This is a genomic window from Phytohabitans rumicis (assembly GCF_011764445.1).
Classification (GTDB): Bacteria; Actinomycetota; Actinomycetes; order Mycobacteriales; family Micromonosporaceae; genus Phytohabitans; species Phytohabitans rumicis.
In genome coordinates this window covers 2,176,493-2,234,163 of record NZ_BLPG01000001.1, presented here as the reverse complement: position 1 = coordinate 2,234,163, position 57,671 = coordinate 2,176,493, and the positions used below count along the sequence as shown (strand labels likewise).

General features: G+C 72.3%; 49 protein-coding genes, 6 pseudogenes and 1 riboswitch (2 of these 56 running past the window's edge). Of the genes and pseudogenes, 37 read left to right on the top strand and 18 right to left on the bottom strand.

Going from position 1 to position 57,671, the window contains the following annotated elements:
- Positions 1–753 carry the 3' portion of an alpha/beta hydrolase gene (locus tag Prum_RS09555; protein ID WP_173075707.1) on the top strand. The gene continues 228 nt to the left of window position 1, outside the view, so only the last 753 of its 981 coding nucleotides appear in the window; its start codon lies beyond the left edge, outside the window; the stop codon is at positions 751–753.
- On the opposite strand, the gene Prum_RS09550 is transcribed toward Prum_RS09555, so the two are convergent.
- Together Prum_RS09550 and Prum_RS09545 are read right to left on the bottom strand one after the other, a co-directional pair.
- Complete coding sequence (locus Prum_RS09550) at positions 754–1,806, bottom strand: helix-turn-helix domain-containing protein (RefSeq protein WP_173075705.1); 1,053 nt, start codon at positions 1,804–1,806, stop codon at positions 754–756.
- An 18-nt stretch (positions 1,807–1,824) separates the two neighbouring features.
- A complete protein-coding gene (locus Prum_RS09545) occupies positions 1,825–2,250 on the bottom strand; it encodes an OsmC family protein (protein ID WP_173075703.1) in 426 nt (141 codons plus the stop codon).
- Between the two features lie 87 nt (positions 2,251–2,337).
- On the opposite strand from Prum_RS09545, the gene Prum_RS09540 reads away from it, so the two are divergent.
- From Prum_RS09540 to Prum_RS09520, 5 genes are read left to right on the top strand one after another with little or no spacing between them, the layout of a single operon-like run.
- The gene (locus Prum_RS09540; protein ID WP_173075701.1) at positions 2,338–4,533 is read left to right on the top strand and encodes a S8 family serine peptidase; all 2,196 of its coding nucleotides are present in this window, start codon (positions 2,338–2,340) and stop codon (positions 4,531–4,533) included.
- Positions 4,524–5,078: an FG-GAP repeat domain-containing protein gene (locus tag Prum_RS09535; RefSeq protein WP_173075699.1), complete on the top strand. Its 555-nt coding sequence runs from the start codon at positions 4,524–4,526 to the stop codon at positions 5,076–5,078. The genes Prum_RS09540 and Prum_RS09535 overlap by 10 nt, the downstream gene beginning before the upstream one ends.
- 4 nt (positions 5,079–5,082) lie before the next feature.
- Entirely contained in the window at positions 5,083–5,400 is a 318-nt protein-coding gene (locus Prum_RS09530) for a hypothetical protein (protein WP_173075697.1), read from the top strand.
- A 6-nt stretch (positions 5,401–5,406) separates the two neighbouring features.
- On the top strand, positions 5,407–6,330 hold the full coding sequence (locus Prum_RS09525; RefSeq protein ID WP_173075695.1) for a M14 family zinc carboxypeptidase: 924 nt from the start codon (positions 5,407–5,409) through the stop codon (positions 6,328–6,330).
- A gap of 20 nt (positions 6,331–6,350) precedes the next feature.
- Positions 6,351–7,712, top strand: coding sequence for an FG-GAP repeat domain-containing protein (locus tag Prum_RS09520; protein ID WP_173075693.1), 1,362 nt, complete (start codon positions 6,351–6,353; stop codon positions 7,710–7,712).
- Here Prum_RS09520 and Prum_RS09515 read toward each other — a convergent pair.
- From Prum_RS09515 to Prum_RS09505, 3 genes are all read right to left on the bottom strand, one after another.
- Positions 7,709–9,811: a molybdopterin-dependent oxidoreductase gene (locus Prum_RS09515; RefSeq protein ID WP_173075691.1), complete on the bottom strand. Its 2,103-nt coding sequence runs from the start codon at positions 9,809–9,811 to the stop codon at positions 7,709–7,711. The two genes, Prum_RS09520 and Prum_RS09515, sit on opposite strands and share 4 nt — an antisense overlap.
- 9 nt (positions 9,812–9,820) lie before the next feature.
- Positions 9,821–10,351, bottom strand: a complete 531-nt coding sequence (locus tag Prum_RS09510) for a DUF3455 domain-containing protein (protein ID WP_218577165.1) — start codon at positions 10,349–10,351, stop codon at positions 9,821–9,823.
- A 385-nt stretch (positions 10,352–10,736) separates the two neighbouring features.
- Positions 10,737–11,453, bottom strand: coding sequence for a carbonic anhydrase (locus Prum_RS09505; protein ID WP_246277776.1), 717 nt, complete (start codon positions 11,451–11,453; stop codon positions 10,737–10,739).
- A 166-nt stretch (positions 11,454–11,619) separates the two neighbouring features.
- Here Prum_RS09505 and Prum_RS51220 point away from each other — a divergent pair, with 166 nt between their 5' ends.
- The 3 genes from Prum_RS51220 (at position 11,620) to Prum_RS09495 (ending at position 15,818) form a co-directional block, all read left to right on the top strand.
- On the top strand, positions 11,620–12,057 hold the full coding sequence (locus tag Prum_RS51220; RefSeq protein ID WP_246277775.1) for a class I SAM-dependent methyltransferase: 438 nt from the start codon (positions 11,620–11,622) through the stop codon (positions 12,055–12,057).
- The gene (locus Prum_RS51215; RefSeq protein ID WP_246277774.1) at positions 12,027–12,416 is read left to right on the top strand and encodes a hypothetical protein; all 390 of its coding nucleotides are present in this window, start codon (positions 12,027–12,029) and stop codon (positions 12,414–12,416) included. The genes Prum_RS51220 and Prum_RS51215 overlap by 31 nt, the downstream gene beginning before the upstream one ends.
- 267 nt (positions 12,417–12,683) lie before the next feature.
- Positions 12,684–15,818, top strand: coding sequence for a glycoside hydrolase (locus Prum_RS09495; RefSeq protein ID WP_173075689.1), 3,135 nt, complete (start codon positions 12,684–12,686; stop codon positions 15,816–15,818).
- 3 nt (positions 15,819–15,821) lie between these two features.
- Here the strand turns inward: Prum_RS09495 and Prum_RS09490 are convergent, their stop codons facing one another.
- On the bottom strand, positions 15,822–16,319 hold the full coding sequence (locus Prum_RS09490) for a peptidase inhibitor family I36 protein (RefSeq protein ID WP_173075687.1): 498 nt from the start codon (positions 16,317–16,319) through the stop codon (positions 15,822–15,824).
- Positions 16,320–16,471: 152 nt separating this feature from the next.
- On the opposite strand from Prum_RS09490, the gene Prum_RS09485 reads away from it, so the two are divergent.
- The 3 genes from Prum_RS09485 to Prum_RS09475 are packed head-to-tail and all read left to right on the top strand — an operon-like array spanning position 16,472 to position 18,254.
- Positions 16,472–17,017, top strand: coding sequence for an RNA polymerase sigma factor (locus Prum_RS09485; protein ID WP_173075685.1), 546 nt, complete (start codon positions 16,472–16,474; stop codon positions 17,015–17,017).
- A complete protein-coding gene (locus tag Prum_RS09480) occupies positions 17,017–18,048 on the top strand; it encodes a hypothetical protein (RefSeq protein ID WP_173075684.1) in 1,032 nt (343 codons plus the stop codon). Before Prum_RS09485 ends, Prum_RS09480 begins: the two co-directional genes overlap by 1 nt.
- Positions 18,045–18,254, top strand: a complete 210-nt coding sequence (locus Prum_RS09475; protein ID WP_173075683.1) for a hypothetical protein — start codon at positions 18,045–18,047, stop codon at positions 18,252–18,254. The genes Prum_RS09480 and Prum_RS09475 overlap by 4 nt, the downstream gene beginning before the upstream one ends.
- Before the next feature lie 4 nt (positions 18,255–18,258).
- Here the strand turns inward: Prum_RS09475 and Prum_RS09470 are convergent, their stop codons facing one another.
- Positions 18,259–19,293, bottom strand: a complete 1,035-nt coding sequence (locus Prum_RS09470) for a LacI family DNA-binding transcriptional regulator (protein WP_246277773.1) — start codon at positions 19,291–19,293, stop codon at positions 18,259–18,261.
- A 26-nt stretch (positions 19,294–19,319) separates the two neighbouring features.
- On the opposite strand from Prum_RS09470, the gene Prum_RS49370 reads away from it, so the two are divergent.
- Together Prum_RS49370 and Prum_RS49365 are read left to right on the top strand one after the other, a co-directional pair.
- Positions 19,320–19,727 (top strand): SMP-30/gluconolactonase/LRE family protein, encoded by a 408-nt coding sequence (locus Prum_RS49370; RefSeq protein ID WP_218577163.1) that lies wholly within the window; start codon positions 19,320–19,322, stop codon positions 19,725–19,727.
- Positions 19,724–20,308, top strand: coding sequence for an SMP-30/gluconolactonase/LRE family protein (locus Prum_RS49365; protein WP_218577162.1), 585 nt, complete (start codon positions 19,724–19,726; stop codon positions 20,306–20,308). Before Prum_RS49370 ends, Prum_RS49365 begins: the two co-directional genes overlap by 4 nt.
- Here Prum_RS49365 and Prum_RS09460 read toward each other — a convergent pair.
- Positions 20,305–21,225: a cellulose binding domain-containing protein gene (locus tag Prum_RS09460; protein WP_173075682.1), complete on the bottom strand. Its 921-nt coding sequence runs from the start codon at positions 21,223–21,225 to the stop codon at positions 20,305–20,307. The two genes, Prum_RS49365 and Prum_RS09460, sit on opposite strands and share 4 nt — an antisense overlap.
- Before the next feature lie 350 nt (positions 21,226–21,575).
- Between Prum_RS09460 and Prum_RS53685 the strand changes: the two genes are divergently transcribed.
- On the top strand, positions 21,576–24,146 hold the full coding sequence (locus Prum_RS53685) for an ATP-binding protein (RefSeq protein ID WP_218577161.1): 2,571 nt from the start codon (positions 21,576–21,578) through the stop codon (positions 24,144–24,146).
- A gap of 108 nt (positions 24,147–24,254) precedes the next feature.
- Complete coding sequence (locus Prum_RS09450) at positions 24,255–25,310, top strand: class I SAM-dependent methyltransferase (protein ID WP_173075680.1); 1,056 nt, start codon at positions 24,255–24,257, stop codon at positions 25,308–25,310.
- 3 nt (positions 25,311–25,313) lie between these two features.
- Here the strand turns inward: Prum_RS09450 and Prum_RS09445 are convergent, their stop codons facing one another.
- Complete coding sequence (locus tag Prum_RS09445; RefSeq protein ID WP_173075679.1) at positions 25,314–26,126, bottom strand: MBL fold metallo-hydrolase; 813 nt, start codon at positions 26,124–26,126, stop codon at positions 25,314–25,316.
- 60 nt (positions 26,127–26,186) lie between these two features.
- A complete protein-coding gene (locus tag Prum_RS09440) occupies positions 26,187–26,813 on the bottom strand; it encodes a dienelactone hydrolase family protein (protein WP_173075677.1) in 627 nt (208 codons plus the stop codon).
- Positions 26,814–26,905: 92 nt separating this feature from the next.
- Between Prum_RS09440 and Prum_RS09435 the strand changes: the two genes are divergently transcribed.
- Genes Prum_RS09435 through Prum_RS09425 form a run of 3 tightly spaced genes read left to right on the top strand, consistent with a single transcriptional unit; the run spans position 26,906 to position 29,325 of the window.
- Complete coding sequence (locus Prum_RS09435) at positions 26,906–27,985, top strand: LLM class flavin-dependent oxidoreductase (RefSeq protein WP_173075675.1); 1,080 nt, start codon at positions 26,906–26,908, stop codon at positions 27,983–27,985.
- Entirely contained in the window at positions 27,982–28,581 is a 600-nt protein-coding gene (locus Prum_RS09430; RefSeq protein WP_173075674.1) for an FMN reductase, read from the top strand. The genes Prum_RS09435 and Prum_RS09430 overlap by 4 nt, the downstream gene beginning before the upstream one ends.
- Positions 28,582–28,623: 42 nt before the next feature.
- Positions 28,624–29,325 carry a flavin reductase family protein gene (locus tag Prum_RS09425; protein WP_246277772.1) on the top strand — a complete coding sequence of 234 codons (702 nt, stop codon included), beginning with the start codon at positions 28,624–28,626 and terminating at the stop codon, positions 29,323–29,325.
- A gap of 11 nt (positions 29,326–29,336) precedes the next feature.
- Here the strand turns inward: Prum_RS09425 and Prum_RS09420 are convergent.
- A pseudogene (locus Prum_RS09420) lies at positions 29,337–30,173 on the bottom strand (NAD(P)H-dependent flavin oxidoreductase); the annotation flags it as partial.
- Positions 30,174–30,241: 68 nt separating this feature from the next.
- On the opposite strand from Prum_RS09420, the gene Prum_RS09415 reads away from it, so the two are divergent.
- Positions 30,242–30,844, top strand: coding sequence for a dioxygenase family protein (locus Prum_RS09415; RefSeq protein WP_173075670.1), 603 nt, complete (start codon positions 30,242–30,244; stop codon positions 30,842–30,844).
- Positions 30,845–31,233: 389 nt separating this feature from the next.
- Here the strand turns inward: Prum_RS09415 and Prum_RS09410 are convergent, their stop codons facing one another.
- Positions 31,234–31,965: a DUF427 domain-containing protein gene (locus Prum_RS09410; RefSeq protein ID WP_173075668.1), complete on the bottom strand. Its 732-nt coding sequence runs from the start codon at positions 31,963–31,965 to the stop codon at positions 31,234–31,236.
- Between the two features lie 56 nt (positions 31,966–32,021).
- On the opposite strand from Prum_RS09410, the gene Prum_RS09405 reads away from it, so the two are divergent.
- Both Prum_RS09405 and Prum_RS09400 read left to right on the top strand, forming a co-directional pair.
- Positions 32,022–32,456 (top strand): type II toxin-antitoxin system PemK/MazF family toxin, encoded by a 435-nt coding sequence (locus tag Prum_RS09405; RefSeq protein ID WP_173075667.1) that lies wholly within the window; start codon positions 32,022–32,024, stop codon positions 32,454–32,456.
- A gap of 2 nt (positions 32,457–32,458) precedes the next feature.
- Complete coding sequence (locus Prum_RS09400) at positions 32,459–33,286, top strand: methyltransferase domain-containing protein (RefSeq protein WP_173075666.1); 828 nt, start codon at positions 32,459–32,461, stop codon at positions 33,284–33,286.
- On the opposite strand, the gene Prum_RS09395 is transcribed toward Prum_RS09400, so the two are convergent.
- On the bottom strand, positions 33,258–34,607 hold the full coding sequence (locus Prum_RS09395) for an AfsR/SARP family transcriptional regulator (protein ID WP_173075665.1): 1,350 nt from the start codon (positions 34,605–34,607) through the stop codon (positions 33,258–33,260). The genes Prum_RS09400 and Prum_RS09395 overlap by 29 nt on opposite strands.
- Before the next feature lie 84 nt (positions 34,608–34,691).
- On the opposite strand from Prum_RS09395, the gene Prum_RS09390 reads away from it, so the two are divergent.
- The gene (locus Prum_RS09390; RefSeq protein ID WP_246277771.1) at positions 34,692–35,174 is read left to right on the top strand and encodes a hypothetical protein; all 483 of its coding nucleotides are present in this window, start codon (positions 34,692–34,694) and stop codon (positions 35,172–35,174) included.
- On the opposite strand, the gene Prum_RS09385 is transcribed toward Prum_RS09390, so the two are convergent.
- Entirely contained in the window at positions 35,135–37,105 is a 1,971-nt protein-coding gene (locus Prum_RS09385; RefSeq protein WP_503826924.1) for a HelD family protein, read from the bottom strand. The genes Prum_RS09390 and Prum_RS09385 overlap by 40 nt on opposite strands.
- 60 nt (positions 37,106–37,165) lie before the next feature.
- On the opposite strand from Prum_RS09385, the gene Prum_RS09380 reads away from it, so the two are divergent.
- A complete protein-coding gene (locus Prum_RS09380; RefSeq protein WP_246277770.1) occupies positions 37,166–37,894 on the top strand; it encodes a TetR/AcrR family transcriptional regulator in 729 nt (242 codons plus the stop codon).
- Here the strand turns inward: Prum_RS09380 and Prum_RS09375 are convergent.
- The 4 genes and pseudogenes from Prum_RS09375 to Prum_RS09360 all read right to left on the bottom strand — a co-directional run bounded on the left by Prum_RS09375 (position 37,851) and on the right by Prum_RS09360 (position 41,554).
- On the bottom strand, positions 37,851–38,540 hold the full coding sequence (locus Prum_RS09375) for a C39 family peptidase (protein WP_246277769.1): 690 nt from the start codon (positions 38,538–38,540) through the stop codon (positions 37,851–37,853). The two genes, Prum_RS09380 and Prum_RS09375, sit on opposite strands and share 44 nt — an antisense overlap.
- A gap of 411 nt (positions 38,541–38,951) precedes the next feature.
- A pseudogene (locus Prum_RS09370) lies at positions 38,952–39,631 on the bottom strand (TVP38/TMEM64 family protein).
- Positions 39,628–40,344, bottom strand: a complete 717-nt coding sequence (locus Prum_RS09365) for a type 1 glutamine amidotransferase (protein WP_173075662.1) — start codon at positions 40,342–40,344, stop codon at positions 39,628–39,630. The pseudogene Prum_RS09370 and the gene Prum_RS09365 overlap by 4 nt, the downstream one beginning before the upstream one ends.
- Positions 40,334–41,554: a Mur ligase family protein gene (locus Prum_RS09360; protein ID WP_173083584.1), complete on the bottom strand. Its 1,221-nt coding sequence runs from the start codon at positions 41,552–41,554 to the stop codon at positions 40,334–40,336. The genes Prum_RS09365 and Prum_RS09360 overlap by 11 nt, the downstream gene beginning before the upstream one ends.
- Positions 41,555–41,856: 302 nt before the next feature.
- A riboswitch (cyclic di-AMP (ydaO/yuaA leader) is annotated at positions 41,857–42,029 on the top strand.
- A 4-nt stretch (positions 42,030–42,033) separates the two neighbouring features.
- Between Prum_RS09360 and Prum_RS09355 the strand changes: the two genes are divergently transcribed.
- From Prum_RS09355 to ftsZ, 13 genes and pseudogenes are all read left to right on the top strand, one after another.
- A complete protein-coding gene (locus Prum_RS09355; RefSeq protein ID WP_246277768.1) occupies positions 42,034–42,855 on the top strand; it encodes a C40 family peptidase in 822 nt (273 codons plus the stop codon).
- Positions 42,856–43,153: 298 nt separating this feature from the next.
- Positions 43,154–43,585 carry a division/cell wall cluster transcriptional repressor MraZ gene (gene mraZ, locus Prum_RS09350; RefSeq protein WP_173075660.1) on the top strand — a complete coding sequence of 144 codons (432 nt, stop codon included), beginning with the start codon at positions 43,154–43,156 and terminating at the stop codon, positions 43,583–43,585.
- A 209-nt stretch (positions 43,586–43,794) separates the two neighbouring features.
- Positions 43,795–44,766 (top strand): annotated as a pseudogene (gene rsmH, locus Prum_RS09345) (16S rRNA (cytosine(1402)-N(4))-methyltransferase RsmH); the annotation flags it as partial.
- Positions 44,767–44,836: 70 nt separating this feature from the next.
- A complete protein-coding gene (gene ftsL / locus Prum_RS09340) occupies positions 44,837–45,265 on the top strand; it encodes a cell division protein FtsL (protein ID WP_178132643.1) in 429 nt (142 codons plus the stop codon).
- Between the two features lie 3 nt (positions 45,266–45,268).
- Entirely contained in the window at positions 45,269–47,425 is a 2,157-nt protein-coding gene (locus Prum_RS09335; protein ID WP_371871210.1) for a peptidoglycan D,D-transpeptidase FtsI family protein, read from the top strand.
- Positions 47,426–47,441: 16 nt separating this feature from the next.
- Complete coding sequence (locus Prum_RS09330) at positions 47,442–48,923, top strand: UDP-N-acetylmuramoyl-L-alanyl-D-glutamate--2,6-diaminopimelate ligase (protein WP_173075655.1); 1,482 nt, start codon at positions 47,442–47,444, stop codon at positions 48,921–48,923.
- A gap of 4 nt (positions 48,924–48,927) precedes the next feature.
- Positions 48,928–50,299 (top strand): annotated as a pseudogene (locus Prum_RS09325) (UDP-N-acetylmuramoyl-tripeptide--D-alanyl-D-alanine ligase).
- Positions 50,296–51,399: a phospho-N-acetylmuramoyl-pentapeptide-transferase gene (gene mraY, locus Prum_RS09320; protein WP_173075653.1), complete on the top strand. Its 1,104-nt coding sequence runs from the start codon at positions 50,296–50,298 to the stop codon at positions 51,397–51,399. The pseudogene Prum_RS09325 and the gene mraY overlap by 4 nt, the downstream one beginning before the upstream one ends.
- 1,031 nt (positions 51,400–52,430) lie before the next feature.
- A complete protein-coding gene (locus tag Prum_RS09315; protein WP_246277767.1) occupies positions 52,431–53,834 on the top strand; it encodes an FtsW/RodA/SpoVE family cell cycle protein in 1,404 nt (467 codons plus the stop codon).
- Positions 53,834–54,941: pseudogene (locus tag Prum_RS09310) on the top strand (UDP-N-acetylglucosamine--N-acetylmuramyl-(pentapeptide) pyrophosphoryl-undecaprenol N-acetylglucosamine transferase). The gene Prum_RS09315 and the pseudogene Prum_RS09310 overlap by 1 nt, the downstream one beginning before the upstream one ends.
- A 119-nt stretch (positions 54,942–55,060) precedes the next feature.
- Positions 55,061–56,442 (top strand): annotated as a pseudogene (murC, locus tag Prum_RS09305) (UDP-N-acetylmuramate--L-alanine ligase).
- A 76-nt stretch (positions 56,443–56,518) separates the two neighbouring features.
- A complete protein-coding gene (locus tag Prum_RS09300) occupies positions 56,519–57,307 on the top strand; it encodes a cell division protein FtsQ/DivIB (RefSeq protein ID WP_173075651.1) in 789 nt (262 codons plus the stop codon).
- A 222-nt stretch (positions 57,308–57,529) separates the two neighbouring features.
- Positions 57,530–57,671, top strand: the start of a protein-coding gene (ftsZ, locus tag Prum_RS09295; protein WP_173075649.1) for a cell division protein FtsZ. It continues 971 nt past the right edge of the window; the window shows 142 of its 1,113 coding nt (coding positions 1–142); its start codon is at positions 57,530–57,532; the stop codon falls past the right edge of the window.

Below are 57,671 nucleotides of genomic sequence, written 5' to 3'. Positions count from 1 at the left end.
TACCGGCCGGCCGGGCTGCCCTCGCCTGCGCCCGTCGTGTACTGGATCCACGGCGGCGGCATGATCCTCGGCGACCTGCGCACCGGCGAGAACGTCGTGGTCGACCTGGCGTGCGAGGTGGGCTGCGCGGTCGTCTCGGTGGAGTACCGGCTGGCCCCGGAACACCCCGACCCGGCCCCGGTCGAGGACTGCTACGCCGGCCTGGTGTGGGTCGCCAAGAACGCCGCCGAGCTGGGCTTCGACCCGGACAGGATCGCGGTGGCCGGCGGCAGCGCCGGGGGCGGCCTCGCCGCGGGTACGGCGTTGCTGGCCCGCGACCGCGGCGGCCCGGCCCTGGCGATGCAGATGTTGATCTACCCGATGCTGGACGACGGCAACGACAGCCCGTCCGCCCGGGAGTTCTCCGGCGAGTGGCCGAGCTGGAACTGGGAAGCCAGCGAGCTGGGCTGGAACGCCCTGCTCGGCGAGCGCCGGGGCACCGAGGCCGTGTCGCCGTACGCCGCGCCGGCCCGCGCCGCCGACCTCACCGCGCTGCCACGTACGTACATCGACGTCACCGAGCTGGAGGTCTTCCGGGACGAGTGCTACGCGTACGCCCGGCGGCTGTCCGAGGCCGGCGTGTCGACCGAGTTCCACGTCTACCCGGGCGTGTTTCACGCCTGGGAGATGCTCGCCCCCGAGACGGCGCTGGCCCGACAGGCCCACGACCTGCGAGTGGCAGCGCTGCGCCGCTGGCTCACCCGCCAACCGTAATCACGGTCGGCGGGCGCGCCACATGGACCACAGGCGCAATGCCAGGTAGGCCCGCTGCCGTCCGGCGGGGGCGTCCACCACGTATCCCAGGGCCGCCTGTGCCCGCGCGATCCGCGCGGCCATCGAGCTGTGATGCAGGTGTACGGCCTCCGCCGCCCGCCGAAGCGACCCGTGCGCGCAGAGCGCCTCCAGTGCGGCGATCGCCTCCCGGCCGGGCGCGGTGCCGGCGAGCGCCTCCAGCCGGCGTACCTCCTCGAGATCGCCGATCGCCGAGTCCGGGACGTGCTCGGCGACCAGCGCCAGCGGGCCGAGGTCGTCCCAGACGACCACTGTCCCCGAGGCCAGGCGCAGCGCGGCCCGCGCACCGGCCCAGGAGCGTCCGGCTGCGTCCGGGGGCACGGCCGGGCCAACCCCGAGCGGCCCCACGTCGCCTACGTCGGCCAACGGGGCGCCGGTGGTGAGGACGGCGGCGGCGTCGCCCAGTTCCGCACCGCGGGCGAGGCGGCCGGCGCGTACCAGATCCTTCACGATGCGCTCGGCGGCGCCGCCGGGTGCGGCCAGCACGCGGAGCGGGACGTCCGGACGCAGGCCGAGTAGGCGCAGCGCCCGCCCGCGCTCGGCGGGCCCGGTGCCCGCCGCGAGCACCAGTTCGACGAGCGCCGGGTCGTCGATCGCGGGGGCGTGGCCGCGCGCCCGGTCGACGGCCACCTCCGCGGCCACCGCGAAGCGCTCCAGGATGATCGCGTCGAGCGGCTGCGGCGCGCCGTCGCGTTCCAGCCAGACCAGCAGGCCGCTCTCGTCCAGCGTCCGGGTGGCGGCGGTGGGCGGGGGCGCCTCGATCCGGGTACGTCGGCCGTCGGTCGCCATGCGCAGGTGCTGCCCGTCCGCCGGGTCGCGCAGGCCGGCCGGGCAGCGGGCGACCACCACCGCGGCACGCAGGACCGTCACCGCGTCGGCGTGGTGGCGCACCAGCTCGTCGAAGTACGCGATGACCCGCACGGCGTTTTCGGCGTCCGCGTCCAGTTCGGCCAGCCGCAGCAGCAGCCCCTGCATTCCGCCAGGGTAGGCGCCCTAGAGCGGCCCGGTCGAGATGGGCGTGCCGAGCTCGACCGTGCGGGAGACGACGCAGAGGCGGTCGTGGGACATCCGGATGGCGCGGGGCAGGGCCTCCCGGGCCTGGTCGCCGGCCTCGCCCTCGGGGAACGTCACGGTGAACTCGAACGCCAGGTTGGTCATCAGGTTGCCGCCGGCCTCGTCGCGCACCTTGTCACCGGTCACCCGTACCGCGAACGCGGTGGGCTCGGCGCGCCGGCTGACCAGCACGTCCACATCGAGCGCCGTGCACGCGCCGATGGCCGCCAAGAGCAGCTCGACGGGCGTGAAGTCGGCGTCCTTGCCCTGGCCGACCGATAGTTCGCCGCCGCGCACATTGCGTACGACGTGCCGGCCGACCACGGTCCGTTCGATCTCCACGGTGCGCAAGCTCTCCCCAGCCATGCGGAGAAACCTACCTGGCAAATCAACGACCCTGTCGTATTTCTCGCCACCGGCGGGGGCTCCCTCAACCAGCGAGAGGAGCACGCGATGGATCGCGAATACTACGTGCGCGGAGAGCGCAAGACCGTAGAGGAAATCGACAATGTGGTGGCCGTCAAGGCCCCGTCGGCCCGCGACGCCCGCGCCACGGCGGCCTCGCTGGGCACCGTCACCGACGGTCGGGACGTCGGCGTACCGGACGACACGATGGAGGCGTTCGAGCGCGCGCGGTGGGTCTTCGTCGAGCCGTCGGCCGACACGACGAGCCGGATGAGCGAGGCGGCGCCGATGCCCGACACCGAGGACGTCGGCAAGCTGGTACGCCGGCCGAACGGGCGGTTCGGCATCGTGACGCGCCGGCTCAACGTGCAGCTCAGCGAGAGCCTGTCGGCGGAGGAGGCCGAGCAGGTCCTGGCCGAGCACCACCTGGAGCTGCGGGCCCGGCTGCGGTTCGCGCCCAACCTGTTCGTGGTCGAGACCGCGGCGCACCCGGACGCGCTGGCCGCGTCGGTCGACCTCAGTGCGGACGAGCGCTTCACGCTGGCCGAGCCGAGCCTGGTCGAGCACGTCCCGCAGCGCTTCACGCCGACCGACCCGCGCTTCGCGGAGCAGTGGCAGTGGCGCAACACCGGCCAGGCCGGCGGCACCGCGGGCGCCGACGTGAGCGCCGAGGAGGCGTGGGACCAGACCCGCGGCGCCGGCATCCGGGTGGCCGTCATCGACAACGGGTTCAACGCCAACCACGAGGACCTGCAGGCCGCCGTGCTGCCGACCTCCGGCTTCTTCCAGAACAACGACACCTTCGTGCAGGGCACCGCCGGCATGCCGGGCAGCAACCACGGCACGTTCTGCGCCGGCATGGTGGGCGCGCGGCACAGCAACGGGGTCGGCGGCTGCGGCGCGGCTCCGGAGTCCGAGCTGATGCTGATCGCGTGCCTCGGCGACCAGGTCGGCACGCAGACCACGCTGGCGCAGGCCGTGGCGTACGCGGCCAACCCGGCCATGGAGGTGCCCGGCGCCGACCCGAACACCGGCGCGGACATCCTGGTCAGCAGCCTCGGGCCCAATGGGGCGGACTGGGACCTGACCGAGACGCTGCGCCTGGCGATCGAGTTCGCCGCGGCGAACGGCCGGGGCGGCCGGGGCCTGGCGATCTTCTGGGCGGCCAGCAACGGCAACAACGTCAACATCCTGCAGGACGAGGTGGTCTCGCACGCCGACGTCATCGCGGTCGTCCGGTCCACCCGGTTCGACCTGGAAGACAATGCCGCGCGCGGGCCCGAGGTCGAGCTCATCGCGCCCGGCGTCGCCGTCGTCAGCACCAACACCAACGGGTACGGCCCGAGCACCGGCACCAGCTTCGCCGCTCCCTGCGCGGCCGGGTGCGCCGCGCTGGCCCTCTCGATGAACCCGGCGCTCACCAGGGACGAACTGCGCCAGATCATGCGCGACACGGCCGAGAAGATCGGCGGCGTCGCCTACGACGCGAACGGGCACAACGACGACTACGGCTTCGGCCGCGTCAACGCGCTGCTGGCCGTCCAGGCGGCCGCCGCCAGCGTGTCGGTCGTGCAGGGCCGGGACATCGCGCTGGTCCGGCAGACGCCGGGCTGGGCGTCGATCCCGGTGGCGTTCTCCAACGGCGACGGCAGCTGGCGGATCACCAACGGCGGCGCGCCGAACTTCATCCCGGACTGGGCGCACCAGCCGGGCGTCCGGGTGGTTCAGGGCGACTTCAACGGGAACGGCTCGACCGACATCGCGCTGGTGCGCCAGACGCCGGGGTGGGCTTCGATTCCGGTGGCGTTCGCGCAGGGGGATGGTTCGTGGTCGATCACGAATGGTGCGGCGCCGAACTTCATTCCGGACTGGGCGCATCAGCCGGGTGTGCGGGTGGTCCCGGGTGATTTCAACGGGAACGGGTTGACGGATATCGCGTTGGTGCGTCAGACGCCGGGCTGGGGCAGCATTCCGGTGGCGTTCGCGCAGGGGGATGGTTCGTGGTCGATCACGAATGGTGCGGCGCCGAACTTCATTCCGGACTGGGCGCATCAGCCGGGTGTGCGGCTGATCGCGGGTGATTTCAACGGGAACGGGTTGACGGATATCGCGTTGGTGCGCCAGACGCCGGGCTGGGGCAGCATTCCGGTGGCGTTCGCGCAGGGGACGGTTCGTGGTCGATCACCAATGGTGCGGCGCCGAACTTCATTCCGGACTGGGCGCATCAGCCGGGTGTGCGGCTGATCGCGGGTGATTTCAACGGCAACGGCCTGACGGACATCGCGCTCGTCCGGCAGACGCCGGGCTGGGCGACCATCCCGATCGCGTTCGCGAACGGCGACGGCACGTGGACCGTGACGAACGCGCCCGCGCCGGACTTCATCACCGACTGGGCGCACCAGCCGGGTGTGCGCATCGTCGCCGGTGACTTCAACGGGAACGGGTTGACCGACATCGCGCTGGTGCGGCAGACGCCGGGCTGGGCGTCGATCCCGGTGGCGTTCGCGCAAGGGGACGGCAGCTGGAAGATCACGAACGGCGGCGCGCCGGACTTCATCCCGACGTGGGCGCACCAGCCCGGCGTCCGCCTGGTGCCCGGCGACTTCAACGGCAACGGGTTGACCGACATCGCGCTGGTGCGGCAGACGCCGGGCTGGGCGTCGATCCCGGTGGCGTTCGCCAACGGCGACGGCAGCTGGAAGATCACGAACGGCGGCGCGCCGGACTTCATCCCGACCTGGGCGCACCAGCCGGGCGTTCGGCTGGTCCCCGGCGACTACCACGGATGACCAGATGACTGACGAGACAGTGTTCCGGGTCCGGCTCGCGGCCCCGACCGTGGACGAGCTCAAGGCGTTCACGGACGAGATCGAGCCGGACCTGGGGTGCCGGGCGATCGCTCGGCAGGCGGACGGTGAGGTCGCGATCGACGCGTACCTCACCGAGGGGCAGCTGCGCGCGGCCCGGCAGAGTCGCCGGGCCGGCCGGGTGTCCGTGGAGGTCGTGGCGAACGAGACGGAAGCCGGGCGGGAACGGCAGCGCGAGGTGGGCTCCGGGGACCGCTTCGCCACGCGCGGCGGCGTTCCGCGCGGCCTGGGAGTGAAGGAGTAGCCGGCGGTGGCCTACCTCAACGTGACCGAGATCGAGTCGGCGGTGGCCGCCCTGGCGGCGGCCTACCCGGCGACGGCCGAGCTGATCGCCTGCCCAAACGCCACGCACGAGTCGCGGCAGACGCACATGCTGCGCGTCGGCGCGTCCAGCGGCCCCGCGCCGGAGGCGATCCTGGTGCTGGGCGGCGTGCACGCCCGGGAGTGGGTGCCGCCGGACGCGCTCGTATCGCTGGCGGCCGACCTGCTCGAGGCGTACGAACTGGGCACCGGGCTGCGGTACGGCGGCAAGCAGTTCACCGCGGACGAGGTGCGGCGGGCCATGGAGACCGTCGACCTGTTCGTCTACCCGTGTGTGAACCCGGACGGCCGCCACCACAGCCAGACCGCCGACCCGATGTGGCGCAAGAACCGCCGGCCGCACCCGAACGGCGGCGGCTGCGTCGGCGTCGACATCAACCGCAACTTCGACTTCCTCTGGGACCACCTCGCGAAGTTCGCCGCCGACTCGGGCGTCAACACGTCGGCGAACGCCTGCGACCGGAACGTCTACCGTGGACCCTCGGTCGCGTCCGAGCCGGAGACCAGAAACGTGACGTGGGCGCTCGACACGTACCCGCGCATCCAGTGGCTGGTCGACGTGCACAGCGCCGTGCCGGTGATCCTCCACTCGTGGGGGAGCGACCAGAACCAGACCGCCCGGCCGGATCAGACGTTCCGCAACGGCGCGTTCGACACGGTGCGCGGGCGGGCCAACGACACGGTCTACGGCGAGTACATCGCCGCCGGCGACCTCAACCGCTGCGCCACGATCAGCCAGCGGATGAACGACGCGGTGAAGGGCGTCCGCGGCGACGACTACGGCGTGGAGCAGGCGTTCGGGCTGTACCCGACGTCGGGGCGAGCGACGACTTCGCGTTCAGCCGGCATTTAGCGGACGCCAGCAAGCCGAAGGTGTTCGGCTTCACCATCGAGTGTGGACACTCGTTCCAGCCGGCGTGGTCCGAGGCCGAGGAGGTCATCCGGGAGGTGTCCGCCGGGCTGATCGCGCTCAGCCTGGAGGTCGCCGCCGGTGCGGGCGGCCCGGTCGAGGCGGTGCGCGGCGCGGACATCGCCCTGGTCCGGCAGACGCCGGGCTGGGCGTCGATCCCGGTGGCGTTCGCCAACGGGGACGGCACGTGGCGGGTCACCAACGGCAGCGCGCCGGACTTCATCTCCGACTGGGCGCATCAGCCGGGCGTCCGGGTCATCCCGGGCGACTTCAACGGGAACGGCTCGACCGACATCGCGCTGGTCCGCCAGACGCCCGGGTGGGCCTCCATTCCGATCGCGTTCGCGCAAGGCGATGGCTCCTGGAAGATCACCAACGGCGGCGCGCCGAACTTCATCCCGGACTGGGCGCACCAGCCCGGTGTGCGGCTGGTTCCCGGTGATTTCAACGGGAACGGGTTGACGGACATCGCGTTGGTGCGGCAGACGCCGGGGTGGGCGTCGATCCCGGTGGCGTTCGCGCAGGGGGACGGCTCGTGGGCGGTCACCAATGGCGCCTCGCCGAACTTCGTTGCGGATTGGGCGCATCAGCCGGGTGTGCGGCTGATCGCCGGTGATTTCAACGGGAACGGGTTGACGGACATCGCGTTGGTGCGGCAGACGCCCGGGTGGGGCAGCATTCCCATCGCGTTCGCGCAAGGGGACGGCTCGTGGGCCGTCACCAACGGCGCCGCGCCGAACTTCATCCCGGACTGGGCACATCAGCCGGGTGTGCGGCTGATCGCCGGTGATTTCAACGGGAACGGCCTGACGGACATCGCGTTGGTGCGGCAGACGCCCGGCTGGGCGTCGATTCCGATCGCGTTCGCGCAGGGGGACGGCTCCTGGGCGGTCACGAACGGCCCGGCGCCGGACTTCATCTCCGACTGGGCCCATCAGCCCGGTGTGCGGCTGATCGCCGCTGATTTCAACGGGAACGGGCTGACCGACATCGCGTTGGTGCGCCAGACGCCCGGCTGGGCGTCGATCCCGATCGCGTTCGCCAACGGGGACGGCACCTGGACGGTGACGAACGGTCCGGCGCCGGACTTCATCCCGGCGTGGGCACACCAGCCGGGTGTACGCGTCGTCGCGGGCGACTTCAACGGGAACGGCCTGACCGATCTCGCCCTCGTCCGGCAGACGCCGGGGTGGGCGTCGATCCCGGTGGCGTTCGCGCAGGGCGACGGGACGTGGAAGGTCACGAACGGCGCCGCGCCGGACTTCATCCCGGACTGGGCGCACCAGCCCGGCGTGCGGCTGGTCCCCGGCGACTACCACGGTTAGCCGCTGGCTGACTCCACGGTCACGACCACGCCGTTCAGGGCGGCGTTCCCCGACAGCTCGTCGAGGAGCGTGTCGTCGGTCAGGTCGTTGATGCTCACGCCCGGCGTGCGGCTCGCCACCGAGAGCCGTACGTCGGGCCGGGCGTGGCCCCAGCCGTGCGGGAGGCTCACCACGCCGGGCATGATGTCGGCGGTCTCGGCCACCTCCACCTCGACCTCGCCGACCCGGGAGCGCACCCGTACCCGCTGGCCGTCGCGCAGCCCGCGGGCGGCCAGGTCGTCGGGGTGCATGAAGAGGTGGTGCCGCGGGCGACCCTTCACCAGCCGCTCGTAGTTGTGCATCCACGAGTTGTTGCTGCGCAGGTGGCGGCGCCCGATCAGGCGCAGCTGGCCGGGCTCGGGCGCGGCGAGCAGCTCCTCGGTGGCCTCCCGCAGCGCGTCCAGCAACTGCGTCGGGGCGGCGTGCACCCGCTTGTCCGGCGTACGCAGGGCGCCGGGGAAGCTGGGACGCAGCGGCCCGAAGTCCACACCGGACGGACGGCGGCGCAGCGCGCGCAGGCTCACCGGGTACGGCCCGAGGCGCAGCCCGGCCGCGATCTGCTGGTGCGGGCGCAGCCGCATCATCAGCCGGCGCCGCATCGCAGGACGGCGGCCCAGGCGGCGCGCGTACCGCCGGGCCAGCTCGGTGAAGATCTCCCAGTCGTGCCGGGCGTCCGCCGGCTTGGGCAGGACGGCCGGCGAGTACCGGGCGGTGTTGCGCACAGCGAGGGCGTGGAAGATCACGTCGTAGTGGTCGTGCTCCAGTGCGGTGGTGGGCGGGAGGATCACGTCGGCGTGCCGGGTGGTCTCGTTGACGTAGAAGTCGACGGCCACCATGAAGTCCAGCCCGTCCAGGGCCCGGTCGAGCTGGCCGCCGTTCGGGGTGGAGAGCACCGGGTTGCCGGCCACGGTGACCAGCGCCCGGATCTGGCCGTCGCCGGGCGTCAGGATCTCCTCGGCGAGGGCGGCGACCGGCAGCTCGCCGGAGAACTCCGGCAGGCCGCGCACCCGGCTGCGCCACTTGTCGTAGTGGCCGGGCCCGACCAGACCACCGCCGACCAGGTCCACGGCCGGCCGGGTGAAGAGCGCGCCGCCGGGCCGGTCGAGGTTGCCGGTGGCGAGGTTGAGGAGCTGGATCGCCCACTGGGACAGCGCCCCGAACCGCTGGATCGACACGCCGACCCGGCCGTAGCAGGCGGCGCCCTCAGCGGCGGCGAACTCCCGGGCGACGCGCCGGATCACGTCCGCGTCGACGCCGGTCACCGCGGCGACCCGCTCGGGGGTGAACGCGGCGACCGCCTCGCGTACCGCGTCCAGCCCGTCGACGTGCGCGGTGGGCTCCGCCGTCCCGTCGGCGAACACGCAGTGCAGCAGCGCGAGCAGGAGCGCGGCGTCCGAGCCGGGCCGGACGAAGTGGTGCTCGTCGGCCAGCGCGGCGGTCTCGGTGCGGCGCGGGTCGAAGACCACCACCTTGCCGCCGCGGGCCTTCAGGTCGACCAGCCGGCGGCGTACGTCCGGCACGGTCATGAGGCTGCCGTTGGAGGCCAGCGGGTTGGCGCCGAAGACCAGGAAATAGTTGGTGTTGTCGATGTCGGGGATCGGGATGAGGAGCTGGTGGCCGTACAGCCAGTGCACCACGAGCTGGTGCGGCAGCTGGTCCACGGAGGTGGCGGAGAACCGGTTGCGGGTACGCAGCTGGCCGAAGAAGTGCGGCCCGTGGGTGAGGATCCCGTAGTTGTGCACGCTCGGGTTGCCGAGGTAGAGGCCGACCGCGTTCGACCCGTACCGCTGGCGGGTCTCGATCAGCCGGTCCACGACGAGGTCGTACGCCTCGTCCCAGGAGATCTCCACCCACCCGTCCGGGGTACGCCGGACCGGCTTGCGCAGCCGGTCCGGGTCGGCCTGGATGTCGCCGAGCGCGATCGCCTTGGGGCAGATGTGACCGCGGGAGAGGGGATCGTCGGGGTCGCCGTTGATCGACGTGATGCGGCCACCGTCGATGGTGAACCGCAGCCCGCAGATCGCCTCGCACAGGTTACAAGCGCCGTGGACGGTCTCCATTTCCCCAGGTTACGGCGCGGCGCTGAAGAACCGGTACTCGGCGCGGTATGGCACCGCGGTCACCGTGCCGTCCACGCACGTGCCGGCGGGTGCGGTGCCGCCCTTCGTGGCCAGCCGCTGGATGTACGTCGTGCGGCCGAACACGCCGTCGCCGCGGTTGCGGGTGGCCTGCAGCAGCAGCTCCGGGATGGCGCCGGGCACGGGAGAGTTGGCGATCGCCCGCGCCTCCACGAGCGAACCATCCTCAGTGGACTGCCAGCTCGGCCCGCGGAAGTGGAGCACGTCGTGCCGGCCGGCGGGGCGCCAGGAGCGGCCGGTCAGGCTCGCGGCCGGCTCCACGAACGCCCAGGCGCTCGCGGTGCACTGGTAGATCTGGACGCCCTTGGCCGCGAAGACCGCGGACAGCACATGGCCGGCGGGCGGGTCGAGAGCGGGCGGCGCCTTGGGCAGCGCGGCGGCGCTGCCACCCGAGCCGGCCAGGACGGCGGCCGCCAGCACACCGGCGGCCGCGACAGAACGGATCACTGTGGACTTACGCACGAAGTCCTCCCCCAGAGTCGACGGGATGAGCCTATTGGCGACCCGCGCCCCACACCATTAGCCCACCCTTAAGGCTTCCCGCCCCGCCCTCCGCCCCCGTCCGCGCCCCCGTCCGCGCCCTGCCCGCGCCTCCATCCGCGTCGATCAAGGGCGAATGGTCGTGGTTCGATCTCTTTTCCACGACCGTTTGCCCTTGATCGACGTAGAAGTCCTTGATCGGCGAGACCAACGTGAAGGATCCGAGTCGCCCCAGCGACCCAAATCCTTCACGTTCATGCGGGCTAGGTCGAAGATCGGCGCCCTACTCACGCCAGAACGCCCAAGCGGGGCGCCTACTGGGGCGTAGCATTGCCGGCAAACGTTAACCCTGACGCCGGAAAGCTCTCTAGTGGACCAGGGTGACTCGGCCGGTGTCGAGGTCGTAGCGGGCGCCGACGACCGCCAGCGTGCCGGCCGCTACCCGTTCCGCGATGAGCTCGCTGGTCGCGACGAGCTGGCGCGCCTGCGCCCGGACGTTGGCCCGGACCGCGATGTCCACCCGGTCGCCGCCGCTCTCCAGCAGCGGTTCGACGATCGGGCGCAGCGCGTCGACGATCGAGCCGATGTGGCCGGGCGCCTCGCCGCCGCTCTCCAGTGCGTTGATGGTGGCCGTGATGGCGCCGCAGCGTTCGTGGCCCAGCACCATCAGCACCGGCGGCGCGAACTCCTCGACCGCGAATTCGACGCTGCCCAGCAGCAGGTCGTCGACGATGTTGCCGGCGACACGGTTGTCGAAGATGTCCCCGAGCCCTTGGTCGAAGAGCACTTCCGGGGGTACGCGTGAGTCGGCGCAGCCGAGCGTGATGGCGAACGGGTGCTGGCCGGCCGCGACCTCGCGCAGGCGCTGCGGTGTCTGATGTGGACGGATCGGGTGACCGCTGGCGAAGCGGTGGTTGCCGGCGAGCAGCCGGTTGAGGGCCTTCGCCGGGGTGTCCGCCGCGGGCTCGGTGGCCGGGGTGGCCGGTCGGGCGGCCAGGGCGGGTCCGGCGAGGGCCGTGGCGCCCGCGGCCAGGCCGGTCGCGGCAGCGGCGAGCAGGGAACGCCGGGGGAGGTTTCGTGGCACAGCGATCTCCTCTGATCAAGGACGGATCAGGTCCACCTGGGGATGCTGCTCCTGCCAAACATGAAGTGGAAGCCATGTTCGATGCGACGTGCGACACATTGGTGTACGTGCGACGTGATATTTGATGCATTCATCGGGGCTGGGGTCGAGGTCTATCCTGACGAGCGTGGCGCGCGAGGTCTGGGCCGCAGGCGACCCGTACGAGGCGTACGTGGGCCGCTGGAGCCGGCGCGTCGCGGAGGCGTTCCTGGGCTGGCTGGCGGTCCCCGCCGGCCGTGACTGGCTGGACGTGGGCTGCGGCACCGGGGCGCTGACCGCGACCGTGCTCGGCGCGGCCGATCCGGCCCGGGTGGCCGGTGTGGACCCGTCGGAGGGGTTCCTGGCGCACGCGCGCGCTCGGATATTGGATCCACGAGCCATTTTTCAGGTGGGCGACGCCCGGTCGCTCCCGTTCCCCGACCACCGCTTCGACGCGGTGGTCAGCGGGTTGGCGCTCAACTTCGTACCCGATGCGGCACGTGCGGCGGCGGAACTGGCCCGCGTGGCCCGGCCCGGCGGGTGGTGGCCGCCTACGTGTGGGACTACGCCGACGGCATGGCGATGATGCGGCTGTTCTGGGCCGCCGCCGGGCTGCTCAATCCGGCCGCCGCCGAACTGGACGAGGGGCGCCGGTTTCCGCTGTGCCGGCCGGGTCCGCTGGCCGAACTGTGGTCCGGGACCGGCCTGTCCGGCGTGGCGGTGGAGGCGATCGAGGTACCGACCGTGTTCGCCGACTTCGACGACTACTGGACGCCGTTCCTCGGCGGGCAGGGGGCGGCGCCGGCGTACGTGGCGTCGCTGAGCGAGGGGCGGCAGCGCGCGCTTCGCGACCTGGTCCGCGCTCGCCTGCCGGCCGCGGCGGACGGGTCCATCGCGCTGACCGCCCGCGCCTGGGCGGTGCGCGGTACCACTCGATCCGCCTGAACCGGAACGGCCCGCCCCGGTCCGGCAACCGGTCGGACGTCCGCGGGCGACGCCCGTGTCGCGTGCGCCGATCAAGGACTTGCGCGTCGATCAAGGGCAAAAGGTCGTGGAACGGAGATCGAACCACGGCCGTTCGCCCTTGATCGACGGACAAGCCCTTGATCGACGGACGCGGACCGCGCGGCCGGGGCGGCGAAACTCGTCGTTCCCTCGTGACGTTCTCCGGTGTACGGTGCGGAAAGCGCTTGCCCACGTCGAGGGGGAGTCATGGCCACGAATCGGTTGGCGGCCGTCGCGGTGGCCCTCGTCGGGGGCGTCACGGCCCTGGTCGGGCCCGCGTCCACGCCGGCGTACGCGGTGGACCCGCCGGGCAGCGCGGTCACCGTCCACATCGACCCGTCGTACCAGCAGGCCGCGTTCGAGGGGTGGGGCACGAGCCTGGTCTGGTTCGCGAACGTGACCGGCGGCTACCCGGACGAGATCCGCGACAAGCTCGTGGACATGCTCTTCGGCGAGGACGGCCTCCGGCTGAACATCGCCCGCTACAACATCGGCGGCGGCAACGCGCCGGACGTCCGTGCCGACTACATGAAGGTCGGCGCGACCATGCCCGGCTTCTGGCAGGCGCCGCCGGGCACCACCCGCGCCGACCTGGACTGGTGGGACCCCGGCAATCCCGACCACTGGAACTGGGACGCCGACGCCAACCAGCGCTGGTGGATCGACCAGATCAAGGACCAGGTCGACATCTGGGAGGCGTTCAGCAACTCACCGCCGTGGTTCCAGACGGTCAGCGGGTACGTCTCCGGCGGCTTCAACTCCAGCACGGACCAGATCCGCGAGGACCGGGTCGACGCCTTCGCGACGTACCTGGTGCGGGTGGCCGAGCACATCGAAGACGCGCACGGCATCGAGTTCGACACCATCGCACCGCTGAACGAGCCGAACACGCCGTACTGGGGCACGACGCTCGGGCCGGACGGGCAGCCGACCGGCGGCCGCCAGGAGGGCGCGCACGCCGGGCCGGCCCTGCAGCAGAAGGTCGTGCTCGCGCTCGACCGCGCGCTGGTCGGCGCGGACACCGCCGCCGCCGTCTCGGCCATGGACGAGACCAACCCGGGCATCTTCGTGCAGAACTGGAACGCGTACGCCGCGGACGCACGCGCCGCCGTGGACCAGCTCAACACGCACACGTACGGCACGGGGCAGCGGACCAGTGCCCGCGACTCCGCCAAGGGCGCGGACAAGAAGCTGTGGATGAGCGAGGTCGAGGGCACCTGGGGTACGGGCACCAGCTTCACCAGCATGGAGCCGGGGCTCGGGATCGCCACCCGGATCGTCGGTGACCTGCGTGAGCTGGAGCCCTCGGCGTGGGTCTTCTGGCAGCCGGTCGAGGACGCCATCCCACAGGCGGCCGGCGGTGGGAACTGGGGGAGCATCCACGTCCCGTTCAACTGCGGGGCCGATGCCACCCTGGAGACCTGCCCGGTCCAGGCGAACACCAAGTTCCACACGATCCGGAACTTCACCCACTACATCCGTCCGGGCGACCATCTGGTCAAGGTGGACGACGCGTCGACCGTCGCCGCCGTCAAGGCGTCCGGGCGCGCCGCGACCGTCGTACACGTCAACAACGAGACCACGTCCCGCGCCGTCACGCTGGACCTGTCGCTCTTCAAGCACGTGTCGAAGAGAGCCACCGTGACGCCCGTCGTGTCGAGTGTGGACGGCGCCCTCGTCTCCGGCGAGCCGGTACGGGTGTCCAGCCAAAAAGCCACGCTCGTCGTACCGGCCAAGTCGGTCACCACGTTCATCGTGAACGGGGTGAGCGGGGTGGCCCGGGATGCCGCGCTGATCCAGCCGGACCACGTCTACCGGCTCCGGGGAGTCCAGAGTGGACGCTCGTTGACCCCGTCGGACGACGGGACCGGCGTGGTCATCCGCACCACCGACGCGACCCGAGCGGATCAGTTGTGGAGCGTGCGGAAGCTGACCGGCGGGCTGACCAACCGCGAGCGGTACGAGGTGGTCAACGCCGTCACCGGAAAGCGGCTCGGCGCGGGCGTGCTCGACGACACCGGCCAGCCGTGGACCCTGTCCACGACCGGCGACGGCACCTGGACCCTGGTCGGTGCCGGGGCCGGCCGCCTGCTCGACGTCGCCGGCCAGGCCACCGCCGACGGCAGCCGGGTCGCCACCTTCACCCCGACTTCGGGAGCCAACCAGCGCTGGGCCATCGTGGACGAGACGGTCCGGCGCACCGAGCCGGTCGAGGCGTACACGGTGCCCGGACTTGCCCCGGTGCTGCCGGACACCGTCACGCCGGTGTACCGCGACGGCGCCCGCGGTGCCCTGCCGGTGGTCTGGACGATGCCGCCGGACTGGCGGTGGCGCCGGCCCGGCACCGTAACGGTGACCGGCGTCGCGACCGATCCGCTGGGCCGCGCGATCCCCGCCGCGGCGGTGGTCACGGTGGACACGTTCGGCGCCACGGAGCCCACCCGCGCGAAGACCTATGTGGGCGGTCGCCCCGACCTGCCGGCCACGGTCACCGGCGTCGGCGCGCACGGCGGCCGGGCCACGCTCCCCGTCGCGTGGGACGCGGCGCCGGCCGGTGCGTTCGACCAGGCCGGCGTGACGACCCTGCGCGGCACCGCCACGGTGGTCGACGGCTCCACGGTGGACGCCACCGTCCGGGTGCAGGTGACCGAGCCGACCCAGCTGAACGCGGCGCGCGAGCCGGGCACGGCGGTCGGGGCGACGTACACGGAGAGCGGCTATTCGGCCGAGGGGTTGCGCAACGGCAACCTCACCGACAAGGCGTGGTCCAACTGGCGCTCGGGCACGAAGAACCCGTCCGACACCATCACGTTCACGCTGCCGGTGGCGCGCGACCTGACCCGGGTCGTGGCGTACTTCTACCGGGACAGCGCGGCCGGCGGCGGCCTGGCGCAGAGCGTGCGCGTCCAGGTGCTCGCCGCCGACGGCACCTGGGTCGATGCCAGCCCTGAGGTCCCGGTCGGCACCGAGGGCACGCCGGTCGTGGACGTACCGGTGGCGGCGGGGGCCACGACGGCCGCGCGGATCGTGCTGACCCCGCGCCCGTCCGGATACCTGACGCTCAGCGAGATCGCGCTGCTGGCCAAGGCGCCCGGCGTGTCGTCGGACGCGGCCGCCGCGTCCATCGCGGTGGACGGCGTACCGATCGCGGGCTTCGATCCGGACGTCACCGAGTACGCGGTGGCCACGGGGAATCCACATCGGAGCGTGGTGACGGCGACGGCCGCCGACCCGTACGCGACGGTGGCGGTCAGCGGCGACCGGACCGTCACCGTCACGGTGTCCAGTGAGGACGGCGCCCGGACGCGGACCTACACCGTGCGGCTCACCCGCGGCCGATAGGCGTCAGCAGCTGCGGTACACATAGTCCGCCTTGTCCCGGTTGGGCGCGACGTCGGGGATCCTGCGCCGGGACGTGCTGGCAGTGAACAGGGCGGTGTCCGTCGCGCCGGTCTCGTTGATGAAGGTGACCGAGCCCGTGGAGCTTTGGTAGTCGACCGACGCCACCCGGTTGCGCCAGTTCCAGGTGCCGAGGTCCTGCGGGCCGCAGTCGCTGAGCTTGCCGCGCGGGTACGTGTAGTTCGCGCCGTCGTAGAAGCAGAACCACCCGGAGGGGCAGTCGGGTACGCCGGCGGCGGCGCTCCGGACGACGGTCACGATGAGGTCGCCGTACGCGATGTCGGTGGCGCTGACCTGGATGCCGCCGGGATTGTCGATAAGGTACCGGTCGATCCGCTCCTGGACGGCTCCGGCGCCGGCGGGTGCGGCGATGGTCACGACGGCCGAGACGGCGGCCAGGAGTGTGGCTACTGCGCGTATTGATCTGGGTACGTAGAGCAACATATTACTGAAAGTAAGTGAGTCGTCACTGAGATCGCCATACGAGTAGCGATAACCGACAATTTTCTCGCGATGGTGGGTCACAACGACCGGCCTGGCGACATGTACCAGTCGAATGGTCGGCAGCGGGGCTGCTGTCTAAATAGGAGTCCACTGTGCGCACGGACGTGGCGCGGGATAGGGCATGGCACGACGACCTCTGCCGGCAGTACCACAGCAGGGTGATGCGGGTGGCGGCGGCGTTGCTGGAAGACCACTGGCAGGACGCGGAGGAGGTCGCGCAGGAGACGTTCATGACGGCGTGGGTGAAGCGGGAGGTCGTCGGTGAAGACCCTTGGCCTTGGCTCTACGTGACCGCGCGAAACCACGTGCGCACCCGCTGGCGGCAGCACCGCAAACGGTTCCAGGCACACCTGCGCAGCGTGGCCGAGCCCGTCGCGCCGTACGACGGCGGCATGGGCGCCTGCGAGGACCGGCAGGACCTGGTACGGGCGTGGCGGTCGCTGCGGGTGGACGACCGCGAGTTGCTGCTCCTGTCGTGCGACGGGACCAGCGACGCCCAGACCGCCGAGATCCTGCGGATAACGCCGGCGGCGGTCCGCAAGCGGCGCCAACGGGCGCGCGACCGGCTGCGCAAGGCGCTTGAGGCGATGGATGCGGAGATCCCGATGGCATCTGTCGGCACCGACAAGGGGACGTGATGAGACACATTCCGGATGAGCATCTCGACGACGTCGTGCGCCAGGTCGTACTCGCGAACGACCCGTTCCGCGGGATGCCCGCGCCCCCGCCGCAGGCCAGCCCGGCCGAGCTGCGGGCCCGGGCGGAGGCAGGTGGCCGGCACACCATGGCCGGCAGGCCGGGGCTCGGCCGGTGGGTCCCGCCCGTGGCGGCCAGCGTCCTCGTGGTGGTGGCGACCGCCGCCGCGGCGATCCTCGCGGGCGTGCTGGCGCGCGGGGCGGACGATCCGGCGCCGCAGGCCGGCGTGCCAACGCCGTCGGGCACATCCGGCGCCCCGCCGCCGGCGCCGAGGCCACTGTCGATACCGAGGACCGGCGATCCAGTCGCGGTGCGCACGCACCTCGACGCCCTTGCCGACGCCGCACGCCGCGCGCCGGCGACGCCGGTGGCCGGCGCCTACACGTACGTCCGGGTGCGCACCTGGACCGCCGGGCCGTCCGGCCAAGCGCCGCCCGCAGCCCGCGACGAGCAGCTGTGGTGGGCGGCCGACCGGTCCGGCCGTCGCCTCGTCACCGCCGCGGGCGCGGCGCACTCCGAGCAGACCACCTACGAGGCAGGGAAGGTTCCCGTCGTGGTTGAGGTGCCATCCGCACAGGCGGCCTTACTCGCGTTCCAACTCGCCGACGAGCACCCGCTGGCCGAGGGTCCGCAGGGCCGGCTGCGCGCGGTCGCGGACCTGTACCGCTTCCACGACCTGGATCCGGCGCAGCGGGCCGCCGCCCTGCAGGTCCTCGCGGACACCGACGGCTTGGACTACCGCGGTCAGGTCGTCGACCGCGAAGGCCGCGGCGGTGTGGCGATCAGCGTCGACAGCGACGGCGGCGCCACGCGCGATGTGGCGATCTTCGACCCCGCGACGGGCCGGCTGCTCAGCTACGAACAGGTCGCGCCGCTCGGCTCGCCGTCCTCGCGTACCCGCGCTCCCGTGCTCGTCGCGTACGTGCTCTACCTCGCGGCCGGCCGAGTCGATCAGCCGGGAGTGGTTTTGTGATCAAGCTCGACGCGCGGCGCGCGACGCTCACCGCGCTCGTGACCGCGACCATCGCCGAGATGGTCCTCTGCGCCGGTGCGGTGTTCTTCCTCGCCACGGACCGGCCCCGGTACGCCGTGGCCGCGGTCCTCATGGGGGCGTTCTCGGCCGTCGTCGACGGGCTGGCGTACCACCGGTTGCGGCGGGGCACCGAAGCGGGGGCGTGACCGCCTACCGGCCGACGACCGGCGCGACCGACTCGCGTACGACGATGTGCGTGCCCAGCACCACGTGCTGCGGCTCGTCCGGGCTCAGGGCCAGGCGCACGGCGGTGCGCCCCAGCTCCTCGGTCGGGATCCGCACGGTGGTGAGCGCCGGCACGACGTTCACGGCGAGCGGGATGTCGTCGTAGCCGACCACGGAGACGTCCTGCGGCACGCGGACGCCCGCCTCGCGGAGCGCGAGCAGCACGCCGGCGGCGACCATGTCGGTGGCCGCGAAGATGGCGGTGTGCTCGACGCCCGCCGCGAGCAGCCGCTTGGCGCCCGCGTAGCCGAACGCCTGGCTGTAGACGCCGGGCACGATCAGCGCCGGGTCGAGCGGCACGCCGAACGCCTCGTGCGCCCGGGTGAACCCCTTGATGCGGTCCCGGCTGGTGGTGTGGTTTTCCTGGACGTTGCCGAGGTAGACGATCTTGCGGTGCCCCTGGGAGAGCAGGTGGCTGGTCATCGCGTACGCGCCGCCCTCGTTGTCGTACTCCACCACCGTGGTCGGCACGTCGTCGCCGAGGGCGGGCCGGCCGCACAGCACGAGGCGGGAGCCGGCCTTGTCGAGCCCGTGCGCGAAGTGGATCATGCGTTGGCGGTAGTCGTCGTCGAGGAAGCCGCTGCCGACCAGGATGACCGCGTCGGCCCGCTGCTCCCGCATGGCCTCCACGACCGCCAGCTCGCGGGCCGGGTCGCCGTGCGTCGTGCAGATCAGGCAGAGCCGGCCCATCGCGGTGGCCTGCTGCTCCACACCCTTGGCCACGTACGCGAACGAGGGGCCGGTGACGTCTTCCATCACGAAGGCCACCATCCCGCTGCCGGCGCCCTTGAGCGCGCGGGCCTGGGCGTTCGCCACGTAGTCCAGCTCGCGCACCGCGCGCTGGACGCGGGCCCGGGTCGCGGCCGAGACCGGGTAGTCGCCGGCCATGACGCGCGAGACCGTCGCGGGAGAAACCCCCGCGGCGACCGCGACATCCTTGACGGTGACCCGTTGACTCACGAGTGGATGGTACGCAGGCTCAGGATGTGACGCGTCCCCGGATTCATCCCGTCGTCTGGTCGCCGCCGGCCGCGCCGGCGCGGGCCCGGCAGCCGTACAGCAGCCCGCCGATGCCCGCGCCCGCCCTGCTGCCGGTCGTGGGCGCGGGCCCCGAGGACGTGGCCGCCCATCCGGACGGCAGCCTCTACACCGGAGTCGAGGACGGCCGGATCCTTCGGGTACGCCCGGACGGCGGCCCGGCCGAGGTCGTCGCCGAGACCGGCGGGCGGCCGCTCGGCGTCGAGGTGACCGCCGACGGTGCGCTGCTGGTCTGCGACGCCTATCGCGGGCTGCTCCAGGTGGACCCCGGCACCGGCCAGGTCCGCCCCGGGCCGTCGAGGGCATCTTCCTGTGCAACAACGCGGCCATCGCGGCGGACGGCACCGTGTACGTGAGCGACTCGACCCGCCGGTTCACGCTGGCGCACTGGCGGGCCGACCTGATGGAGCACTCCGGCACCGGCCGGTTGCTGCGGCTCACGCCGGGCGGCGACCTGGAGGTGCTGCTGGACGGGCTCCATTTCGCGAACGGCGTGGCGCTCGCCGCAGACGAGTCCTTTGTGGCCGTGGCGGAGACCGGCGCGTACCGGATCACCCGGCTGTGGCTGACCGGGCCGCGGGCCGGGGAGCGCGACACGCTCGTCGACAACCTCCCCGGCTTTCCGGACAACCTGAGCACCGGCTCAGGCGGGCGGATCTGGGTCGCCATCGGCAGCCCGCGCAACCGGCTGCTGGACTGGGCGCACGCCCGTACCCCGTGGGTGCGCAAGGCGGTGTGGGCGCTGCCGGAGGCCCTGCAGCCCGGACCGGTGCGGACGGCCTGGGCCATGGCCGTCGACGGCGACGGCCGCGTCGTGGCCGACCTGCAGGGCGGCGGCGACCGCTACCACTTCGTGACCGGGGTACGCGAGCACGCCGGCACCCTCTACCTCGGCAGCCTGGTAGAGGGTGCCGTCGCGGCCGTCCCGCTCGGCTAGACCGGCGGCGGGGGCGGGTCGATCGCGATGCCGATCTGGGTCACGGCCGAGTACTTGCCGCTGCTGTCGAACGCGCGTACGCCGATCCAGTACGTGCCGAACCCGTTGTAGGGCACGTAGCCGCTGGTGCCGCCGACCGTGCCGACCGGGCCACCGTTGAGGAAGAGCTCGTACCCGGCGACGAAGACGTCGTCCGTCGAGGCGTCCCACCGGACCGGGAAGTACCCGGAGATCGGGCCGGAGAGGCGCAGGTTGGTGGGGGCGCTGGGCGGGCCGGCGTCGGTGGGCGAGCCGATGGTGGTGACGGCGAACGCGGAGAGGTTGCCGGCCGCGTCGACGGCCCGGATGCCGTACGTGGTGGGCACCGACGGCAGTGTCCCGAGTGGATAGTTGGTGTTGGTCGTGGTGGCCAGCTTGGTCCCGTTGGCGAAGACGTCGTAGCCCACCACACCGGTGTCGTCTGTGGACGCGTCCCAGTAGATGGAGGTCATGCCGAGCGCCGTCAGCCGGAGGTTCGTCGGCTTGCTGGGCGGCCGTACGTCCAGGACGGGCGCGCCCGTGCAGGGACCGCCGTTGACGGTGCAGTTGGTCGGCTCGCCGGTGCCGCTCGCGACCCAGCCGAAGCTGGTGGCGGCGCCGGGGCCCAGGTTGCCGTTCCAGGGGAGGTTGCTCATGACGTAGCGGCTGCCGGACCGGGTGAGGGCGGCGCTCCAGTGGCTGGCGATGGTCGTACCGGCGGGCAGGTCGAACTCCACCCGCCAGGTGGTGATCGCGGTGGTGGTGTTGTTGGTGACGGTCATCTTTCCGACGTATCCGGTCGACCACTGGCTCTCCTTGACGAAGACCGACGTGGCGGCGGAGGCCGGTGCGGGGAAGAAGGTGATCGCTGTGACGCCCAGGACCAGTGCGGTCGCCACGCGAGCGATTGATAGCTTCATATCGATTGATCGTAGAGATCAATATCGATGGGTACCAGTCTTCTCAAGCGGGTCTATCGCTAGCTGTCGAGCGAGGCGGCCGCCTGGGCCGCTCGGGTCGCCCACCGCGTCGATCAAGGACTTTCGCGTCGATCAAGGGCAAACGGCCGTGGATTGGAGATCAAAGCACGACCGTTTGCCCTTGATCGACGCAGAAATCCTTGATCGACGCAGAGAGGGCTTCGCCCTTGATCGACGCAGAGAGGGCGGGGAGAGGGCGGGGAGAGGGCGGGGGACGGCGTGGGACGGCGTGGGACGATCACCGGGAGGGGGTTGTCGTGGGGCGGGTGATGCTGGAGCGGGAAGGCGAGCTGCGGGTGCTGGCCGGCGCGGCCCGGGACGCGGCGCGCGGGGCGGGGAGCGTCGCGCTGGTCTTCGGCGAGGCGGGGATCGGAAAGTCCAGCCTGGTGGAGGCGGCGCGGGCGGTGCTGCCGGCGGAGGGCCGGATGCTGATCGGGTACTGCGACGATCTGGCGACAAAGCGGACACTGGGCCCGTTTCGGGACCTGGTCGGGCGGGTCGGCGTCGACCTCGCCAGGGCGCTGCGCGGGGGCGCCGACCGGGACGAGGTGCTCGCCGCGCTGCGGGCCGAGCTGGACTGGGCCGGGCATCCCACCGTGCTGGTGGTGGAGGACGTGCACTGGGCGGACGAGGCCACCCTCGACGCGCTGCGGTACGTCGTGCGCCGGGTCGCCGAGCTGCCGGCGGTGCTGCTGCTGACGTACCGGGTGGACGAGCTGACCCGGGACCACCCGGTGCAGGGGCTGATCGGGCTGGCGTCGGGGGCGCCCCGGGTGCACCGGTTGCCGCTCAGCCGGCTGTCCGTCGAGGCGGTCCGCAAGCTGGGCGCCGATCGCACCGACGCCGACGAGGTGTACGCGGTGACGTCGGGCAACCCGTTCTTCGTGGCCGAGGTGCTGGCGTGGGGCGAGGCCGTCCCGCCGACGGTGGTCGACGCGGTGCTGGCCCGGGTGCACCGGCTGGACCGGTCCACACAGGACGCGCTGGAGCAGCTCGCCGCCGTACCGTCCGCATTGGACAGGTGGCTGGTCGACGCGCTCGTGCCGGACGGGCTCGGTGAGCTGGCCGCCGCCGAGCAGCGCGGGCTGCTGGGCGTCACGCCGGATCGGGTGGCGTTCCGGCACGAGCTGACCCGGCGGGCCGTCCTCGACTCGGTGCCGGCGGCGCGCCGTGTCGAGCTGCACGCGCGGGTGCTGGCGGCGCTGGTCGAGCGGGGCGAGCCGGACCTGTCCCGGCTCATGCACCACGCCGCGGAGGCGGGCGATGTCGAGGCGATCGCCCGGTACGGGCCGGACGCCGCGCGCGACGCCGCTCAGGCCGGCGCCCACCGGGAGGCCATCGCCCACTACCGGCTCGTGCTGCGGCAGCGGGACCGGTTCCCACCGGCGGAACGCGCCGACCTGCTCCGCGCGTACGCCGTCGAGATGTATACGGCGGGCGTCGCACCGGACGCGGTGGCCGTCCAGCGCGCGGCCGTGGAGCTGCGCCGGGAGCTGGGCGACCCCGGTGCCCTGGGCGCCGACCTGCGCTGGCTGTCCCGCATGCACTGGTGGGCCGGCGACCGGGCGTCCGCGGAGGCCGCCGCCACCGAGGCGATCGCGGTGCTGGAGGCGGCCGGCGACGACCGGGCGCTCGCGCTGGCGCTGAGCAACCAGTCGCAATTGGACATGCTCGCCAACCGCACCGACCAGAGCATCGCGCTCGGGGAGCGGGCCGTGGCGCTGGCCACCTCCGTCGGCGACGCCGCGATCCTGGCGCACGCGCTGACCAACATCGGCACCGCGCGGTGGAACGACGGCGATCCGGCCGGCCGCGCCGCGATCGAGCGGGCGCTCCGGATCGCGTTGGACGCGGGCGAGCACGAGCACGCCATCCGCGCGTACGCGAACATCATCTGGACGCTGCTGGACTTCTACCAGCTGGCGGAGGCGGAGCCGTACATGACCGCCGCGCTCCCGCTCGCCGAGCGGGCCGAGCACATCGGGTTCCTCAGCTACCTGCACGTGTCGCGCGGGCGGCTGGAGCTGGGCCGGGGCGAGTGGGAGGCGGCCGAGCGCAGCGCCGAGGCGGGCGTCGGGGCGCACCTGCCGGCCGTGTGCGCGGCGCTGACGGTGCAGGGCACCGCACGGGTACGGCGCGGCCAGCCCGGCGGCGACGAACTGCTGGCCCGGGCGTGGGAGCTGGCCGTGCGCATGGACGAGTTGCAGCGGCTCGGGCCGGTGGCCGCCGCCCGGGCCGAGGCCGCCTGGCTGACCGGTGACCACGCGGCGGCACGCGCGATCGCCGGCCCGGTGTACGACGACGCCCGGCGCCTCGGCAACGTGGCGTGGGCCGCGGAGTTGGGCTTCTGGCTGACCGTGGCCGGGCAGCCGGTGCCGCCGCTGTCCAGCGATCACCCGTACGCCGTGCAGGCCGCGGGGCGGTGGCGGGAGGCAGCGCAGTGGTGGGGGGCGGCCGGCTGCCCGTACGAGCGGGCCCTGGCACTGTCCGCCAGCGACGGCGCCGCCGACCTGCTGGACGCCGTGGCGGAGCTGGACCGGCTGGGCGCCGAGCCGCTCGCCCGCATCGTCCGGGGGCGGCTGCGCGACCTCGGCGTCAGCCGCGTCCCGCGCGGGCCGGTCGAGGCCACCCGCACCAATCCGGCCGGCCTCACCAGCCGGCAGGTGGAGGTGGTGCGGCTGCTGGGCGCGGGCCTGACCAACACCGAGATCGCCGAACGGCTGGTCGTGTCCCCGCGTACCGTGGACGCTCATGTCGCCGCGGTGCTGGGCAAGCTCGGCGCCCATACCCGGCAGGAGGCCGCCGCGCGGGCGGCGGAGCTCGGTATCTTCAGGCCGTGAAGTAGGTAGGCGCGCGGCCCGGTCTCGGTAGCGCCAGCGGATCCGGCGGCGGGCTCCGCCGCCGTACAAAGAGCCATCAGCGGTACGACGAGACCAAAGGGGATCGCGATGGCTATCGACCAGGACAAGCTGCACGAGTTTCTGCTCAAGTTCGTGGGGGACCTCGGCGCGACGATCGGCGCGGGCAGCGTCATCGTCGGCGACCGGCTCGGCCTCTACCGTGCCCTGGCGGACAAGCCGGCGGCGCCGCAGGAGCTGGCCGACCGGACCGGCACCGCGCCGCGGTACGTCGAGGAGTGGCTGCGCGGTCAGGCCGCCGGCGGCTACGTCGAGTACGACGCGGCGACGGGTGAGTACTGGCTGACCGAGGAGCAGGCGTTCGCGTTGACCGACCCGGACGGCGCGGTGTACGTGCCCGGCGCGTTCCAGCTCGCCCTGGCCACGCTGCGGGCCGAGCCGCGCATCACCGAGGCGTTCCGCACCGGGGCCGGGTTCGGCTGGCACCAGCACGACGACGAGGTCTTCATCGGCTGCGAGCGCTTCTTCCGCCCCGGGTACCTCGCCAACCTCGTACCCGCGTGGCTGCCGGCCCTGGACGGCGTCGAGGCGAAGCTGCGCGCGGGCGCCGCGGTCGCGGACGTCGGTTGTGGACACGGAGCGTCCACTGTGCTCATGGCTCGCGAGTATCCACAGTCGACGTTCGCTGGCTCCGACTACCACCGGGCGTCGATCGACCAGGCGCGCGCCCGGTCCGGCGACGCCGGCCTGAACGGGCAGGTCGCCTTCGAGGTCGCCTCCGCGCAGTCCTTCGGCGGCGGCCCGTACGACCTGGTGACCACGTTCGACTGCCTGCACGACATGGGCGACCCGCTCGGCGCGGCCCGGCACATCCGCGAGCGGCTCGCGCCGGACGGCACCTGGATGATCGTCGAGCCGTACGCGGGCGACAGCGTCGCGGACAACCTCAACCCGGTGGGGCGGGTCTACTACGGGTTCTCCACCTTCCTATGTGTACCGAACGCGCTGTCCCAGCCGGGCGGCTACACGCTGGGCGCCCAGGCGGGCGAGGAGGCGATGCGCCAACTGGCCGGCGCGGCCGGGTTCACCCGCATGCGCCGCGTCGCCGAGACGCCGTTCAACCTCGTGTACGAGGCGCGCCCATAACCGCTAGGTCGCCGCTTGGGCCGGCTCGAAGCTGGCCAGCATCTCCTCCAGGGCGTGCTGGTCCGGCCCGACGAACGGGTCGGCCTGCGGGACGGACACGAGCATGTCGATGAAGCGGGACGTGAGCCCGACCGCCGGTGGCAGGTGCGTGCTGCAGATGGTGTCCGGGTCCATGTCGCGCAGCGGCGCGACCGTGGCGAGGTAGCGATCGGTGTCCACTGTGTGCACCCACGGGCTGTCGAGCGTGGCCCACAGATGCTGCCCGGCGTGGAGCGCGTCCGGCGGCGCGTCGCGGACGTCGTCGCTGGCGGCGAGGCTCTCCGTCGGCATGGGCGCGCCGAAGCAGTCCGAACTGAAGCAGGTGCGGGACTTGTCGTCGTAGAAGCCGACCGTCGCGGGGCTGTCGAACAGCGGCGGCCGGAACGCCCGCACGGTGCGGTCGCCGAGGTCCAGCGACTGGCCCGGGTTGAGCAGGTAGAGCCGGTCCATCGGCAGTGGGTGCTCGGTCGACATGATGCCGGCGCCGATGTACGTCGTGATCAGGCGCGCCTGCGGTGCCGCGGCGAGCAGTTCGAAGAGCGCGCCGGTGTGGTCCCGGTCCGGATGGGTCAGCCAGATCCAGCGCACGTCGCGCGGTTCGACGACCGTGCCGAGCGCGTCCATGAAGCCCCGGTCCGGCAGGCCCAGGCCGGTGTCGATGACGAGGGGCTCCTTCGCGTGCAGCACGAAGGCGTTCACGGGCAGGAAGCCGATGCCGGGCACCGGCAGGTAGTCGTTCAGGACGCTGACGTCACGCTCGAGGCGGTGGACTCGCATCGGTATCCCCCCACTCTTATCCAGATATAGGGTGATTTACCCACCTAGTGCGGAGGGGTGTCAAGGTCGGAGGTGCCGGTCGAACCACTCCCGGGCGAGCCTGGACACCTCCTCCAACGCGCCGGGCTCGGCGAAGAGGTGGGTGGCGCCCGGCACGATGGTGAGCTGGGCGGCCGCGCCGAGCAGCACCGCCGCCTGCTCGTTCAGCTCGATGACCGCGCTATCGTCGCCGCCGACGATGAGCAGGGTTGGGGCCCGCACGCTGGCCAGCGCGTTCGCGGCCAGGTCGGGCCGGCCGCCGCGGGAGACCACCGCGCCCACCGCCGCCGGCCGCCGGGCCGCGGCCACGAGGGCCGCCGCCGCGCCCGTGCTGGCGCCGAACAGGCCGGTCGGCAGCGCCGCGACATCCGGCAGCCAATCGAGTACGGCGACCAGCCGGTCGGCGAGCAGCCCGATGTCGAACCGGAGCTCGGTGCTGTCCTCGTCCGCGGTCAGCAGGTCCATCAGCACGGTGCCGTAGCCGCCCGCGTCGAGGTGCTCCGCGACCATCCTGTTCCGCGGGCTGTGCCGCGAGCTGCCCGAGCCGTGCGCGAACAGCACGATCCCGCGGGCCCGGTCCGGCAGCGTGAGGATGGCGGCCAGCTCCCTGCCGCCGGCCGGCACGGCCACTTCGGCCTGGGTCTTCATGTGTTCTGTGTACCCCAGTCATAGTGGAATAGGCCCCCGCGTTATCTAGTTCAAAGTTGAAGTAACGCGCGACTAGAGGCAGGATGGCTGACATGCAGTTCGGGATCTTCTCCGTCGGCGACGTGACGCCGGACCCCACCAACGGGACCGTGCCCACCGAGCACGAGCGCATCAAGGCGATGATCACCATCGCGTTGAAGGCCGAGGAGGTGGGGCTGGACGTCTTCGCCACGGGCGAGCACCACAACCCGCCGTTCGTGCCGTCCTCGCCGACCACGATGCTCGGCTACATCGCGGCGCGTACGGAGCGGCTCGTCCTCTCCACCGCCACGACCCTGATCACCACGAACGACCCGGTCAAGATCGCCGAGGACTACGCGATGCTGCAGCACATCGCGGACGGTCGCGTCGACCTGATGATGGGGCGCGGCAACACCGGGCCGGTGTACCCGTGGTTCGGTAAGGACATCCGGGACGGCATCGCGCTCGCGGTCGAGAACTACGCGCTGCTGCACCGGCTCTGGCGCGAGGACGTCGTGGACTGGGAGGGCAAGCACCGCACGCCGCTGCAGTCGTTCACCTCGACGCCCCGCCCGCTGGACGGCGTGCCGCCGTTCGTGTGGCACGGCTCGATCCGCAGCCCGCAGATCGCCGAGCAGGCCGCGTACTACGGGGACGGGTTCTTCCACAACCACATCTTCTGGCCGGTGGAGCACACCAAGCGCATGATCGAGCTGTACCGTCGGCGGTACGAGCACTACGGCCACGGCGCCGCCGACCAGGCCATCGTGGGCCTCGGCGGGCAGGTGTTCATGCGCAAGAACTCCCAGGACGCGGTGCGCGAGTTCCGGCCGTACTTCGACAACGCCCCGGTGTACGGGCACGGCCCGTCGCTGGAGGAGTTCACCGAGCAGACCCCGCTGACCGTCGGCAGCCCGCAGCAGGTGATCGACCGGACCCTGACGTTCCGCGAGCACTTCGGCGACTACCAGCGCCAGCTCTTCCTCATGGACCACGCCGGCCTGCCGCTCAAGACCGTGCTGGAGCAGATCGACATGCTCGGCGAGGAGGTCGTACCGGTGCTGCGCCGCGAGCTCGACGCGCTGCGCCCCGCGCACGTGCCGGACGCGCCCACCCACGAGTCGCTCCGGGCCGCTGGGGTCACCCGGTGACCAGCCGTACCCTCACGGTCGTCTCGGCGGGGCTGAGCCAGCCCTCGTCGACGCGGCTGCTGGCGGACCAGTTGGCGGCCGCGACCGGCCGCCAACTGGACGTCGACGCCACGTTCGTGGACGTCCGCACGCACGCCCACGACCTGATGAACCACATGCTCGCCGGCTTCCCGTCGCCCGACCTGCGGCGGGTGCTCGACGCGGTGACCGGGGCCGACGGGCTGATCGCGGTGACGCCCATCTTCAACGCGTCGTACAGCGGCCTGTTCAAGTCGTTCTTCGACGTACTCGACGAGGGTGTGCTGACGGACAAGCCGGTGCTGATCGCGGCGACCGGCGGCACGGCGCGGCACTCGCTGGCCCTGGAGCACGCGCTGCGGCCGATGTTCGCGTACCTGCGGGCGGTCGTCGTGCCCACGTCGGTGTTCGCGGCGCCGGAGGACTGGGCCGGCGCCACCGCGCAGGGCGCGCTGGCGGCGCGGATCGAGCAGGCGGCGGGCGAGCTGGCCCGGGAGATCGGGCGGCGCGAGCGACCGTCCATCGTGGACCCGTTCGACGACCCGACCCCGTTCGAGGAGCTGCTCAACCGCCGGTAGCTTCGGCCGGCGCCGAAAGGTCACGCGCCTACGGTTGGCGGCGTGTCCGATCATGTGACGATCAACCCCAAGATCCTCTACTTCGGTACGCCGGTGGCGCTGCTGAGCACGGAGAACGGCGACGGGACGTTCAACCTCGCGCCGATGTCGTCGGCGTGGGCGCTCGGACAGGTCGTCGTGCTCGGCTTGGGCGCGGAGAGCCAGACCGCCCGCAACCTGGCCGAACGCCCCGACCTGGTGATCAACCTGCCCACCCCGGACCAGTGGTCCGCGGTGGAGTGCCTCGCACCGCTGACCGGGCGGCACCCGGTGCCGCCCCACAAGCGCGACCGCTTCCGGTACGAGCCGGCGAAGTTCGCGGCCGCCGGACTGCGCCCGGAGCCGTCGAAGCACGTACGGCCGCCACGCGTCGCCGACTGCCCGTTGCAGTTGGAGGCCCGCGCCGCCCGCGTGCAGCCGGACGTCAGCGGCGACTTCGTGATCGTCGAGGCGCGCGTGCTCGCGGTGCACGCCGACCAGGGCGTCGTCGTACCCGGCACGCAGCACGTCGACCCTGCCGCGTGGCGCCCGCTCATCTACAACTTCCGGCACTACTTCGGCCTGGGCGCCGAGCTGGGTCACAGCTTCCGCTCGGAAACCCCGTCCGCTTCGGCCGCCAGCGCGGCGAGCAGGTCGGCCGCGGGCAGCGACCGGGCCAGTGGGCCGCCCTGGCCGGCGAGCATCGGCGGCTCCGGGAGCAGGTAGCGGGCCAGCGGGTAGTCGGGGGGTTCGAGGCCCGCGGCTTCGAGGCGTTCGACCAGAGGCGTGCGCACCGCGCGGGCATGACGACCGGTGAGTACGCGGGTGACCGTCGTCTCGTGGTCCAGCGCGGCCCGGTGCGCCTCGCTCGTGCCCGCCTCCGGGCAGCGCAGGAACGCCGTACCCAATTGGACCGCCTGGGCGCCGAGTGCGAGCGCGGCGGCGACGCCGCGGCCGTCCATGATCCCGCCCGCGGCCACCACCGGCACCGCGACGGCGTCGGCGACCTGCGGCACCAGGGCGAGGGTGCCGATCAGCGAGCGGTCGACCGGCCCGAGGAAGGTGCCGCGGTGACCGCCCGCCTCGTACCCCTGTGCGACCACCGCGTCCACGCCGGCCCGTTCCAATGCGATGGCCTCGGCGACGGTCGTCGCCGTGCCGATCGTGACCGCGTCGACGTCCGCCAGCGGCGGGATGCCGAAGGTGAAGCTGAAGACGGGCACGCGTTCGGCGATGACGACCGCGAGCTGGTCGTCGAAGCTCGGCGCCGCGGGCGGGGCCGACGGCTGGACCCCGGTCAGCGCCGCCCACTGCGCCACCCGGTCGGCGCGCGGCGGCGGGAGCGGCACGAAGAGGTTGACGGCGAACGGCGCGCTGGTGCGTGCCCGGACCTCCGCGATCGCGGCGCGCAGGGCGTCGGGTCCGAGCATCGCGCCGGCGATCGAGCCGAGCCCGCCGGCCGAGGAGACGGCCGCCGCGAGGCGGGGCGTGGACGGTCCACCGGCCATCGGCGCCTGGATGATCGGCAGGGCGAGTCCCAACTGCCGAGCCAGCGGCGTGTCGCGCCACGACATCGCGTACCCCCTTCAGCGCCCATTGTCGCGGGGCGTCCCGTTCATTGTCGGAACCCCGCCCTTTTCCCGTGGCTCGTAGGGGTATGGGCGTACGGATCGTGGTCGCCATGCTGGGCGTGCTGGTCGCCGTCGGGTGCGACGGCGATCCGGAGCCGGCCGCGACCCCGAGCGCGACACCGGTGGGATGCGCGCGGCCGGCCCCGGGCACGGCCGAGCCCGCGTCCGCGCTGGTGCCCGGCCCGACCAACGGGCTCGCCCGCTCGACCGCCGGCGGCGACGCGCTCCTCATCGAGGCCGTCATCCTCGACGCCGGATGCCGGCCGGCCGGCGGCGCCGACCTGAGAATCTGGCACACCGACGCGCGCGGCCTCTACGGCCCGGCCGATTCGGAACGGTGCTGCTACTACGAGGGCACCGTGCGGACCGACCACAATGGACGCTTCCGGCTGTCGACGATCCGGCCGGCCCAGTACCCGGAGCCGAACGCCCCGCCCGCGCACATCCACCTGGAGATCCGGCACCCGTCGGCCAGCCTCACGACACAGATCGTGTTCGGCATCGCCGACCCGCCGGCGACGGTCGCGCCGACCGGGCAGCTGCTGCCGGTCCCCCTGCGTCGCGACGGTACGGGCTGGCGCGGCGACGCCGTCTTCGTCCTCGGCTTCCCGTGACCGCGGGACCTACAGTCAGCCCACGTGCGCCGCTTGCCCCGGTAGGCGTCGCCTTGGACGACTGTGGCGAGGAATTGCCCGCCGCGGGGCAACTATTCGCCACGGTCATGGATGGCCCGGGATCTCGCGGCCGGGTATGCCGGGTATGTCCGAGCGGGCGGCCCGATCATCGAAGCCAACAAACGGCGCAGGGCGCACGGCGCACCGCCCCGCCTGGGGCGGCTGGGGGTGCGGGGGCGCAGAGCGGTGGGCGGGCGGCGCGGACCGTGCCCCCTGCCGCGCCGATCAAGGATTTCCGCGCCGATCAAGGGCAAACGGCCGTGGATCGGAGATCGAAGCACGGCCATATGCCCTTGATCGACGGGGAAAGGGGGCGGGGAAGACGTGGGCTAGGAGACGTGGAGGGTGACGGCGGGTTTTTCGGGCCAGAAGGCGAGGAGGCCGGCTACCTTTTGGCTCTCCGGGAGCGGGGTGCGGTACGACCAGACGACGTCCTTGTGCACCGTGTCGCCCACGCGGACCGACCAGTACTCGGCCTGCCCCTTGTACGGGCAGTGCGTGACGGTGTCGCTGCGCTCCAGCAGGTCCAGCCGTACGTCGGTCATCGGCAGGTAGTAGCGGGTCGGCAGGCCGGTCTCGAAGAGCAGGTACGGGCGGGTCGACTCCGCCACGGTCACCCCGTCGATCTCGACGCGTACGTGGCGGGAGCTGGCGAGGATGTCGATCCGGGTGTACGGGCTGCGGGCGTGCACGTAGACCGGCTCGTCCTCCTCGAACCAGTCGTCCATCGCGTCCCACTCGAAGCGCACCAGGTCGCGCAGCTCCTCGATCGGGGACTCCGGGTAGCGCAGCGCCGCGTCGACGGCCTCCTTGCCGTCCACCGCGACGGTGTAACGCTGCCCGTCGCCGCGGCTGGGGGAGTGGCTGGTGCGCTCGGTGGCCGTGAGCACGCCGTCCCGTACGTCGGCGAGGGGGATGTAGTACGTCGGGTAGTGGGGGCTTTCCCAGACGTACACGGGACTGGTCGTGTCGGCGATGACCTGGCCGTTGAAGACGATGCGTACGCGCTTCGCGCCGGTCTCGACGCGGACCCGGCCGCGAGCGGCTGTTTGACTCGTCATGAACCCACCAACCCGACGTCCGCGGATCGAATTCCGCGAACCGCTAGGGTCACATCGTGAGCAACCTCCTCAAAAACGTGGCCGCCAAGCTCCGGCGGCGGCCGCGCCCGATCTCGACGGCCGGCCGCCACCTGGTGTACGCCCCGGACCTCGACGGCCAGGCCGATCCGGGCGAGATCGTGTGGACCTGGGTGGCCTACGAGGATCTGCCGGATCAGGGCAAGGACCGTCCGGTTTTGGTCGTCGGGCGGGAGGGCAAGCGGACCCTGCTCGGCCTGATGCTCTCCAGCCAGGACGAGCGCGACGGGCAGCGGCACTGGTTCGCGCTCGGGCCCGGCGCGTGGGACCGCGAGGAGCGCCCGAGCTGGGTGCGGCTGGATCGCGTGCTCACCCTGCGTGAGGACGGCATCCGCCGGGAGGGTGCGGTGCTGGACCGGGTCAGGTTCGAGGCCGTGGCCCAGGAGCTGCGCACCAACTACGGCTGGAGCTGACCATGAGCGCCGAGCCGACCCCGTTCGCCCAGGTCGACGACATGCCGCCGCAGATCCGGGCGCTGATCCTCGGCGCGCTGGAGCGGATGGCCGCCAGCCCGGAGATCCAGCGGGTCCGCCGGGTCGCGCAGGCGGCGCTCGACCCGCGCCCGGGCCAGCGCCTGCTGGACGTCGGCAGCGGCGTGGGCGAGGTGGCGCGGCAGCTCGCCGCCGCGGTCGCCCCGGACGGCGAGGTGGTCGCGGTCGACGCGTCCGCCGCCGCGGTCGCTGTCGCGACCGATCGGCACGACGGCAGCGCGGTGACCTACGCCGTCGGTGACATCACGGCGCTCGACTTCCCGGACGCCAGCTTCGACGGGGTACGCACCGAGCGCGTCCTGCAGCACCTCGCCGACCCGGACGCCGCCGTCGCCGAGCTGGCCCGGGTCACCCGCCCGGGCGGCCGGGTCTGCCTGGTCGACACCGACTGGACGTCGGTGGCCGGCGACGGCCTGCCCGACGATCTGGTGGACGCGATCTGGCGGGCCGTGCCGGCGCGCCAGCACCACCCGACGATGGGCCGCACGCTGCGTGGCCGGCTGGTCCGGGCCGGGCTGGCCGAGGTGCGCTGCGAGCCGGTGCCGCTGTGGTTCACCGATCCGGAGTCCGCCAGCGCGGTGATACCGGTGTTCAACAAGGAGATCCCGCGGGAGGCCGGGATCATCCCGGACGAGCTGCGGGACCGGTGGTTCGCCGCCGTCGACGCGGCGGCGGCGCGCGACGAGTTCCTCGCCGTACTCACGATCTGGGTGGCGGTCGGGGTCACTCCCGCGCGCACTCGTCCGGCGTGAGCCCGCCGCAGGTGGCGACGCTGCACCACCGGCGCCGTCCACTGTGGTCGATGAAGAGCCAGCCGCAGCGCGCGCTCGGGCACGCGCGCACCGTGAACCGGCGCGGGTCGGCCAGCAGCTCCGCCGCGCTGCGGGCGGCGGCGTGCACGGGCAGCCGCAGCCCCGCCTCCCGCGACAAGGACCACCGGCCGAGGCCGTCGGCGTCGCGGACGTACACGGATAATCTGGCCGCGGCCTCGGCGCGCCGCGCCACGGCCTCGAACGCGCGGACATCCGCGGCGTCCGTCAGGCAGGCATAGAGGTCCGCGCGCAGCTCACGCGCCTCATCGAGTACGGCGGTGGCCGCGACCGGGTCGCGTTCGGCCTCGCGGAGCAGGCGGTTGACCGTCGGCTCGTCGGCCAGCCCCTGGTGAGCTGCCCAGACCGCGAGGGCCGGGTAGCCGCGCAGCCACTCCGCGCCCGGCATCCGGGGGCCGCCCCACCCCGCGAACGTGTTGCAGAGCTCCAGCGCCGGGTGGCCGCCGACCGCCCACGGGAGCCACTGGTCGCGGACCCGGACGGCGTACACCGGGACGGCCGGGCGCTCCATGCGCGGGTCGCCGGCGATGATCCGCTCCTGCAGCGTGCGCAGCTCCGGCCCCGGCTCGACGCCGAGGTCGGCGGCCAGCGCCTTCGCCGTCAGCTCGAAGAGGTGCAGGGCGTCGGTCTGGCGCCCGCTGCGGTAGAGGGCGGTCATGAGGTGGCCGATGAGCCGTTCCCGGGCCGGGTGCTCCTGGGCCAGCGGGATCAGGTCGGCGACCACCCGGTCGTGGCGGCCGGTGCCGAGCAGGGCCTCGGCGCGCAACTCCTCGGTGGTCAGGCGCAGGTCATCGAGGTCCTTGCCGAGCCGTTCGCGCAGGGGGTCGCCGGCGAGGTCGGCTAGCAGCGGGCCGCGCCAGAGGTCCAGGGCCCGGTCGCACAGGCGTACCCGGTCATCGGGATGGTCGACGCGGGCCGCGTCGTGCGCGGCGGCGGTGAACTCGGCGGCGTCCACCGCATGGCCGCCGGCCTCGATCAGATAGCCGCCGCCCCGGGTGGCGATGGTGGCCCCGTAGGGGCGCAGCGCGGTGCGCAGCCGGCCGACGTAGGTGTGCACGACGGCGCGGGCCGCGTCCGGCGGGTCGCCGTCCCACAGCAGGTCGACGAGCCGGTCGATGGGCACGATCCGGCCGGCTTCGAGCAGGAGGAGGGCGAGCAGGCAGCGCTCCTGGCGGCGGCCGCCGACCTCGACGGTACGGCCGCCGTGGCGGGCCTCGAACGGTCCGAGCAGTCGGAACTCCATGGTCCGTCGATGGTAAGCCTGTGGTCAGGCGGCTCGGGAAGGCTCGTTTCCATGCGTCGATTGCTGATTCTTCTTGTTGCCGCCGTGACGGCGGTATTTGTCGCGCCGATGCCCGCGTCGGCCAGCGGTGGTTGGGTGCCGGCGCCGTCGGCACCGTACGACCAGCCGGCCGGGGCGCGCTGCGACTTCGCGGTGCACCTGGAGCCGGTCGTGGACGAGGTCATGACCAAGGTGCTGGCCACCTACCCGGACGGCTCGACCAAGCGCGAGGCGTACGTGGGTGACCTGGTCTTCCGCGTCACCAACACGGCCACCGGTGCCTCGGTGGACGTGGACCTGAGCGGGAACGCGATCGTCGCGTACCAGCCGGGTGGCACGCTGATCACCAACTCCACCTGGTACCTCGTGGGGCCGGCGATGTTCGGCTTCAAGGAGGGCGGCGGCGACCACCCGCGCGGGCTGTGGGTCTTCGACGGCGTCTACACGGTGGCGTTCGACGCGGTGGCCTACAAGACGGTGACGATCTATCACGGCACGGAACGGAACGTGTGCGACGACCTGAGCTGATCGGGTAGCGGCCGGGAGTGGAGCACGTCGAGCCGGGAGACGGCGCGGGTGAGCACGACGTACAGCCGATGCAGGCCACGCGGCTCGGCCTCGACGATCTCGGCCGGCTCGACGGCGATCACGTGGTCGTACTCCAGGCCCTTCGCGAGGCCGGTGGGGAGCAGGGTCACCCGCTCCCCGCCGGCCTCGATCCCGGCCGCGGCCAGCGCCGCGGCGATGGACGGCAGCCGGTCCGCGGTGCCGATCACCGCCGTGGAGCCGGCCTGTGCGAGGGCCGCGCGCACCGCGGCCACGGCGGCCGCGGCCAGGTCGGGCGCCTCCTGGATGCGCAGGTCACCGTCGCGCCGCAGGGACACCGCCGGGGGTACGTCGACGCCGAGCGCGGGCACCAGGCGGTTGGCGAGCGTGAGTACGGCGGCGGGCACCCGGAACCCGGTGGTCAGCGGCACCACGGGGGTGGCGGGCTTGCCGAGGTGGGCGAGCAGCTCGGGCCAGGACCGGGCGGCCCACGGGGTGGTGCCCTGGGCGAGGTCGCCGAGCACCGTCAGCGAGCCGTGTGCGCTGCGCCGGGCGACCGCGCGGCACTGCATCGGCGACAGGTCCTGCGCCTCGTCGACGATGATGTGCCCGAAGCCGGGCGCGTGCTCGACCAGGCCGGCGACCTCGTCGATGAGCACGGCGTCGGCGGCGGTCCAGCGGGCGCTCCGCGCCCTGCGGGGACGCAGCCAGGCGATGACCGCCTGCTCCGCCTCGGTGAGCAGGCCGTCCGCGGCCGCCGCCAGCGCCGCCCGGTCGCCGAGCAGCCGGGCCACCACCTCCGCCGGCCGGGCCTTCGGCCACACCGCGTCCAGGAACCCGTTCACCGCCCGGCAGTGGCTCATCCGGCGCACCCAGACCGCGCCGGGCGTGTCCACGGTCTCGGCGCGCCGCTGGAGCAGCGCGACCACGCGGGCGCGTACCCGCTCACGACCCATGCCGTAGGCCAGCGCCTCCCGGCGGACGTCGGCCACGACGCGCCGGAGCGCCTCGACGGACACCCGCCACCGGTACGAGCCGTCCGGCACGACCAGCGGCTCGGACGGCTCGGCAAGGTTGGCGTAGAGGGCGCGGCGGAGCACCTGGGCCATCCGGGCATCGTGCTTGACGGCCGCGGCCGCGCCGGTGTCCACCGCGTCCGCGCCGGTGTCCAGCAGATCGTCCAGTGTGGACTGCCGGACGTTGACCTCGCCGAGTGCCGGGAGCACGGCGGAGATGTAGCGCAGGAACTCCCGGTTGGGCCCGAGGACGAGGACGCCGCCACGCCGCAGGCGCTGCCGGTGGGTGTAGAGCAGGTACGCGGCGCGGTGCAGGCCGACCGCGGTCTTGCCGGTGCCCGGCGCGCCCTGGACGCACACCGACTCGTCGACGTCGGCTCGGACCAGCAGGTCCTGGTCCGGCTGGATGGTGGCGACGATGTCGCGCATGGGCCCCACGCGGGGGCGTTCGATCTCCTCGGCGACGAGGCGGCTGAGCCCGGCGGCCTGCCCGATCCGCTCGTCCTCGTACCCGGTGAGCCGGCCGGCGGGGTCCCAGCCGTACCGCCGCCGGACCGCGACGCCCATCGGGTCGCGGGCGCTGGCCCGGTAGAAGGCGCGGCAGATCGGCGCGCGCCAGTCGAGCACCATCGGTAGCCCCGCCGCGTCGGTGACGTGCCGCCGCCCGATGTAGTACCGCTCTTCCTCCACTGCGAAGTCGAGGCGGCCGAAGTACGGCGGGCTGCTCGGCTCCTCGGCCAGGTCCTTGACATGACGGCGCAGCATCCGGCCGAGCGTCTCCGCGCTGTAGCCGTCGCCGGCGATCGCGTCCCCGGTGTCGACCCGCACGCGGGCGGTGTCCAGCATCCGGGCCAGCGCCCGCCGGGTGGCCGCCAGGTATTCGAGTTCGTCCTCCACGCGCACTAGCTTAACTCAGTTAAGAATTTGACCTAGTAAGGATTGTGCTAGGGTCGGCGGATGGGCGGGGACATCGGGCTGCGGGCGCGCAAGCGGGCGCGTACGCACGAGGCCATCTCGTCGGCCGCGATCACGCTCTTCCTGGCCCGCGGCTTCGACCAGGTCTCCGTCGCCGAGGTGGCCGAAGCGGCCGACGTGTCCAAGCCCACCCTGTTCAAGTACTTCGCGAGCAAGGAAGACCTGGTCCTGCACCGGATCGCCGATCACCAGGGCGAGGCGGCCCGGGTGGTGCGGGAAGGCCGCGAGTCGGGCCTGGCGCCGCTGACCGCGCTGCACCGGCACTTCCTCGACGGGCTCGACCGGCGCGACCCGGTCACCGGGCTCAACGACCACGAGCAGGTGTTGGCGTACCACCGGATGGTCTTCGACACGCCCAGCCTCAGCGCCCGGGTGTCCCAGTACACCCAGCGCGACGAGGACGCCCTCGCCGAGGCGCTCGCACTGGGCTCCGACCCGCTGGAGGCCCGGCTCGCCGCGTGCCAGGTGATCGCCGTGCAGCGGGTGCTGGCCCGGGACATCTGGCGCCGGCTGGCCGAGGGAGCACGGCCGACGAGACGTATCCGGCGGCGGTGGCAGCGGCAGATCGGGCTTTCGATACGCTGCGCAATGGCTTGCGTACGTATCGTTGAAAAGGGCCGACCCGGTATCCGGGTCGGCCCTTTTCTCGGGGGAGGGAATTACGTCTTTATGCCGAATAACCGCGCTCGGCGATCCAGTTGGCCAGCTTGATCGTGGTCATCCAGTACGTACCGTCACCATTTGGCTCCGCCGAGTCAGCGATCCTCACCAGTCGGCCCTCGTCCTGGTAGCCGACGACCGCGATGTAGTGACCGCCCTCAAAGGAGTGCATTCCACCGGCGGTGTCGTACGCGGTGCCCTTGACGTTGGCGACGACGCCGTAGCCGTGACCGATCGCCCGGACCACGTCCGCCTGCAGCCGGTCCATCTGCCACGGCCGCGCGTACCCGCCCGGGATCTCCCGGGTGCGGTAGAAGTTCGTCCCGGTGACCTGGTTGAGCACCCGGGTCGTCTCGTACGCCGAGTCGGTGCCGTTCTCCGTCGTACCCAGCAGCGCGGCCAGCTTCGGCTGACTTATCAGGTGGCCGGAGGTGCTCAGGGCCATGCTGGTGGCGGCCGGCGCACAGAAGTAGTACGTGCTCTGCGCCCGGTACCGGAAGTTGAGCTGCTTCGCTTTGGGGGTCGCCGACGTGGCTGCTGCCGCCGTCTTGGCGGGCGCGGCGGACGCTGCCGCTGCCGCGGTGGCCGGTCCGGCGACCGCGCCGCTGGCGAACACGAGCCCGGCGGCGAGCACCGCGGACTTGCGCAGGGGAGTACTGGTGATAGCCGGGAGCCATCGACCGAAGGTGTTCTTCACGATGGGAGCCCTTCCGCTTCGGGGGATGGCGGCACCCCGGGGGAGGTGCCGCACAAAAGCACACGCGCGGAGCGCCATTGCTCCGGCGTGCTGGCAATTCCAACAGGGGCACTCCAGGCCGCATTCCGCGAATGCCGTCGAGTGGCCCACGCCACCCAAAATACGGATTTTTGCGGAAAAGTCATTACTCCGCGCAATTGCCCCGCTACTAATTGGTTTGCGCGGGGGATGCTGCGGGATTTTGCGCCGATCAAGGAATTCCGCGTCGATCAAGGGCAAATGGTCGCGCGAAAGAGATCAAACCACGGCCGTACGCCCTTGATCGACGCGGCTAGGGCCAGCCGAGCGGTGATCATGGGCTGTGCGGCGAGGGGAGCGCTCTCTCCGCCGCAGGGCCCATGATCACGCGCCTTAGGCGGATGCGGGGGCGGCGCGGGAGGTGCGGCGCCAGCGCGTGATGATGATCGTGGTGGCGATCAGGCCCAGGCCGGCGGGGCGATGGCGAGCCAGTTGATGTCGCCGGGGGAGGCGACGGCGGCGCCCATGGCTGCGTAGCCGAACGCGGACGGGATCGAGGCCAGGAGGCTGCCGACGAGGAACGGTCGCAGGCGGGCGCCGGTCGTGCCGTACCCGTAGCTGATCAGGCCGAAGCCGCCCACCGGGAGCAGCCGTACGGTGACCACGCCGAAGACGCTCTGCCGGCCGAACCAGCCGTCCAGGCGGGCCAGCCGGCCGCGTACCCGCTCGGCGACGAAGTCGCGGCCCAGGGCGCGCCCGACGGCGAAGCCGAGCAGGGCGGCGATGAGCGCGGCGCCCAGGGCGTACGAGGCGCCGCCCAGCGTGCCGAAGAGGGCGCCCCAGGCGAACGAGACCAGCGTGCGGGGCACCAGGGCGACCATCATCAGCGCGCCCAGCAGGACGGCGGCCGGCGGTGCCAGCGGGCCGAGCCGGTCGACCAGGCGCGGGGCGTCGGCCAGGTCGGGCTGCGGCAGGAAGAGCACGGCGACGCCGCACGCCGCGAGGATGAGCAGGAGCAGGGCGAAGCGCATGACCGAGCGCTGGCGCAGCCGCGCCAAGAGTCGGCCGATCATGAGGCCGTCGTGGCGGCCATGCGCTCGGCGCGCAACCGGTCGGACCAGGTGTCGTCCAGGGGCGGCAGGCTCTCGTACCCGGTCGCCCAGCGCAGCAGCAGGTCGGCGATGGCCGGGTTGCGGGACAGCGCCGGCCCGTGCGAGTACGTGCCGAGCAGCTTGCCCCGCCAGGCGCCCTCGGTGGTGCCGTCGTTGCCGATGCCGGTGGTGACCCGGGCCAGCGGGGTGACGCCGGGCCCGAGGTGGGTGCGGCCGCCGTGGTTCTCGAAGCCGGTCAGCGGCGGCAGCCCGAGGCGGCCGTCGATCGGGCCGCCCAGCTCGCCGACCGCCCGGCTCGGGCCGCGGTCGGAGCGCAGGTCGAGCAGGTCGAGGCCGGCGCACTTGGTGCCCTTGGCGAAGAACGAGCCGCCGAGCAGTTGGTACCCGGCGCACACCGCGAACACCACCGACCCCTGCGCCACCGCGCGGCGCAGGCCGCCGTCGGCGATCAGGCGCTGCGCGGCGAGCGCCTGCGGGCCGTCCTCGCCGCCGCCGAGCAGGTAGATGTCCGCGGTGGCGGGGATGGCCTGGTCCGAGCGCACCTCGTAGGTCCGCACCGGCAGCCCGCGCAGGGCCGCACGGCGGGCGAGGATGAGCATGTTGCCCCGGTCGCCGTACGTGGACAGCAGGTCCGGATAGATCCAGACGATGCTGATGGCACTGTCAGTTGACACGGTCGAGCTCCGCTCGGATGTCTTGGAACGCGGTGTAGTTGGCGATCACTTCGAGCCGGCCCGGCGGCACCGAGGTGACCGCCTCGCCGAAGGTACGTACGTGGCGGAACGGTACGTCGTTCACTTCGAGCCGGACCGCGAGGTCGTACGCCCGGTCGCCGGTGATCAGGACCTGGCGGCCGCGCAGCGGGCTGAAGTCGACGTCGAAGAGCCAGGACGTGTCCAGCCCGTCGGGGTCGCGGGCGTTGATGGACAGCAGCGTGGGCGCGTCGTCCGCCATCTCGAACGCCTCCAGCCAGCTCGCCGGGTTCTTGGCCAGCAGCAGCCGGATGTTGCGCCCGTCGCGCACGACCTGGGCGTACCGGCCGGCGACGGAGGTCACGGTGGACAGGCGGGAGACGGCGTCGGTGGGGCGCACGCCGAACTGGGCGGCGAGGGCGAGCGCGGTGGCCGCGTTGCCGAGGTTGACCTTGCCCGGGATCTGCAGCGCGATCTTGTGCCAGGCGCCGCGCGGATCCAGGACGCCGTCGTCCTCCACCACCCACTGCGGTACCGGGCGGCGCAGCGTGCAGCCGGTGCACCACCACTGGTCGGCCTGCCGTTCGATCGGCGACCCGCACTCGGGGCAGACCCAGGAGTCGTCGTGCCACCGCTGCCCGGCGCTGAACCAGGTGACCGCGGGGGACTGGACGGCGGCCCAGACCACCATCGGGTCGTCGGCGTTGGCCACCACGTGCACGGTGGGGTGCTCGGCCAGCGCGGTCCGCCACAGCTGGGCCATCATCGCGACCTCTTTGGCCCGGTCGAGCTGGTCGCGGGAGAGGTTGAGCAGGGCCACCACGCGCGGCTCGGTCGCCGCGATGACCTGGGCGAGGTAGTGCTCGTCGACCTCCAGCACGGCGTACGGGGTCTGCCCCGCCTTGGCCAGCGCGGAGGTGTGGCCGGTGGGCATGTTGGCGCCGAACGAGTTGGTCGCGACCGGGCCGAGCACGCCGAGGGCCGCGGCGGCCAGCCGGGTGGTGGTGGTCTTCCCGTTGGTGCCCGAGACCAGCGCGATCGACCGCCCGGCGGCCAGGTGGGCGAGCAGGTCCGGGTCGATCTTCAATCCGATCCAGCCGCCGATGACCGAGCCGTCGCCCCGCCCGGCGGCCCGCGACAGGGCAGCGGCCGTACGCGACACCGAGCTCGCGACCTTGGCCCGTAAGGGCATCTTCCCGTCCGTCACGCGAGCGAATGTACCGGAGCCGTCTTGATCTCAAACCGCCGCCGAATCGTGTGGGCATACTCACGCTGAGTGATCGACGCACCGTGATCGCGCGGGGACGGAGTGTCGCGGCATTTTGGGCGGATCCCTTAGCGATCGGTCATCGGAGCGCATGCCAACTTCGCCATGCAAGATCCTTGTTACTCCGCGTATATCTTCCCGTCGGCTAGAAACGATTTGCCGGGCCGTCACCTGACGGACCGGGGCGCATCGCCGGGACACGCCGAGCCCTGCCCTTCCGAGCGATGCCACCCCTTTGACCGAACACAACGGCATAACGGGCAGGGACGGGGGACCCAAGAACCGCGGTCCGATCACATCAGTGACGGACCTTGGGGTGAAGCCGCCGACGCGCGGCCGGGCCAACCCTTCGAGGGCCCGAACCCGACAGCTCACCTCGCAGGCGTGCCGGAGGGATCTCTTTCGTGCACGAACACAGTTCGGGCCGGCGACGGCTGCGTGCCAGCGCCGGTAAGCTCGCGCTTACCCTCGGGATCTGCGTCTGTGCCGGCCAGTTGATGGCCGGACCGGCGCTCGCCGACGTGGCGTCCACCGCGACGCTCACCACCACCGCCAGTGCGCAGTCCGCCGTCGCGGTCGCGCCGAAGGTGGCGTTCTCCACCAGCACCCGCCGGTTGGCGTGGGGCTCCGCACTGCGCCTCAGCGCCAAGGTCACCGACCCGGCCACCGGCAAGGCGGCGGCCGGCAAGGTGGTGTTCCAGGCGTGGATCAACGGCCGTTGGTCCGGCGCCGGGACCGGTACGGTCAGCTCCACCGGCGTGGCGACGGTGGCCATCCGCCCGTACGTCGCGCGCACCTACCGCGCCGTGTACGTCCCGAGCACCGGGACGTACAAGAGCGCGGCGAGCGGCAAGATCTGGGTCAAGGTGGTGGCCAGCCGGGCCAAGGTCCTCGCCGAGGCGCGCAAGCACCTGGGCGCGGCCTACCGGTACGGCGCCTCGGGGCCGAAGGTCTTCGACTGCTCCGGCTTCACCAAGTACGTCTACAAGAAGGCCATCGGCAAGGTCCTGCCGCACAAGGCGAACTCGCAGCAGGCGTACGGCAAGGCGATCGCCAAGTCCAAGGCCCTGCCCGGGGACCTGATCGTGGTCCGCAGCGGGTCGTACGGCACCCACGTCGGCGTCTACGCCGGCGGCGGCTACATGTACGACTCACCCCGCCCCGGCAAGACGGTGGGCAAGCACAAGATCTGGACCACGAACTATGTAGTTAGGCGTCTCGTCTAACTCCCCTCCACTTTCCTCCATCCCCCCATGTGATCAGGGCGTCCCACGCGTCGCGGCAGCGACTTGAGGGACGCCCTGATCACGTCTACGCCCGCTGTCGGGTTACAGACCTCCACTTTGCACCACCGCCCGTGACGTGCGGTTTTGTCTCGGCGACTGTGGACAGAAGGCTGCGATTCTGGTTGCGGGTGGAGGGAAGTGGAGTACAGTGGGGCGCAGTGGCAGGGCCTGGAGGGGCCCGCCGGCCCCGGGGGACTGCGGCTCCGCGAAAGCCGCGAGAGGGCGAGGGGGTGGGCCGATGTTTCTCGGCACCCACACCCCGCGCCTGGACGAAAAGGGCCGGTTGATCCTTCCAGCGAAGTTTCGAGATGAGCTGGCGGGAGGTGTCGTGATCACCAAAGGGCAGGAGCGCTGTCTCTACGTCTTCCCGACGCCTGAGTTCCAGCGCATCGCCGACCAGTTGCGCGAGCAGCCGATGACACACAAGGCGGCTCGGGCGTACAGCCGGGTGTTCTTCGCGAGCGCCCACGACGAGGTGCCCGACAAGCAGGGCCGGGTAACGATCCCGGGCCACCTGCGGGAGTACGCCGGGCTCAGCCGTGAACTCGTCGTGATCGGAGCGAGCAGCCGGGTGGAGATCTGGGACAAGGAAGCGTGGGACTCCTACCTCGCGGAGAGCGAAGACGACTTCGCGGACATCGAGGAGGGGGTGCTGCCCGGAGGACTCTAAGGGCTGGCAGACGCCGTACTGCGAGATCTCCAGCCGCTCGAAGCACCTGACATCTCTTCCCCGATGCCAGGCGCGCTATACCTACTCCGCTGACCGCGAGGCGCGAAGAGGCGTAGGAAATGAGCGGATGGGGATCTGGCAGTACGGCGCACGGCACTTATGGGGACACCGGGCGCATGTGCACGACGGCAGGTCACTGGGGGTCGGTCATGGGGGAGCTGCGCGGTACGCACGTACCGGTATTGCTCGAGCGGTGCCTCGCGCTGCTCGCCCCCGCGCTCGACCGCGGTGACCGGCAGACCGTGCACGTGGACGCGACCCTGGGCCTCGGCGGGCACGCCGAGGCGGTCCTGGCGGCCCACCCGCGGACCGTCCTCATCGGACTGGATCGGGACCAGGAAGCCCTGGCGCACGCCCGGGCCCGCCTGGCCCGGTACGCCGACCGCACCCACCTCGTGCACGCCGTCTACGACGAACTGCCCGAGGTGCTCGACCGGCTCGGGTACGAGCGGGTCGACGCGGAGCTGTTCGACCTCGGCGTCTCGTCCCTGCAACTCGACGCGCCCGACCGCGGGTTCGCCTACGCGCGGGACGCGCCGCTGGATATGCGCATGGACCAGACCCGCGGCCGTACGGCCGAGGAGGTCGTCAACACATACGAGGCACCCGAGCTGACGCGGGTGCTGCGGGTGTACGGCGAGGAGAAGTTCGCCGCCCGGATCGTGGCCGCGATCCTGCGGGAACGGGCAAAGACGCCCATCACTTCGTCGGCACGGCTGGCCACGCTGGTGCGGGACGCGATACCCGCGGCGGCGAGGCGTACCGGGGGCAACCCAGCCAAGCGAACGTTTCAGGCACTTCGCATCGAGGTGAACGGCGAACTGGCCGTGCTCGAAAGGGCGCTGCCGGCCGCGCTGGACGCGCTCGCACCGGGCGGCCGCCTGGTGGTCCTGTCCTACCACTCGCTGGAGGACCGGATCACCAAGCGTGCGATGGCCGCCCGAGCGCGCAGCACCGGGCCGATCGACCTGCCGGTCGAGCTGCCCGGCACCGGGCCGACGCTGCGGCTGCTCAGCCGCGGCGGGGAGCCGCCGAGCGAAGAGGAGGTCGCGGCCAACCCGCGCGCCGCATCGGTGCGGTTGCGGGCCGCGACCCGGATCGAAGAGGGGGAGGGGGAGAGGACATGAACGTCAACAAGCGCAACAACGCACCGCGGTCGGGGGCCGGACCACGGCGCAGGAGCACCAGACGGTGGGCAACACGGCGCTGCAGCCGGAGCCGGCGCAGCCGGCGCCCGAGCGCAAGCCGGGTACGCCGTGGCTGCGGGTGGCGCCGCCGCTGCCGGTGTCCGTGCCGCGCGCGCCGTTCATCGCGCTGATCCTGGTGGTCGTCATCGGCGGCGTGCTCGGCATCCTCATGGTCAACACGAAGATCAACGAGAACGCGTTCCGCCTCGACGAGCTGCAGAAGCAGCAGTCCACCCTGGACATCCAGGAGCAGCAGCTGAAGCAGCAGATCGCCCGGGCGGCGGACCCGGGCAACCTGACCGCCGAGGCGCGCAAGCTCGGGCTGGTGGACGGCAAGCCGGTGCAGATCCGGCTGCCCGACGGCCGGCTCACCGGGATGATGGTCCCGGCCACCGAGGCGCCGTCCATCACCAGCCAGGGGACGGGCGGGTAGCTCATGCCGGACCGCCGGATGCAAGGAAGGGACCCTTCCTATGCAAAAAGCGATAGGAAGGGGCCCTTCCTTGCATCCGAGCCGGAGGCGCACGAGGGCTTCCGGGGGATCTCCGACGCCCGGGCGTACACGCCGCGTGGCCGGACCGTCCGGGAGGGCACGCCGCGCACCGGTGACCCGTTCCGGCCGGCGCTGCAGGTGGTCGACGGGGGGCAGGGCCGACCAAAGCCGGCGCGGACCGTCCGGCGACGTCCCGCCGTGGAGGCGGACCGGGGCACCACGGGCGCAACCCGGGAACGCCGGGCCACCACCTCCGGCGTACCAGTGCCGCGAAAGCGCACGGCGCCGGCCAAGTCCGCCGCGGCGGCCCGGAGGTCGGCGCCGCCGCGGAAAAAGGCCCCACCGCGACGGCCGCCGCGCCCGCCGCGCCTGGCCGACCAGCGACGGCGGCTGCGCCTGGGTACGGCGCTGGCGCTCACGCTATTCGCGACGATCGGCATCAAGCTGGTGGTGGCGCAGTTCACGGAGTCGCCGGCGTTCGCCGAGCAGGGGCTCGCCGGGCGGCTGGACGAGGTGCTGATCCCGGCGCCGCGCGGGGCGATCTACGACCGCGACGGTGCGGTGCTGGCGCACAGCGTCGAGGCCCGGTACGTGGCCGTGGACCCGGTCGACGTCACCGACATCCCGCGGACCGCGGCGGCGCTGTCGCCGGTGCTCGGCATGTCGCAGTCGGACCTGGCGCCGAAGCTGGTCCAGCGCACCCGGCCGGGCGGCGGTCAGTCCCGGTTCGAGTACCTCGCGCGCGGGGTGGACATCGCCACCGCCGAGCGGGTGAAGGCGCTCAAGCTGCCCGGCGTGATCGTCGACCGGGACGAGCGGCGGGAGGTGCCCGGCGCCGACCTGGCCGCCAACCTCATCGGCTTCACCAGCCAGGACCTGAGCGGCCTGGAGGGCCTGGAGGCGCGGTACGACGAGCTGCTGCGCGGGGTCAACGGCAAGCGGATCTTCGAGGTGGGGCAGGGCAGCCTGTCCGCCGAGATCCCGGGCGGCTACCGACGGGAGACGGAGGCCCAGCCGGGTAGCTCGCTGCAGCTCACCATCGACCGGGACCTGCAATTCCGGGTGCAGCAGGTGCTGAGCGCGCGGATGAAGGAGGCCAAGGCGTACATCGGGGCGGCCGTGGTGCTCGACGTGCGCACCGGTGAGGTGCTGGCCCAGGCGAGCCACCCGACCTACAACGCCGCGCAGTGGGAGGAGACCAAGCCGACCGACCGGGAGGACGCGGCCACCACCTTCGTGGTCGACCCCGGCTCGGTGCACAAGGCCATCACGATCGGCGCGGCGCTGCAGGAGGGCGTGGTGACGCCGCAGTCGACGTTCATGGTCGGGCCGACGATCAAGAAGGGCGACCAGAATTTCAAGGACTCGCACCGCAACTGGACGCCGCGGCGGATGAGCATCCCGGGCATCCTGGCGTACTCGTCCAACATCGGCACCATCCACATCGCCGACAAGCTGGGCAAGGAGAAGCTGTACGAGTACCAGAAGAAGTTCGGGCTCGGCACGCCGACCGGTGAGGGCATGCCGGGCGAGTCGGCGGGCCTGCTGCTGCCGCCCGACGAGTGGAGCGGCTCGTCGTACGGCTCGGTGCCGATCGGGCACAGCGTCGCGGTGACGCCGCTGCAGATGGCGGCCGCGTACGCCGCGATCGCCAACAACGGCACCTGGGTGCAGCCGCACCTGGTCAAGGAGACGATCGGGCCGGACGGCAAGCGGACCGAGGCCCCGGCCCCGACGACCCGGCAGGTGCTCAGCCCGCAGGTCGCCGCGGAGCTGCGGCTGATGATGGAGGCGGTGACCACCGTGCAGGGCGCGACCGGGCGGAAGGCGGCCGTCGACGGCTACCGGGTGGCGGGCAAGACCGGCACCGGCTCCCGGGTCGTCAACGGCAAGTACGTCTCCGGCTCCGTCGCCTCGTTCGTCGGGATGGCTCCGGCGGAGAACCCCCGGTACGTGATCGCGGTCTTCGCGCACACCCCGTCCGGCGGGGGCGGCGAGGTCACCGCGCCGGCGTTCCACGACATGATGGCGTACACGCTGACCCACTACGGCGTACCGCTGAGCACCGGTAAGTCGCCCAAGTTCGTCGTCTACCCCTGAGGTAGGGTCTAGCGCCGTGCCTGGCAATCTCCGTCCTCGTACGGTGACACCGCGGTCGCTGGCCGATCTGGGTGCGCTGGTTGGTGCCGTTCCGGCGGCTGATGCGGTGGTCAGTGGGGTGACGCACGCGAGCGACGCGGTCCGCCCCGGCGACCTGTACGCCGCCCTGCCCGGCGCGCGGCGGCACGGTGCCGAGTTCATCCCGGCCGCCGTGGCTTCGGGCGCGGTGGCCGTGCTGACCGACCCCGCCGGGGCCGCCGCCGCGTCGGGCCTGCCGGCGCTGGTCGTCCCCGACCCGCGGGCGGTGCTGGGCACGGTGGCGAGCGCGGTCTACGGCGATCCCTCCGCTGGGATGATCATGGTCGGCATCACCGGGACCGCCGGCAAGACCTCGACGGCGTACCTGGTCGAGAGCGGGCTGCGGGCCGGCGGGCACGTCACCGGGCTGATCGGGACCGTGGAGACCCGCCTCGGCGACCTGGTGGTGGACAGCGTCCGTACCACCCCCGAGGCCACCGACCTGCACGCGCTCTTCGCGGTGGCCCGCGAGCGCGGTGTCACGGCGGTGGTCATGGAGGTCTCCAGCCACGCGCTCGCCATGGGCCGGGTCGGCGGGGTGCGGTTCGCGGCCGGCGGGTACACCAACTTCGGCCTCGACCACCTGGACTTCCACGCCGACGCGGACGACTACTTCGCGGCCAAGGCGAAGCTCTTCGACGGCCGGTGCGCGGTGGAGATCCTCAACCTGGACGATCCGGCGCTGAAGCCGCTGCTTCGGGGTGGGACGGTGACCTACTCGGCGGCTGGTCAGCTTTCGGCGACCTGGCGGGCGACGGACGTGGTTGGTTCGTCCTATTCGCAGCGTTTTACAGCGGTTGGACCTTCGGGTGCGGTCGAAGCCGGCGTCTCGCTGCCGGGCCGGCACAACGTCGCCAACGCGCTGCTGGCCATCGCTGCCCTGGACGCCGTCGGGGTGGACCCGGCGACCGCCGCGCGCGGGGTGGCCGACTGCCCCGGCGTACCGGGCCGGCTGGAGCGCGTCGAAGCGCCCGGCGAGGTGCTCGGCGTCGTCGACTACGCGCACAAGCCGGACTCGATCGTCGCCGCGCTCGCCGCGCTCCGCGAACTCGCCGCGACCCGGGGCGGCCGGCTCTTCTGCGTGATCGGCGCCGGCGGCGACCGGGACCGCGCCAAGCGCCCGGTGATGGGCCGGGCCGCCGCGGACGGCGCCGACGTGGTCGTGGTGACCGACGACAACCCGCGCACCGAGGACCCCGCGGCCATCCGGCGCGAGGTGCTGGCCGGCGCCGGCGCGGACGCCTTCGAGGTCGCTGGCCGGCGGGCCGCCATCGACTTCGCGGTGCGCCGGGCCCGGCCCGGTGACGTCGTCGCGGTGCTCGGCAAGGGCCACGAGCGCGGCCAGGAGGTCGGTGGCGAGGTACTGCCGTTCGACGACCGGGTCGAGCTGGCCGCGGCGCTCTCGGAGGTTTGTTCGTGATACCCTGACGCTCGCTGAGGTCGCGGCCGCGGTCGGCGGCCGGCTGGTCGATGCCGATCCGGGGGTACGCGTCACCGGCTCCGTCGAGTTCGACTCGCGCAAGGTGACGCCCGGTGGCCTGTTCGTGGCCTTCCCGGGGAGAAGGTCGACGGGCACGAGTACGCCGCCACCGCCCTTTCCTCGGGCGCCGTGGCCGTGCTGGCCTCGCGCCCTATTTCGGGGCCCTTTGTGTTGGTGGATGACCAGCTCGCCGCCATGGCCGCCCTCGCCCGAGCCGTCGTCGACCGGCTGCCCTCGCTCACGATCGTCGGGCTCACCGGCTCGTCCGGGAAGACCACCACCAAGGACCTGATCGCGCAGCTGCTCGACCGGCTCGGCCCGACCGTGGCGCCCGCCGGCTCGTTCAACAACGAGCTCGGGCACCCGTACACGGTGCTGCAGGCGGACGAGAAGACCCGCTTCCTGGTGCTGGAGATGGGCGCGCGCGGGCCCGGCCACGTACGGCACCTGTGCGAGGTCGCGCCGCCGCGCATCGGCGTCGAGATCAACGTGGGTGTGGCGCACATCGGCGGGTTCGGGTCGGTGGACGCGATCGCCGCGGCCAAGGGCGAGCTGGTCGAGGCGCTGCCCGCCGACGGCGTCGCGGTGCTCAACGCCGACGACCCCGGGTACGGGCCATGGCCGCGCGCACCTCGGCGCGGGTGGTGCTGGCCGGGGAGGCCCCGGACGCTTCCGTGCGCGCGTCCTCCGTGGTGCTCACCGCGGGACGCGCGTCGTACACGCTGGTGACCCCGCAGGGCGAGGCGCCGGTGCGGCTCGGCATCGCCGGGCGGCACCAGGTGGGCAACTCCCTGCTGGCGGCGGCCGTGGCGCTGGAATGCGGGCTGCCGTTCAAGGAACTCGCTGACGCGCTTTCGGAACTGCGGGTGGTGTCCGCCCGCCGGATGGACGTCTTCGACCGTGCCGACGGTGTCACGGTCATCGACGACTCGTACAACGCCAACCCCGCCTCCATGGCCGCCGCGCTGCGCGCGCTGGCCGCCACCGGAGCGGGCCGCCGGACCGTCGCGGTGCTCGGCTACATGGCCGAGCTCGGCGCGTACGAGCGAGACGGCCACGAGGAGGTCGGGCGGCTGACCGCGGAGCTGGGCGTCGACCGCCTCGTCGTGGTCGGCGAGCCGGCCGCGCCGATCCACGAGGGCGCGTCGGCGGTGGCGACGTGGGGAGGAGAGTCGGTGCTGGTTACCGATCAGGGTGCGGCCGTCGCGGTGCTGCGACGCGAGCTGCGCCCCGGCGACGTCGTACTCGTGAAGGGCTCGCGTTACCGCACCTGGGACGTGGTGGACGCCCTTCGTTCCGGGGTGGTATCGCCTTGAGAGCCGTCATCGTCGCGGCCGCGGTCGCGTTCCTGGTGTCGCTGTTCGGCACGCCGATCGGCATCAAGGTCTTCACCGCGCTGAAGGCCGGCCAGCCGATCCGGTCCGTCGGCCCGGCCAGCCACCAGGGCAAGCGGGGCACGCCGACGATGGGCGGCGTGGTGTTCATCATCGCCACGGTCATCGCGTACGTCGCCGGCCACGCCGCCCTCACCACCCTGCCCGAGCAGCAGATCGCCCAGGTCGGGCCCACCATCACCGCGCTCGTGCTGCTCGGCCTCTTCGTCTTCTGCGGCGCGGTCGGCTTCATCGACGACTACCTGAAGGTGCGCCGGCGCAACAGCGGTGGCCTCAGCGGGCGGTACAAACTGGTCGGGCAGGGCCTCGTCGGCGTGGTGTTCGGCGTGGTCGCGCTCTACTTCCCCAGCACCAACACGGAGACCGTGGGCAGCACGACCATCTCGTTCGTCCGCGACATCCAATGGCTGGACGTCGGCAAGGTCGTCTCGGTCATGATCTTCATCTTCGTGGTGATGGCGGCCAGCAACGGCGTCAACCTCACCGACGGGCTCGACGGGCTGGCCACCGGCGCCTCCGTGATGGTGCTCGCCGCGTACGGGCTGATCGCGTTCTGGCAGTACCGCCACTGGTGCGGCGACCTGGAGTACAGCCGGGGCGGCGCGTACTGCTACGCCGTACGTGACCCGCTGGAGATCGCCCTCATCGCGGGCGCGGCGGCCGGGGCCTGCGTCGGCTTCCTGTGGTGGAACACCTCACCGGCCCGCATCTTCATGGGCGACACCGGGGCGTTGGGATTGGGCGGGCTGATCGGAGGGCTGGCCATGGCCTCCCGCACGATGCTGTTGCTGCTGATCCTCGGCGGGCTCTTCGTCATCATCACGATGTCGGTGGTCATCCAGGTCATCTCGTTCCGCACGACGGGCAGACGGGTGTTCCGAATGTCCCCGTTGCAGCATCACTTCGAGCTAGCCGGGTGGAGCGAAGTCAACATCGTGGTCCGCTTCTGGATCATCGCCGGCATCGGCGTAGCCATCGGCCTCGGCCTCTTCTACAGCGAATTCCTCACCGCCGTCGGCTAGCTTCTCCCTATCCCCTCCCTCCGTCGCGCTTCCCCCGCCCTCCCCGCCCTCTCCCCGCCCTCTCCCCGCCCTCTCCGCCCTGTCCGCGCCCTCCCCGCCCTCTCCCCGCGCTGTCCGCGCGCTGTCCGCGCCCTGTCCGCGTCGATCAAGGGCATATGGTCGTGCTTTGATCTCTAATCCACGACCGTTTGCCCTTGATCGACGCGGAAATCCTTGATCGGAGCGCGGGGCCGCGGCCGCGTGGCGGTGCGAGCCCGCTGGGTGCGCGAGCGTGCGGCGGCGGTGGGCGGGGCGGGCCGGGTTCTCGCGGAGCGCTACCCCAGCGTTGCCCAGTAAGGCGTGGTCCATGTCAATCGACGACGACGCTGCCGCCTCGTGCCTCAGCGATCATGAGGTTAGCGGTGCGGAGAGCGCCTCTTCCGGCGATAACCCCATGATCACCGTGGACTGGGTCGCATGATCGGTGGGATGTCCCGGAAACGGCTGCCAATTGAGTGGACCTAGACGAGTAATGGCTCGGATCGAGCCCTAACTCGTCTAGATCTACTCGGTTCACCTCGGGCACTCCGGCAATGCCGACAAATTACTCACACAGTCGGCCCGCGTCGGCCGCTTGCCTCCAGTGGGGTCCCCTTTGGGGCGCCTCGCCGTGAGTGGGGCGCCTCTATGCCCGCCCTGAGCTGAACAGGGGCGCCCTCCTCACGCGACGTCGCCCAGGAGGGGTGCCCTACTCGCGTGCGGGCCGGGCCAACCGCAAGGGCGGTGGAGCGGTAACGCTGGAGATGCTCCAGCCCTGGCGCGACCCGGGGGACGAGCGGCGCGGCCGTCGATCAAGGACTTTCCCGTCGATCAAGGGCAAATGGTCGTGGAAAGGAGATCAAAGCACGGCCGTTTGCCCTTGATCGACGGGGAGGAGGGGCGGGGAGGAGGGCGGGGAGGAGCGGCGGGGAGGAGGGGCGGGAGGGGAGAGGGTGGGCGACACGCGTGGTGGGGTGCGGGGTTCTGGGCGGGGAAGCGCGGATGATGTCAGCGTGGGGGAGGAGGAGAGGGCACCCGGCGGCGTGCTGGCGGTCCTGCGGGGAGTCCTGCAGCGACCCCTCGCGTCGTACTACGTGCTTATCTCCAGCTCGGCCCTGCTGCTGATCATCGGGCTGACCATGGTCTTCTCGGCCACCAGCGTCAAGGCGTACGCCACGAACGGCAACGCGTTCACGATGATCACGAAGCAGGCCGTGTTCGCGTTGATCGGGCTGGTCGCCTTCTGGGCCTGCCAGCGCCTGCCGGCCCGGACGTTCCGGGCGGTCGGCAAGCCCACCCTGGTCGCGGCCATGTTCCTGCTGGTCATCCTGGACCTGCTCGTCGTGTCCGGCCGCCTGCGTGACCTGCCGGAGGGCGTGCTGCCCCAGCTGGGGCCGATCAAGGCGGACCTGCTGTGGCTGTGGGTCGGCCCGATCCAGGTGCAGCCGTCCGAGCTGGCCAAGTTCGGCCTCGTGCTGTGGGGCGCCGACCTGCTCGTACGCAAGGGCGAGGCGCTCGGCTGGTGGCGCGAGCTGGCCACGCCGCTCTTCCCGGTCGTGGCGCTGCTGTTCGTCCTCGTGGGCTACAACGACCTGGGCACCATGCTGTGCCTGCTGGCCGTGGTGGTCGGCCTGTTGTGGGCGGTGGGCGTACGGCTGCGGGTCTTCGGCACGCTGTCGGCGCTCGGGCTGGCCGGCATCGGGCTGCTCATCGCGGCCGCGTCGGTCGGTGGTGGCTCCGGCGAGGCGGGCGAGGAAAACTACCGGCTGGCGCGCCTCACGTCGTTCTTCAACCCGCCCGAGAACTGCGAGCAACTGTCCTGCTACCAAGCGTTGCAGGCGCGGTACGCGATCGACCACGGCGGGTGGTTCGGCGTCGGGCTGGGCAAGAGCAGCCTCAAGTGGGGCTGGCTGCCGGCCGAGCACAACGACTTCATCTTCGCCGTACTCGCGGAGGAGTTGGGCGTCGTCGGCTGCGTGGTGGTGTTGGCGCTGTTCGCCGTGCTGGCGTACACCGGGTTGCGGATCGCCCGCCGCGTCGACGATCCGTTCCGGCGCCTGGCCGCCGCGGCCGTCACTACCTGGCTGGTCAGTCAGGCAATCATCAACATCGGCGGGGTCGTCGGCCTGCTGCCGATCACCGGCCTGCCGCTGCCGTTCATCTCGGACGGTGGCAGCGCGCTCGTCGTCACGCTCGCCGCCGTCGGCATGCTCGCCTCGTTCGCCCGCGCGGAGCCGGACGCGGCCCGCGCGCTGCACGCCCGTCCGCCCGCTAAGTGGGTGCGGCTACTCTGGGCCCCGTTGCCACCGCTGCCGCCGGCCGCCAAGCCGGTGGCGAAAGCGGCCGCCAAGCCGGCGGCCAAGCCCGCCGCGAAGTCGGCGGCCACGGCGGCGGCGGAGAGCGAGAGGAGACGGTGATGGGTGTGCTGCGTTCGGTCGTCCTGGCGGGAGGGGCACCGGGGGCACATCTACCCGCTGCTCGCCTTCGCGGACTGCCTGCGCCGCCACGACGCGGACGTCCGCATCACGTGCGTCGGCACGCCCAAGGGGCTGGAAAACGAGCTGATCCCGCCGCAGGGTTACGACCTGCGGCAGATCCCGGCCTATCAGCTCCCGCGGTCGGTCAACATGAACCTGTTGCGCACCCCGGACCGCATGTGGCGATCGGCCCGCGCCGCGGGCAAGGTGATCGACGACGTCAAAGCCGACGCCGTCGTCGGCTTCGGGGGGTACGTCTCGGTGCCGGCCTACCTGGCCGCGTGGCGCCGCGAGTTGCCCATCGTCATCCACGAGGTGAACGTGCCACCGGGGGTTGCCAACCGGATGGGCATGAAGTTCACCAAGCATCTCGCGGTGGGCTTCCCGCACCAGCCCGTGCAGTCGGAGGCGCTGCGCAAGGCGCGCGTGGTCGGCGTACCCCTGCGGCGGTCCATCACGACGCTGGACCGGGCCGCGGCGCGGGACGCCGCGCGGGCGCATTTCGGGCTGCGCCCGGACCTGCCGGTGCTCTTCGTGTCCGGCGGTTCGCAGGGCGCCCGTTCGATCAACCTGGCGGTGACCGGGGCGGCCAAGGAGCTGGCCCGGGCCGGCGTCCAGGTGCTGCACGTGATCGGAGCCCGCAACGAGCCGGTGTCGCCGCCGAGCGACCTGCCGGTGCCGTACGTGACGCTGCCATATCTGTCCGAAATGGAGCTTGGGTACGCGGCGGCCGACCTGATGCTGGCCCGAGGCGGGGCGATGACGTGCGCCGAGGTGGCCGCGATCGGCCTGCCCACTGTTTACGTCCCGTACCCGCACAGCAACCAGGAGCAGAAGCGAAACGCGCTCCCGGTCGTTGAAGCCGGGGGTGGGCTGCTCGTCGACGACGGCGAGCTGAGTCCTGATTGGATCGAGAGGACGGTGATCCCGCTGGCACGCGATCCGCAGCGGCTGGCGGCGATGGGTGCCGCCGCGGCCGCGTACGGCCGGCGCGACGGTGACGAGGCGCTGCTGGACTTCGTGTACGAGGCGGTGGCCAGCCAGTGAACGAGGGAGTTGGCGCGGCGGCGTTTTCGCAGCCGCGGCACGAACCAGCACCGGCCACGGACACTGTCGCGGCTGGGAAGACGTCGCCTTCTGGCGCCGCACGACCGAGTGAACGCGAAATCACAGCGGAGGACCTCGGCGCGGTCCACCTGATCGGCATCGGCGGTGTGGGCATGAGCGGGCTGGCCCGGCTGCTGCTCACCCGCGGGATCCCGGTCTCCGGCAGCGAGCTGCGCGAGTGGCCGGCCCTGGCCGGTCTGCGCGCGCTCGGCGGCACCGTCCACATGACACACTCAGAGTCCAACCTGGACGGTGTGGACACGGTGGTCTACTCCACCGCGATCCCGCAGGACCATGTGGAGCTGGCCGAGGCGCGCAAGCGCGGGCTGCGCGTGCTGCACCGCAGCGAGGCGCTGGCCGCCACGATGGCGGGGCGGCGCGCGATCGCCATCGCCGGCACGCACGGCAAGACGACCACCACGTCGATGGCCACGCTGATCCTGCAGCGGGCCGGGCAGGACCCGTCGTTCGTCATCGGTGGCGAGATCTCCGAGGCCGGCTCGAACGGGCACCACGGCACCGGCGAGTACTTCGTCGTGGAGGCCGACGAGAGCGACCGTTCCTTCCTGCTCTACCGGCCGTTCGTCGCCATCATCACGAACATCGACGCCGACCACCTCAACACGTACGGCGATCTGGCCGGGCTGTCGGCGGCGTTCGGTGAGTTCGCGCGGTTGGTCGACCCGGCCGGCTTCGTGGTTACCTGCGCGGACAACCCCGGCACCCGCGCGCTCGCGGAGACGCTGCGGGCCGAGGGCCGGGCCGTTTACACGTACGGCGAGGCGCCCGACGCCGACCTCCGGCTGACCGACGTGGTCTCCTCTGTGGACGGAGTCCGGTATCAGGCCACATTGGACGGTAAGCCGCTCGGTGAGGTCCGCCTGCCGGTGCCCGGCCGGCACCTCGGCCTCAACAGCGCCGGCGCCGTGCTGACCGCGCTCCGGCTGGGCCTGCCGCTGGACGCCGCCACGCAGGCGCTCGGAGCGTTCCCCGGGGTGCGCCGGCGGTTCGAGCGCAAGGGCGTGGTCGGCGGCGTCGCCGTGTACGACGAGTACGCGTACCACCCGACGTCGATGACCGCGGCGCTGAGCACGCTGCGCGAGGTGGCCGCGGGCGGCCGGCTCATCGTGGTCTTCCAGCCCTACCGGGTCTACCGCACCCGCGACCTGCAGGCCGAGCTGGCCACGGCGCTCGGCATCGCCGACGAGGCGGTGATCCTGGAGGTCTTCGGCCCGGGGAGGTGCGCGAGCCGGGCGAGGGTGGCGTGGCGCTGACCGCCGCCGTCGACCTGCCGGCCGACTCCAAGATCTTCGTACCCTCGTGGGACGACGTGCCGGGCGAGGTGACCCGGCGGGCCCGGCCCGGTGACGTCGTGGTGACCATGGGTGCGCCGCCGATCTCGCTGATGGGCGACGAACTGCTGGCGGCGCTGGCGGGATGACCCACCTCTCCGTGATCAAGGCGTCCTTCAAGTCGTCATCACGACTTGAAGGACGCCTTGATCACGGGAGGATGCGATGACGGCGCCGGGAGGAAGGGGTGCCGGCGGTCGGGCCCGGCGGTGGCGACTGGTCCGCGCGCACAGCGACGCGGTGCCGGCCTCCGTCCGCCGGTTCATGGCCCGGGCCCGGCGCCGCCGGCTCAGGGCCGCGCTGCCCTGGGCCACCGTCGGCGGCCTGCTGGCGCTCGCGGGGCTGATCACCTGGATCGTGTACGGCACCGGCGTGTTCGGCGTGCGCGAGGTGCGAATCACGGGCACCGAGATCCTGACCGCCGCGGAGGTCCAGCGCGCCGCCGCGGTGCCGGACGGCGAAGCGCTGGCCCGGGTCGACCTGAGCGGCATCGAGAAGCGCGTCGGTGCGCTCGCGCCGGCCGGCCGGGTCATCGCGTCCCGGGACTGGCCCGGCACGATCGCGATCGAGGTGGTGGAGCGCACCCCCGTGGTGGCGGTGCCGCAGGGCAAGCAGTTCGTACTGGTGGACGCGGCCGGGGTGGCGTTTCATACGGTCCGCTCCCGGCCCGCGCAGCTGCCGCTGGCCCGGCTGACCAAGCCCGGCCCGGACGACGCGGCCACCCGGGCCGCCCTGGCGGTGCTCGCGGCGCTGAGCGACGACCTGCGCAAGCAGCTGTCCGCGGTCGCGGTCGAGGGCCCGGCCCGGATCAAGCTGGAGCTGCGTGGCGACCGCACGATCATCTGGGGCGACGCGTCCCAGAGCGACGCGAAGAGCCGCGTCGCCACGGCACTGCTGCCGCGCGACGGCACGGTCATCGACGTGAGCGCGCCCGAGGTCGTCACGATCCGCTAGGGCGTGGCTCCACTTGGCATGGTCCTTTTCGGACTTTGGACGTGACAACTTCAAGATCGCGCAGGTGGGGCGGCGTGTCAGCCTTGGATCATTCGCGGGTGGCGCCTAGCGTCCCGAGTGAGGTCAAGTAGTTGACATAACTCTAAGCCTCTAGTAGAGGGTGAGGGTTAACGCCTTCGCTCCGGAGACCGGCCGGCAAACCTCGGGAGGGAAGGCACACCGATGACACCACCGCACAACTACCTCGCGGTCATCAAGGTCGTCGGCATCGGGGGCGGCGGGGTCAACGCCGTCAACCGGATGATCGAGGTTGGCCTGAAGGGCGTCGAGTTCATCGCGATCAACACCGATGCCCAGGCGCTCC

Coding starts and splice junctions, on each gene's coding strand:
- Prum_RS09550 (WP_173075705.1), bottom strand. CDS start 1,806: ATGCAGGGGCTGCTGCTGCGGCTGGCCGAACTGGACGCGGACGCCGAA.
- Prum_RS09545 (WP_173075703.1), bottom strand. CDS start 2,250: ATGGCTGGGGAGAGCTTGCGCACCGTGGAGATCGAACGGACCGTGGTC.
- Prum_RS09540 (WP_173075701.1), top strand. CDS start 2,338: ATGGATCGCGAATACTACGTGCGCGGAGAGCGCAAGACCGTAGAGGAA.
- Prum_RS09530 (WP_173075697.1), top strand. CDS start 5,083: ATGACTGACGAGACAGTGTTCCGGGTCCGGCTCGCGGCCCCGACCGTG.
- Prum_RS09515 (WP_173075691.1), bottom strand. CDS start 9,811: ATGGAGACCGTCCACGGCGCTTGTAACCTGTGCGAGGCGATCTGCGGG.
- Prum_RS09495 (WP_173075689.1), top strand. CDS start 12,684: ATGGCCACGAATCGGTTGGCGGCCGTCGCGGTGGCCCTCGTCGGGGGC.
- Prum_RS09490 (WP_173075687.1), bottom strand. CDS start 16,319: ATGTTGCTCTACGTACCCAGATCAATACGCGCAGTAGCCACACTCCTG.
- Prum_RS09480 (WP_173075684.1), top strand. CDS start 17,017: ATGAGACACATTCCGGATGAGCATCTCGACGACGTCGTGCGCCAGGTC.
- Prum_RS53685 (WP_218577161.1), top strand. CDS start 21,576: ATGCTGGAGCGGGAAGGCGAGCTGCGGGTGCTGGCCGGCGCGGCCCGG.
- Prum_RS09450 (WP_173075680.1), top strand. CDS start 24,255: ATGGCTATCGACCAGGACAAGCTGCACGAGTTTCTGCTCAAGTTCGTG.
- Prum_RS09445 (WP_173075679.1), bottom strand. CDS start 26,126: ATGCGAGTCCACCGCCTCGAGCGTGACGTCAGCGTCCTGAACGACTAC.
- Prum_RS09440 (WP_173075677.1), bottom strand. CDS start 26,813: ATGAAGACCCAGGCCGAAGTGGCCGTGCCGGCCGGCGGCAGGGAGCTG.
- Prum_RS09435 (WP_173075675.1), top strand. CDS start 26,906: ATGCAGTTCGGGATCTTCTCCGTCGGCGACGTGACGCCGGACCCCACC.
- Prum_RS09410 (WP_173075668.1), bottom strand. CDS start 31,965: ATGACGAGTCAAACAGCCGCTCGCGGCCGGGTCCGCGTCGAGACCGGC.
- Prum_RS09400 (WP_173075666.1), top strand. CDS start 32,459: ATGAGCGCCGAGCCGACCCCGTTCGCCCAGGTCGACGACATGCCGCCG.
- Prum_RS09395 (WP_173075665.1), bottom strand. CDS start 34,607: ATGGAGTTCCGACTGCTCGGACCGTTCGAGGCCCGCCACGGCGGCCGT.
- Prum_RS09380 (WP_246277770.1), top strand. CDS start 37,166: ATGGGCGGGGACATCGGGCTGCGGGCGCGCAAGCGGGCGCGTACGCAC.
- Prum_RS09360 (WP_173083584.1), bottom strand. CDS start 41,554: ATGCCCTTACGGGCCAAGGTCGCGAGCTCGGTGTCGCGTACGGCCGCT.
- mraZ (WP_173075660.1), top strand. CDS start 43,154: ATGTTTCTCGGCACCCACACCCCGCGCCTGGACGAAAAGGGCCGGTTG.
- Prum_RS09335 (WP_371871210.1), top strand. CDS start 45,269: ATGCCGGACCGCCGGATGCAAGGAAGGGACCCTTCCTATGCAAAAAGC.
- Prum_RS09300 (WP_173075651.1), top strand. CDS start 56,519: ATGACGGCGCCGGGAGGAAGGGGTGCCGGCGGTCGGGCCCGGCGGTGG.